At 61.3% G+C, this 55521-nt stretch carries 53 protein-coding genes and 4 tRNA genes (2 of these 57 running past the window's edge); 22 read left to right on the top strand and 35 right to left on the bottom strand.

Going from position 1 to position 55521, the window contains the following annotated elements; translation table 11 throughout:
- Both AArcSt11_RS08000 and AArcSt11_RS08005 read left to right on the top strand, forming a co-directional pair.
- Window positions 1–199: the 3' portion of an aminopeptidase gene (locus AArcSt11_RS08000; protein ID WP_250596124.1), read on the top strand. 881 nt of this gene lie to the left of the window's left edge; 199 of the gene's 1080 nt are visible here — the last part of the coding sequence; the start codon falls outside the window, past its left edge; it ends in the stop codon at window positions 197–199.
- Between the two features lie 253 nt (window positions 200–452).
- Window positions 453–1646: a carboxylate--amine ligase gene (locus tag AArcSt11_RS08005; RefSeq protein ID WP_250596126.1), complete on the top strand. Its 1194-nt coding sequence runs from the start codon at window positions 453–455 to the stop codon at window positions 1644–1646.
- 7 nt (window positions 1647–1653) lie between these two features.
- On the opposite strand, the gene AArcSt11_RS08010 is transcribed toward AArcSt11_RS08005, so the two are convergent.
- The 6 genes from AArcSt11_RS08010 to AArcSt11_RS08035 all read right to left on the bottom strand — a co-directional run bounded on the left by AArcSt11_RS08010 (window position 1654) and on the right by AArcSt11_RS08035 (window position 7859).
- A complete protein-coding gene (locus AArcSt11_RS08010; RefSeq protein ID WP_250596128.1) occupies window positions 1654–2061 on the bottom strand; it encodes a DUF5788 family protein in 408 nt (135 codons plus the stop codon).
- 60 nt (window positions 2062–2121) lie between these two features.
- Window positions 2122–2802, bottom strand: a complete 681-nt coding sequence (locus AArcSt11_RS08015; RefSeq protein WP_250596130.1) for a DUF7504 family protein — start codon at window positions 2800–2802, stop codon at window positions 2122–2124.
- An 86-nt stretch (window positions 2803–2888) separates the two neighbouring features.
- Window positions 2889–3962 (bottom strand): SDR family oxidoreductase, encoded by a 1074-nt coding sequence (locus AArcSt11_RS08020; RefSeq protein WP_353617719.1) that lies wholly within the window; start codon window positions 3960–3962, stop codon window positions 2889–2891.
- Window positions 3950–5536 carry a succinic semialdehyde dehydrogenase gene (locus tag AArcSt11_RS08025; protein ID WP_250596132.1) on the bottom strand — a complete coding sequence of 529 codons (1587 nt, stop codon included), beginning with the start codon at window positions 5534–5536 and terminating at the stop codon, window positions 3950–3952. The genes AArcSt11_RS08020 and AArcSt11_RS08025 overlap by 13 nt, the downstream gene beginning before the upstream one ends.
- Window positions 5537–5636: 100 nt before the next feature.
- Window positions 5637–7379, bottom strand: a complete 1743-nt coding sequence (locus AArcSt11_RS08030) for a nitrite/sulfite reductase (RefSeq protein WP_250596133.1) — start codon at window positions 7377–7379, stop codon at window positions 5637–5639.
- A 126-nt stretch (window positions 7380–7505) separates the two neighbouring features.
- Window positions 7506–7859, bottom strand: a complete 354-nt coding sequence (locus tag AArcSt11_RS08035; protein WP_250596134.1) for a DUF8134 family protein — start codon at window positions 7857–7859, stop codon at window positions 7506–7508.
- 318 nt (window positions 7860–8177) lie between these two features.
- Here AArcSt11_RS08035 and AArcSt11_RS16955 point away from each other — a divergent pair, with 318 nt between their 5' ends.
- The 3 genes from AArcSt11_RS16955 (at window position 8178) to AArcSt11_RS08045 (ending at window position 9214) form a co-directional block, all read left to right on the top strand.
- A complete protein-coding gene (locus AArcSt11_RS16955; RefSeq protein WP_259371246.1) occupies window positions 8178–8306 on the top strand; it encodes a DUF8595 family protein in 129 nt (42 codons plus the stop codon).
- A 69-nt stretch (window positions 8307–8375) separates the two neighbouring features.
- The gene (locus AArcSt11_RS08040; protein ID WP_250596135.1) at window positions 8376–9089 is read left to right on the top strand and encodes a DUF7119 family protein; all 714 of its coding nucleotides are present in this window, start codon (window positions 8376–8378) and stop codon (window positions 9087–9089) included.
- A 51-nt stretch (window positions 9090–9140) separates the two neighbouring features.
- Window positions 9141–9214 (top strand) — tRNA-Lys (locus AArcSt11_RS08045).
- 312 nt (window positions 9215–9526) lie between these two features.
- Here the strand turns inward: AArcSt11_RS08045 and AArcSt11_RS08050 are convergent.
- Window positions 9527–10324, bottom strand: a complete 798-nt coding sequence (locus AArcSt11_RS08050) for a DUF8231 family protein (protein WP_250596136.1) — start codon at window positions 10322–10324, stop codon at window positions 9527–9529.
- Window positions 10325–11002: 678 nt separating this feature from the next.
- On the opposite strand from AArcSt11_RS08050, the gene AArcSt11_RS08055 reads away from it, so the two are divergent.
- The gene (locus tag AArcSt11_RS08055) at window positions 11003–11608 is read left to right on the top strand and encodes a hypothetical protein (RefSeq protein WP_250596138.1); all 606 of its coding nucleotides are present in this window, start codon (window positions 11003–11005) and stop codon (window positions 11606–11608) included.
- 76 nt (window positions 11609–11684) lie between these two features.
- Here the strand turns inward: AArcSt11_RS08055 and AArcSt11_RS08060 are convergent, their stop codons facing one another.
- The 3 genes from AArcSt11_RS08060 to AArcSt11_RS08070 all read right to left on the bottom strand — a co-directional run bounded on the left by AArcSt11_RS08060 (window position 11685) and on the right by AArcSt11_RS08070 (window position 12353).
- Window positions 11685–11936 (bottom strand): DUF7563 family protein, encoded by a 252-nt coding sequence (locus tag AArcSt11_RS08060; RefSeq protein ID WP_353617720.1) that lies wholly within the window; start codon window positions 11934–11936, stop codon window positions 11685–11687.
- 169 nt (window positions 11937–12105) lie between these two features.
- Window positions 12106–12180, bottom strand: a tRNA-Ile gene (locus AArcSt11_RS08065).
- A gap of 100 nt (window positions 12181–12280) precedes the next feature.
- Window positions 12281–12353 (bottom strand) — tRNA-Asn (locus AArcSt11_RS08070).
- Window positions 12354–12455: 102 nt separating this feature from the next.
- On the opposite strand from AArcSt11_RS08070, the gene cca reads away from it, so the two are divergent.
- Entirely contained in the window at window positions 12456–13814 is a 1359-nt protein-coding gene (cca, locus tag AArcSt11_RS08075; RefSeq protein ID WP_250596142.1) for a CCA tRNA nucleotidyltransferase, read from the top strand.
- On the opposite strand, the gene AArcSt11_RS08080 is transcribed toward cca, so the two are convergent.
- The 3 genes from AArcSt11_RS08080 to AArcSt11_RS08095 all read right to left on the bottom strand — a co-directional run bounded on the left by AArcSt11_RS08080 (window position 13811) and on the right by AArcSt11_RS08095 (window position 16774).
- Window positions 13811–14830 carry a histone deacetylase family protein gene (locus AArcSt11_RS08080; RefSeq protein WP_250596144.1) on the bottom strand — a complete coding sequence of 340 codons (1020 nt, stop codon included), beginning with the start codon at window positions 14828–14830 and terminating at the stop codon, window positions 13811–13813. The two genes, cca and AArcSt11_RS08080, sit on opposite strands and share 4 nt — an antisense overlap.
- 1 nt (window position 14831) lies before the next feature.
- Window positions 14832–15263 (bottom strand): histone family protein, encoded by a 432-nt coding sequence (locus AArcSt11_RS17010; RefSeq protein ID WP_289622699.1) that lies wholly within the window; start codon window positions 15261–15263, stop codon window positions 14832–14834.
- 62 nt (window positions 15264–15325) lie between these two features.
- The gene (locus tag AArcSt11_RS08095; RefSeq protein ID WP_250596145.1) at window positions 15326–16774 is read right to left on the bottom strand and encodes a single-stranded DNA binding protein; all 1449 of its coding nucleotides are present in this window, start codon (window positions 16772–16774) and stop codon (window positions 15326–15328) included.
- A 251-nt stretch (window positions 16775–17025) separates the two neighbouring features.
- On the opposite strand from AArcSt11_RS08095, the gene AArcSt11_RS08100 reads away from it, so the two are divergent.
- Window positions 17026–17098, top strand: a tRNA-Arg gene (locus AArcSt11_RS08100).
- 413 nt (window positions 17099–17511) lie between these two features.
- Here AArcSt11_RS08100 and AArcSt11_RS08105 read toward each other — a convergent pair.
- The 3 genes from AArcSt11_RS08105 to AArcSt11_RS08115 all read right to left on the bottom strand — a co-directional run bounded on the left by AArcSt11_RS08105 (window position 17512) and on the right by AArcSt11_RS08115 (window position 19184).
- Window positions 17512–18117 (bottom strand): DUF4382 domain-containing protein, encoded by a 606-nt coding sequence (locus tag AArcSt11_RS08105; protein WP_250596146.1) that lies wholly within the window; start codon window positions 18115–18117, stop codon window positions 17512–17514.
- Between the two features lie 46 nt (window positions 18118–18163).
- A complete protein-coding gene (locus AArcSt11_RS08110; RefSeq protein ID WP_250596147.1) occupies window positions 18164–18529 on the bottom strand; it encodes a hypothetical protein in 366 nt (121 codons plus the stop codon).
- Window positions 18530–18734: 205 nt separating this feature from the next.
- Window positions 18735–19184, bottom strand: coding sequence for a hypothetical protein (locus tag AArcSt11_RS08115; protein ID WP_250596148.1), 450 nt, complete (start codon window positions 19182–19184; stop codon window positions 18735–18737).
- A 225-nt stretch (window positions 19185–19409) separates the two neighbouring features.
- On the opposite strand from AArcSt11_RS08115, the gene AArcSt11_RS08120 reads away from it, so the two are divergent.
- Window positions 19410–19838 carry a DUF5807 family protein gene (locus AArcSt11_RS08120; protein ID WP_250596150.1) on the top strand — a complete coding sequence of 143 codons (429 nt, stop codon included), beginning with the start codon at window positions 19410–19412 and terminating at the stop codon, window positions 19836–19838.
- Window positions 19835–20521 (top strand): hypothetical protein, encoded by a 687-nt coding sequence (locus tag AArcSt11_RS08125; protein WP_250596152.1) that lies wholly within the window; start codon window positions 19835–19837, stop codon window positions 20519–20521. The genes AArcSt11_RS08120 and AArcSt11_RS08125 overlap by 4 nt, the downstream gene beginning before the upstream one ends.
- 6 nt (window positions 20522–20527) lie before the next feature.
- Here AArcSt11_RS08125 and AArcSt11_RS08130 read toward each other — a convergent pair whose 3' ends face one another.
- Together AArcSt11_RS08130 and AArcSt11_RS08135 are read right to left on the bottom strand one after the other, a co-directional pair.
- Window positions 20528–21619, bottom strand: a complete 1092-nt coding sequence (locus AArcSt11_RS08130) for a DHH family phosphoesterase (protein ID WP_250596154.1) — start codon at window positions 21617–21619, stop codon at window positions 20528–20530.
- 102 nt (window positions 21620–21721) lie between these two features.
- Window positions 21722–22144, bottom strand: a complete 423-nt coding sequence (locus AArcSt11_RS08135) for a universal stress protein (protein WP_250596156.1) — start codon at window positions 22142–22144, stop codon at window positions 21722–21724.
- A 115-nt stretch (window positions 22145–22259) separates the two neighbouring features.
- Between AArcSt11_RS08135 and AArcSt11_RS08140 the strand changes: the two genes are divergently transcribed.
- Window positions 22260–22766, top strand: a complete 507-nt coding sequence (locus AArcSt11_RS08140; RefSeq protein ID WP_250596158.1) for a universal stress protein — start codon at window positions 22260–22262, stop codon at window positions 22764–22766.
- On the opposite strand, the gene AArcSt11_RS08145 is transcribed toward AArcSt11_RS08140, so the two are convergent.
- Both AArcSt11_RS08145 and AArcSt11_RS08150 read right to left on the bottom strand, forming a co-directional pair.
- Window positions 22758–23291, bottom strand: coding sequence for a GNAT family N-acetyltransferase (locus tag AArcSt11_RS08145; RefSeq protein ID WP_250596160.1), 534 nt, complete (start codon window positions 23289–23291; stop codon window positions 22758–22760). The two genes, AArcSt11_RS08140 and AArcSt11_RS08145, sit on opposite strands and share 9 nt — an antisense overlap.
- Window positions 23288–23656 carry a universal stress protein gene (locus AArcSt11_RS08150; RefSeq protein WP_250596162.1) on the bottom strand — a complete coding sequence of 123 codons (369 nt, stop codon included), beginning with the start codon at window positions 23654–23656 and terminating at the stop codon, window positions 23288–23290. The genes AArcSt11_RS08145 and AArcSt11_RS08150 overlap by 4 nt, the downstream gene beginning before the upstream one ends.
- Window positions 23657–23940: 284 nt before the next feature.
- Here AArcSt11_RS08150 and pdhA point away from each other — a divergent pair, with 284 nt between their 5' ends.
- Genes pdhA through AArcSt11_RS08165 form a run of 3 tightly spaced genes read left to right on the top strand, consistent with a single transcriptional unit; the run spans window position 23941 to window position 27618 of the window.
- Window positions 23941–25050: a pyruvate dehydrogenase (acetyl-transferring) E1 component subunit alpha gene (pdhA, locus tag AArcSt11_RS08155; RefSeq protein ID WP_250596163.1), complete on the top strand. Its 1110-nt coding sequence runs from the start codon at window positions 23941–23943 to the stop codon at window positions 25048–25050.
- 2 nt (window positions 25051–25052) lie between these two features.
- Window positions 25053–26078 carry an alpha-ketoacid dehydrogenase subunit beta gene (locus AArcSt11_RS08160; protein WP_259371247.1) on the top strand — a complete coding sequence of 342 codons (1026 nt, stop codon included), beginning with the start codon at window positions 25053–25055 and terminating at the stop codon, window positions 26076–26078.
- Window position 26079: 1 nt separating this feature from the next.
- Window positions 26080–27618 (top strand): dihydrolipoamide acetyltransferase family protein, encoded by a 1539-nt coding sequence (locus AArcSt11_RS08165; RefSeq protein ID WP_250596164.1) that lies wholly within the window; start codon window positions 26080–26082, stop codon window positions 27616–27618.
- Between the two features lie 644 nt (window positions 27619–28262).
- On the opposite strand, the gene AArcSt11_RS08170 is transcribed toward AArcSt11_RS08165, so the two are convergent.
- From AArcSt11_RS08170 to AArcSt11_RS08180, 3 genes are all read right to left on the bottom strand, one after another.
- Entirely contained in the window at window positions 28263–28997 is a 735-nt protein-coding gene (locus AArcSt11_RS08170) for an NAD(P)/FAD-dependent oxidoreductase (protein WP_250596165.1), read from the bottom strand.
- 159 nt (window positions 28998–29156) lie between these two features.
- Window positions 29157–30323 (bottom strand): PQQ-binding-like beta-propeller repeat protein, encoded by a 1167-nt coding sequence (locus AArcSt11_RS08175; protein WP_250596166.1) that lies wholly within the window; start codon window positions 30321–30323, stop codon window positions 29157–29159.
- Window positions 30324–30345: 22 nt separating this feature from the next.
- Window positions 30346–33747 carry a LamG-like jellyroll fold domain-containing protein gene (locus AArcSt11_RS08180; protein WP_250596168.1) on the bottom strand — a complete coding sequence of 1134 codons (3402 nt, stop codon included), beginning with the start codon at window positions 33745–33747 and terminating at the stop codon, window positions 30346–30348.
- A 222-nt stretch (window positions 33748–33969) separates the two neighbouring features.
- On the opposite strand from AArcSt11_RS08180, the gene lpdA reads away from it, so the two are divergent.
- The gene (lpdA, locus tag AArcSt11_RS08185; protein WP_250596170.1) at window positions 33970–35400 is read left to right on the top strand and encodes a dihydrolipoyl dehydrogenase; all 1431 of its coding nucleotides are present in this window, start codon (window positions 33970–33972) and stop codon (window positions 35398–35400) included.
- Between the two features lie 167 nt (window positions 35401–35567).
- Here lpdA and AArcSt11_RS08190 read toward each other — a convergent pair whose 3' ends face one another.
- Window positions 35568–36008 carry a halocyanin domain-containing protein gene (locus tag AArcSt11_RS08190; RefSeq protein WP_250596172.1) on the bottom strand — a complete coding sequence of 147 codons (441 nt, stop codon included), beginning with the start codon at window positions 36006–36008 and terminating at the stop codon, window positions 35568–35570.
- A gap of 184 nt (window positions 36009–36192) precedes the next feature.
- On the opposite strand from AArcSt11_RS08190, the gene pheA reads away from it, so the two are divergent.
- Together pheA and AArcSt11_RS08200 are read left to right on the top strand one after the other, a co-directional pair.
- Complete coding sequence (gene pheA / locus AArcSt11_RS08195) at window positions 36193–36996, top strand: prephenate dehydratase (RefSeq protein ID WP_250596174.1); 804 nt, start codon at window positions 36193–36195, stop codon at window positions 36994–36996.
- 85 nt (window positions 36997–37081) lie between these two features.
- The gene (locus tag AArcSt11_RS08200) at window positions 37082–37495 is read left to right on the top strand and encodes an Hsp20/alpha crystallin family protein (protein ID WP_250596176.1); all 414 of its coding nucleotides are present in this window, start codon (window positions 37082–37084) and stop codon (window positions 37493–37495) included.
- A gap of 71 nt (window positions 37496–37566) precedes the next feature.
- On the opposite strand, the gene AArcSt11_RS08205 is transcribed toward AArcSt11_RS08200, so the two are convergent.
- The 5 genes from AArcSt11_RS08205 to AArcSt11_RS08225 form a co-directional block, all read right to left on the bottom strand.
- A complete protein-coding gene (locus AArcSt11_RS08205) occupies window positions 37567–39021 on the bottom strand; it encodes a hypothetical protein (protein ID WP_250596178.1) in 1455 nt (484 codons plus the stop codon).
- A gap of 417 nt (window positions 39022–39438) precedes the next feature.
- Window positions 39439–39741 (bottom strand): hypothetical protein, encoded by a 303-nt coding sequence (locus AArcSt11_RS08210; RefSeq protein WP_250596180.1) that lies wholly within the window; start codon window positions 39739–39741, stop codon window positions 39439–39441.
- Window positions 39742–39800: 59 nt separating this feature from the next.
- The gene (locus AArcSt11_RS08215; protein ID WP_250596181.1) at window positions 39801–41624 is read right to left on the bottom strand and encodes an ATP-dependent DNA helicase; all 1824 of its coding nucleotides are present in this window, start codon (window positions 41622–41624) and stop codon (window positions 39801–39803) included.
- Between the two features lie 68 nt (window positions 41625–41692).
- Complete coding sequence (locus tag AArcSt11_RS08220; protein ID WP_250596184.1) at window positions 41693–41851, bottom strand: hypothetical protein; 159 nt, start codon at window positions 41849–41851, stop codon at window positions 41693–41695.
- Window positions 41852–41966: 115 nt separating this feature from the next.
- A complete protein-coding gene (locus tag AArcSt11_RS08225) occupies window positions 41967–42182 on the bottom strand; it encodes a DUF7561 family protein (RefSeq protein WP_250596187.1) in 216 nt (71 codons plus the stop codon).
- Between the two features lie 115 nt (window positions 42183–42297).
- On the opposite strand from AArcSt11_RS08225, the gene AArcSt11_RS08230 reads away from it, so the two are divergent.
- From AArcSt11_RS08230 to AArcSt11_RS08240, 3 genes are read left to right on the top strand one after another with little or no spacing between them, the layout of a single operon-like run.
- Window positions 42298–43158 carry a YkgJ family cysteine cluster protein gene (locus tag AArcSt11_RS08230; protein WP_250596189.1) on the top strand — a complete coding sequence of 287 codons (861 nt, stop codon included), beginning with the start codon at window positions 42298–42300 and terminating at the stop codon, window positions 43156–43158.
- 41 nt (window positions 43159–43199) lie between these two features.
- Window positions 43200–44132: an NAD(P)H-binding protein gene (locus AArcSt11_RS08235; RefSeq protein ID WP_250596195.1), complete on the top strand. Its 933-nt coding sequence runs from the start codon at window positions 43200–43202 to the stop codon at window positions 44130–44132.
- Entirely contained in the window at window positions 44129–44815 is a 687-nt protein-coding gene (locus AArcSt11_RS08240) for a DUF7530 family protein (RefSeq protein ID WP_250596199.1), read from the top strand. The genes AArcSt11_RS08235 and AArcSt11_RS08240 overlap by 4 nt, the downstream gene beginning before the upstream one ends.
- 23 nt (window positions 44816–44838) lie before the next feature.
- On the opposite strand, the gene AArcSt11_RS08245 is transcribed toward AArcSt11_RS08240, so the two are convergent.
- A complete protein-coding gene (locus AArcSt11_RS08245; protein WP_238479960.1) occupies window positions 44839–45012 on the bottom strand; it encodes a DUF5786 family protein in 174 nt (57 codons plus the stop codon).
- 109 nt (window positions 45013–45121) lie between these two features.
- Between AArcSt11_RS08245 and AArcSt11_RS08250 the strand changes: the two genes are divergently transcribed.
- Window positions 45122–46153 carry a DUF5784 family protein gene (locus AArcSt11_RS08250; protein WP_250596201.1) on the top strand — a complete coding sequence of 344 codons (1032 nt, stop codon included), beginning with the start codon at window positions 45122–45124 and terminating at the stop codon, window positions 46151–46153.
- Here the strand turns inward: AArcSt11_RS08250 and AArcSt11_RS08255 are convergent.
- From AArcSt11_RS08255 to radA, 4 genes are all read right to left on the bottom strand, one after another.
- On the bottom strand, window positions 46150–46431 hold the full coding sequence (locus AArcSt11_RS08255) for a DUF5789 family protein (protein WP_353617723.1): 282 nt from the start codon (window positions 46429–46431) through the stop codon (window positions 46150–46152). The genes AArcSt11_RS08250 and AArcSt11_RS08255 overlap by 4 nt on opposite strands.
- Before the next feature lie 120 nt (window positions 46432–46551).
- The gene (locus tag AArcSt11_RS08260) at window positions 46552–47418 is read right to left on the bottom strand and encodes a redoxin domain-containing protein (protein WP_250596205.1); all 867 of its coding nucleotides are present in this window, start codon (window positions 47416–47418) and stop codon (window positions 46552–46554) included.
- Between the two features lie 38 nt (window positions 47419–47456).
- On the bottom strand, window positions 47457–50495 hold the full coding sequence (locus tag AArcSt11_RS08265; RefSeq protein ID WP_250596207.1) for an FAD-binding and (Fe-S)-binding domain-containing protein: 3039 nt from the start codon (window positions 50493–50495) through the stop codon (window positions 47457–47459).
- A 155-nt stretch (window positions 50496–50650) separates the two neighbouring features.
- Window positions 50651–51685: a DNA repair and recombination protein RadA gene (radA, locus tag AArcSt11_RS08270; protein WP_250596209.1), complete on the bottom strand. Its 1035-nt coding sequence runs from the start codon at window positions 51683–51685 to the stop codon at window positions 50651–50653.
- 308 nt (window positions 51686–51993) lie between these two features.
- Here radA and AArcSt11_RS08275 point away from each other — a divergent pair, with 308 nt between their 5' ends.
- On the top strand, window positions 51994–54993 hold the full coding sequence (locus AArcSt11_RS08275) for an alpha-amylase family glycosyl hydrolase (RefSeq protein WP_250596211.1): 3000 nt from the start codon (window positions 51994–51996) through the stop codon (window positions 54991–54993).
- On the opposite strand, the gene pspAB is transcribed toward AArcSt11_RS08275, so the two are convergent.
- Window positions 54994–55521, bottom strand: partial view of a PspA-associated protein PspAB gene (gene pspAB / locus AArcSt11_RS08280; RefSeq protein WP_250596212.1) — the 3' portion only. Its footprint extends 84 nt past the window's final position; only the last 528 of its 612 coding nucleotides appear in the window; its start codon lies beyond the right edge, outside the window — the gene reads right to left on this strand; the stop codon is at window positions 54994–54996.

A 55521-nucleotide genomic window follows, 5' to 3' on the forward strand; every position in this document is an offset into this window, starting at 1 on the left:
CATGCTGTTCGACGAGAAGATGGGCGATACCGTCCACATGGCGGTCGGGCGCGCCTACGAGGATACCGTCGGCGAGGACAACGAACAGAACGACAGCGCGGTTCACGTCGATATGATCGTCGATATGAGCGAAGACTCGCGGATCGAGGTTGATGGTGAAGTGGTGCAGGAAGACGGGAGCTTTGTGTTCGAGGAGTAGGACCGCGAGCGGAGCGAGCGGCTTTTTGGCCGAAGGCTCTGTGAGTTGCTCATATCTCTGGTGAACCGCCTCGGGGTCAAGTGGTTCGAGACGCAGAGCGCCTCGTCATCACGGAAGCCGAAGTCTTCCGGACGACCCCGAGGCACTCGGTCTGCTCAACCTGTAGAACTGTACGTAGCTGATAGTCGACTCGCAACTAACTGGTACAAACGAATGACCGTCACGCAACGGATATCGACACAGGGAGACACTGATGCAAGCAGAACGCAAGTTTGGAGAGACGGTCATCGTCCCGGAGGGAGGTCCAAGCTCGGTCGCCTGCCTCCGGGCACTCGGCGAGCACGGGATCCGGACGATCGGCATCTCGGAATCGGAGCAGGCACCTGCACTCGCCTCAAAACACTGTACTGAACGTCGGACCGTCCCGGACCCGAAAAAAGACCGGGAGGGGTTTCGAGACGCACTGCTGGAGCTTGCAGCACGTGCAGACGTCAGAGCGATCGCGCCGATGCGCGAGGTGGACGTGTTCACGCTGGCACGGTATCGCTCCGAGTTTACCGACCATCTGCTGCCGACCTGGCCCGACTTCGAGACGCTCCGGGATGTCCACGACCGGACGCGGCTGGTAGAGATCGCAGCAGACGCTGGCGTGGCGACGCCGAGGACGCGCCTGCTCAGCGAGACCGACGACTGGGACCGAAAACAGGTTGTCAAGCCTCGATTCGCGCTGCTGGCGGAGGAGTACGAGGAGTCGATGCCGCCGGATCGGCTCGGCAGTCCGGGATCGGCCGAACTCCTCCAGCCCGGCGTCGAGCCAAATCGCGAACAACTCCGCGAACAGATGGGTCACGAGCCGATCGTCCAGGAGTACGTTCCGGGCTCGGAGTACGCGCTCTGGGCGCTGTACGATGACGGCGAGGCGGTGGCAACCTGCGGCAAACATCAGTTGCGGGCCTACAAGTACAGCGGCGGGACGAGCATCGCCCGGGAGACGACATCGATCCCCGCACTGGAGCGTGCTGGCCGGGCAGTGCTCGACGCGCTGGAGTACGACGGCCCGGCATCGGTCCAGTTCGTCAGGAACGAGCGGACCGACGAGTTCACGCTACTGGAGGTGAACCCCCGGTTCTGGCTCTCGCTGTCCTGTCCGGTCGTCGCCGGACTCGACTTTCCGCAGCTGTTCTGGCAGCTTGCCGGGGGCGAAACGGTTGACAGCGTGCCCTCGTACGAGGACGGCGTCGCGACGCATCTACTTCGCGGCGAGGCAGTCCACCTCCACAGCGTGCTCCGAGACGAGTTCCCGCTGGTCGATCCCCCGCCGTTCACCGAGGCGCTCCGGGATGTCGCGGTCTCACTCTACGAGGAGCCGAATTTCGATTATCTGAGTCTCGATGACCCCCGTCCGTTCGTGAAGGACGTGCAGAACGTCGTGCCGTTCGGCGAGTAGCGAGGGGTTAGCCGGAGACGGATTCGAGGAAATCCATCCACTGCTTGTAATCGTTGACATTTACCGAGTGTGATCGCTTGCCGTAGCGCTGGCCCCGAAGGCTATCGAGCGCGTTGAGCGCGCGGTCGATCCCGACGATGGTATCGGCAATCTCCTGTCCCTGCTTGTAGCTCATCTCCTCGGTTTCCAGTTGCTCGACCAGTTCCATGCGCTCGGCTTTCAGTGCCCGCTTCGTGTCAAGCACCAGTTCTTTGGCGTCATCGGGAATCCCCTCGACGCGACGCGTTTCGATCAGGAACTCCTGGAGGTCGAGCTCCTCGCCGTTGACGGTGATTGTGTCGGGCGTCTTGGCGCCGATCGTCGAACTCTGTCTGTTGATCCGCTTGAGTAGTCGTTCGCGTTCCGACTCGTCCATATGCGGGCATTGCTACGCGCGAGCAAAAGCGTTCGCCGCGTCCCCAACTGCTGAGAACGCTCAGACGAACCCTCGAATGTCGAACGCGCTATCGTACTCCGCGAGATCGAACCACTCGGCGGGCGTTTCGGGCGAGCCCCGGAGGCGAACCTGCCGTTTGCCCCCTCGCTTTCTGACCTCGATCATCCCTTCGGACAGGTGTTTGAGTTTTGTGACGTCGCTCGTGGCGGTGACGTTCGTAAACACCGGGAAGAGCTGCAACCCGGTCGTCGAGCCGCCTTCGAGCATCACCTGGTGTGCAAACCGCATGAGTGTTGACGAGTCGGCACTAACCAGCGGCGTGGTTAGCGTATCAAAGAGCAGGTGAACGGTGTCGTACTCGACTGCGAGCGATTCGTAGCCACGCCGTAGCGCAAGCATTGCTCCACTGAAGTCGACCGGCGAACTCGTCTTCCAGACGTTCCGCTCGGGCTCCGCGTGTCGGCGATCCTTCGGCGTCCCGTCGACGACTGCGAGTCCGGATGTCGACGCGAACCGGCGTGATCGGTCGAACCGCTGCTGTACCCTGGCAGCTGTATCCTCGGTCGTAACGACGACCGCCCCCTCGTCGTTGTCGACGGCGCTACAGAGCAGTTTCTGATGGAGCGATCCGATTGTTTCGGCACACGTACCAGTAATAAGTACGCTGGCATCCGCGGGGAATGCAGCTCTGAGTTCGCTGATCTGCTTGGTTCTGGACACGCCGACACCTGTACGCTGAGTAAACGTTCGCAACTCCCTGAAATAAATGTTGTGGGTCGTTCGCACAGTGGCGTCATCGGGGATCTCTAGTGAGCCCCATCAGCCTTCGCAAATTCGACGAAAGAGTCGACGTACGACTCGAACGGTGGTACCTCGATTTCGGTGCCCGAGAGTGCCTGACGCGTGTTCGGGCAGGCGTACCGTGTCGGGTGATCGAGATAGTCAAGCGCGGCTGGCTCGACGTTGATCTCGTAGGTGCCGAGCCACCGGGAGACACGTCGCGCGACTGACTTGGTCGTCGGCAGCCTGACGGTCCGGTGACCCGCCGCGGCTGCCATCGCATCGATGAACGCCGGAACCGAGAGGGGAGCGGGATCGCAGAGCTGGTAGACCTGACCGACCGAGTCGTCCTGTGTTCCGATCGCCGCAATGGCGTCGATGACGAAATCACGCGGCACGACGTTTAGTTCGGCGTTCGCCGATCCTGGTACGGTGAACAACAGCGATCCCCACGTCGGCTGGGCCAGTAGTAACGATAGCAGGTAGTACGGACCGTCGTATTTGTCCGTCTCTCCGGTTTCGCTATCGCCGACGACGATCGCTGGCCGGTAGATCGTTGCCGGGAGCCCCGCGGCCATCCGCTCTTGCACCGCGACTTCGGCACGATACTTCGACTCCTCGTAGTGGTTGTTGAACTTCTGGCCTTCCTGCAAGTGATCCTCGGTGAACACGCCGTCGTAGCGCCCGCTCACGTAGCAGGTGCTGACGTAGTGGAACCGTTCCACGTCGATATCTTCGGCGACGTCGAGAACATTTCGAGTCCCGCGAACGTTCACTCGATCGGCGAGTTCGGCGTCGACGGCGAGATCGTACACTGCAGCGAGGTGGTAGAGCTCCTCGATGCTCGCGAAGATCTCCGTAGAATTCTCGATGTCCAGACCAGTCATCGTGATGTCGCCCTCGTACAGCTGGATCTGCCCATCCGGGCCGACCGCGTCTGTGAGCTCACAGGCGCGCCGTGTTGCCTGATCGTAGTACTTCGGCTCGACGAGACAGGCAACTGGACCGTCGCCCCGCTCCAGCAGGCGTTCGACGAGCCCCGAACCGAGAAACCCGGGGAAGCCGGTGAGCAGTACGCGGGGGTCGGTCACGACAACCACCGACGAACCCGCGTCTGTGCCCGGAGTGCTCCCGACGCAAGCCGGACGAACCACCGCCTGGGAAGGCTCGCTGGCCGTTCCATCGGGCCGAATGCCGAGGTGGCGATCGTGCGCGATTCGACATACCGGAGAAGACCGACCTCTCCGTGGCGACGTCCGAGTCCGGACTCCCCAAACCCGCCCATCGGCGCATCCATCGACGACCAGCCCACGGTGAACGGGTCGTTCACGCAGACGGTCCCGCAGTCGATCCGCCGGGCAACTGCGCGTCCGCGTTCGGTATCGCGTGTGTAGACGCTCGCGTTCAGCCCGTATTCGGAGTCGTTGGCACGGCTGACTGCTTCCTCGACACCCGAGACTGGGTAGACCGAAACGACCGGTCCGAACGTCTCCTCGCAGGCGACCTGTGAGTCTTCCGGGACACCCTCCAGCACTGTTGGCTCGTAACAGAACGGCCCCACGTCCGGGCGATATCGTCCGCCAGTGAGCACCGACGCGCCATCCTCGACTGCGCCGTCGACGTGTGCCCGAACTCGCTCCAGCTGTCGCCCGTCGATCAGCGATCCGACGTCCCCATCGTAGCCGACCCCGACGCCAAGCGAGAGTTTGCGCGTTTCGCCAACGAAGGCATCAAGGAACTCGTCGTAGACGGATTCGTCGACGTAGATCCGTTCGGGCGCGAGACAGAGCTGTCCAGCGTTCGTATACGCTCCTTTCACCGCGCCGCGGGCCGCCACCCCGATGTCGGCATCGCCGAGCACGAGCATTGGGTTTTTGCCGCCCAGCTCGAGCGAGCAATCGATCAGGTTTCGGCCCGCGCGCTCGGCGACGGTTCGTCCGGTCTCGGTGCCCCCCGTGAATGCGATGTAATCGATCCGATCGATCAGTGCAGGCCCCACTACCTCGCCCTTGCCGGTGACGACCGCGAGGACGTCGTCGGGCAGTCCGGCCTCTTCGAGCAGTTCGGCGAGCATGAGCGTCGCAAATGGGGTTCGCTCGTCGGGCTTGCAGACGACGGCGTTGCCCGCGAGCAGGGCGGGGAGCAGATCCGCCATCGAGAGTGTCATCGGGTAGTTCCACGGGCTGATCACGCCGACGACGCCGACCGGCTCGTACGTCTCGACGGCGCTCGTGAGTCCCGGAGCGGGACCGGTCCGATCGCGCTCGTCGAGCAGTCCCGGGCCGTCTTTGCCGTAGTAGCCAGCGGTGTTGACGACATCCAGCACTTCCTCGAATGCGTGTTCGCGCGCTTTCCCCGTCTCGACCTGAATCGCGTCGAGAAGTTCCTCGCGACGATCCAGCACGAGGTCGGCGAACCGATAGAGCACCTGTGCTCGTTCCTCGGGCCGACGCTCCGCCCACGCATCCTGCGCACTTTGCGCACGCTCGACGGCAGCGTCGACGTCCGCAGCCTCGCAGGCAGGCACGGTCCCGACCACTTCGTCGGTCACCGGGGTCCGGACATCGATCGACTCTCGCTCTCCGGCCGTCGATATTCGATCACCAAGCACGTCGAGGTGGGAACTGGAGAGCACTGCCGAGGCGAGGATCGTCGACTGCAATCGAGAGGACATGTCGATACCAAAGAACTACACGGACTACTGTCTACCGCCCGGATCCGAGAGGAAAGACCGTCACGTCGACGGGGTACTAGAGAAGAGCGGGCCGAACGGATCAGTCGTCCGCCGGCGATGGGCTCGCGTCGAGGCTGTCGTCCTCGGCGTAGGGGTACCAGGTCCGTTTGGTGTTGTGCATGTACGGATCCTCGTAGCTCGTCTCCTCGGGATCGATGATGTCGTCGAGCGTCTCGTCGTCGAGTCGAGCGATGTAATCACGGAACGTCTCCTCACCGTTGCGCTCCGATTCGAATTTCGCCAGCAGGTTCTCGATGGCGCCAGGCACCTCGTCGGCCGGGACGCGCTCGGCGACCCACTCGGCGAACTGCGGGTTCTCTCCGAGGCCGCCACCGAGGCCGATGTCGAGCGCTTCGACCGGCTCGCCGTCCTTGCGCGTCTTCATGCCGCGCAGGGAGACGTCGGCGATCTGGGGCTGGGCACACGATGCCGTACAGCCCGAGAGGTGGATGTGGAAGTCCTCGACGCCCCCGGGAAGCTCGACGTTCTCCTTGAGCCAGCGGGCGTAGCGAACCTGCCGGTTCTTCGTCTCGACGATCGAGAGCGAACAGAACTCCGTCCCTGTACAGGCGACCGAGCCGCGCATGAACGGATGCGGATCCGGCGAGTAGTCCTCGAGCAGGTCCTCTTCGAGCAGGGCGTCGAGGTCGTCCTCGGGGACGTCGGTGATGATCACGTTCTGTCGCTGGGAGACCCGGACCTCGCCGGAACCGTACTCCTCGGCGAGGCGGGCGAGTTCGTGGGTATCGTCCGCTCCCATCCGGCCGACCAGAACGTTGAGACCGACGTAGTAGTTGCCGTCGCGCTGTTCGTGGACGCCGACCAGATCGCCGTGTTCGTTGCCGCCGGCGTTGTAGGTGTACTGCTCGCGGAGATCCGTCCCCGCGGTTTCGAGCTCGAAGTTCACGAAGTCGTCCTGAAGGACGCGGCGGAACTTCTCGGGCCCCCATTCGTCCATCAGGAACTTGATGCGGGCGTTGTAGCGGTTCTCGCGGTCGCCGTGCTCGCGGAACAGCGCGGAGATGCCACCGGCGACGTCCGCCGCGTTCTCGGGCCGGGTGAACACGTCGAGTTCGCGGGCCAGTCGCGGCTCGTTCCGCGAGAGGCCGCCGCCCACGCGGACGTTGAACCCGCGGACTTCCTCGCCGTCGATCTCCTTGAACGCCGGTTCGAGCGCGAGGTCGTTGATGTCACCCTGTCCGGAGCCGTCCGCTGCACCAGTGACCGACACCTTCCATTTTCGTGGGAGGTTCGAGTGGTCGTCGTTGCCCTTGAACCGCTCGTTGAGCTCCATGATGACTGGCAGCGCATCGACGAACTCGGGGGCCTTTCCGGCCATCGGGTTGCCGACGATGTTCCGCCAGGAGTCACCACAGGCCTGCTGGGTCGAGAGGCCGACGGATTCGAGCTTCTCGAAGACGTCCGGAATGTCCTCGAGCCGGATCCAGTGGAGCTGGATCGACTGGCGCGTCGTCCAGTCGACGTAGGCGTTTCCGAATTCCGGGTTCGAGGCCGGGCCGGTGGCGTACTCGTTTGCGACTTCGGCGACGACCTCGGTCTGTCCCGGTTCGAGTACGCCGTTTGGCGTCCCGATCCGCATCATGAAGTAGCTCTCCTGGCCTGCGCGCTGGTGGTAGAGACCCCACCATTTGAACCGCTCGAACCACTCGTCGTGTTCCTCCTCCGGGATCGACTCCCAGCCCTCCTCGGCGAACTCCATCAGGTGCTCCCTGATCTCGTTGCCGTAGATCTCGTCTTTCCACTTTTCGACGTCAGTTGGCATATACCCACCATATGCCCTCCTTTCATAAACCACGACCTCTCGCGTCAGTTCTCCCCCCATCTACAGTGTAGCGGAAATCTTTGCCAGACACGAGACCACATGCCACGAACCGGGGATCCGTCGTGATCAGTACCGGCCGGAGAGTCGGTGTTCGCCTGCGATGGGGTCCTCGACGGGTTCGAGCAGTGACTGGACCTGGCCGGAGTCGTACGCATAGAAGTCCCCGTCGATGATCCGACCAACCGGCAGCGTGTCGATCGACCCCTCAGTACCGCAGTCGATACACTGCCCGACGACGCCCGCGACGATCCGGTGTTCGTCAACCCCGACGTCGTAGAACGCCTCCAGCAACAGATGTGCGACTTCGCACTCACAAAAGCCGTGTCGAGCGATGGGCCAGATCTGGCTCACACCGACGGCCCGCGAGTCGTTGACGCTAATCCAGGCACCGTCGTCGAGCGTCCGCACGGAAACTACCATACTGACATACTGACGCTCCGGACCCCTTAGCGACTCGTCGGTAACAATGCTTACCGGAGCTGTGACGGTGAAAACACCGTCAAAACGCGGTATGACGGCCGATTCGATATCATCCAGCCCGTCAGAGATGTCGGAAAGGAACACTGGTAATCTGGAGTTCGGGTAGGGATTGTTGCTGAACGCTCTTTTAAGCGGCTGCCTGTACAACGGTCGCGTGATGACAGACGAGTCGCACGTCGAGCGAGTATCGACCAGCCAACATACGTCAGCGGATGTCGCACCCGAGCTCTACGAGTCGGATGCACTGGAGGTCGGCCGATGACGAACGCAACGATGACAGAGCCAGACGAGGACGATGAACAGCAGGACGACCATCTGTCGGACATCGAAGAAGGAGCAGGCTGCACCGAAATCTGGGAGCACCTCTCCGAACAACGCGAAGAGTGACTCCGCGCACGCTTCTGGCCGACGGGAGAGTGGAAGGTTTTTCTATGCTGCCGCTGCTATGGAAGGATAATGACTGCTGACTGGTCGAAAGACCAGGGTGACGATCCATACCAGCGCACGCGGGGATCGCAGACTCCACCCGCGGACCGCGAGGAACCGGTTGGGGACCCGGTCGTCCGTGGCGACGAGCGCGTCACTGGCGAGCACGCCGACGAGGCTGTCCAGTTCGACCCCGACGACCCCGAGAGTCTCGAACGTGCTGCAGAAACCGTCGCCGCGTTCGCGGAGAACACGGCAGGTGCGCCCGACAACGTGTACATGCTCCGCGGTGCGGCAGCGTGTGCGGCGCTCGTCAGAGGCGAGGGGTCGTACAAGGTTGCCGCCGAACGCGCAGGTGGCGAGGCGACGGTTGCGTTCATCCGCAAGTGGGCTCGCGTCCACGACCTTCCCCAGTCAATCCGCCGTCATGTCGCGATGGGACATATCGCGCCGACCGCCGCGAAACACATCGCTCGGGTCAGCGGGACTGCCCGATTCGACCTTGCATGGGCCGCACTCGACAACGATCTTACCGTCAGGGAGATCCGGACGCTCGCAAGCGAGATCAACGACGGGAACACTGTCGAGGAGGCGCTCGATGCCCACGGAATCCAACTGGGCGAAATACCGCTCCAGCTCCCACCGCACGTCTACCGCGAACTCCGTCGACGCGCCGCAAACGAGGGCGTCTCTCCCGACCAGCTCGTCTACCGCGCACTCGACAGCGAGTTTCGGGACCACTGACCGCCGCGCATCATAAGGGTTTAATTGTCCCTCCCCCAATCGAATGATGTAGGGCCGGTAGCTCAGTTAGGGAGAGCGTCTGGCTTTTAACCAGACGGTCGAGGGTTCAACTCCCTCCCGGCCCGCTTCTGCGAGGAACGAACGTGACGAGCGAAGCGGATACTGAGGGAGTTGAATCCGGGGAGTCGCGCACAGCGAACGAAGTGAGCGAGCACGTCTCCACTCGGTTCAACTCCCTCCCGGCCCGGATCTTCACTGACAGCAACGAATGGATGGAGCAAGCAGGTTGGATGCGGAAACTCGCGCGCAACGAAGTGAGCGGAGCAGGCGTTCATACCCGGTCGTCCGCCAAGCCGACTGGTGGGTTGACGTACTTGAGAGACTCAGGAAGGTGCGACTGTATCCGAAGCTCGAGTCGAAAAGGCCGCAAACGCCGGCTATTCTTTGCGCGGCAGGTACGCCATCCCGACCAGCAGGAACGCGGACAGTCCGGAGAGAATCATCGCAACGGTCAGGCCGTCCGTCCGCTCATCGAAGTACGCGATTTCGTCGGCCTGTTCGTTGTAGGAGTCGTGGTCAGACGTAAACTGTAGTCGGTCTCCGGCGGTAAAGTGTGCGATGTAGATCGGGTCTTCGGATAGCTGTGGGACCTCAAGACCTTCACGGATCGTGAGGTCATCGGTCGCTTCTTCGGTCCACTCGATACGCACCTCGTCTTCCGTCACTTCGGCGACGGTAGCGTCGTGCTCGTTGTACTCGATAGCGTCATCTTCGGCGAACGTCTGTCGGTCGAGCGGCTCGTACTCGTCGATCGGAATGAACTCCTCTTCGCCGTCTTCCTCGACGCGGATCACACGATCGTCACCTTCGCCGACTACTTCGACGTCGTCGCCGGGCTCCTCACGGAGCGTGAACTCGGTGGGGTCGGTCTCGTTCGGGATGAGTACCTCGTAGTTCGACTCCTGATACTCGATTACCTCTCCATGTTCCCAGCTTTCTTCTTCATCAACAGTGATGTTCCACTCCAGTGTTCCAGTCGGGACACCGTCGTCACGCGTCACTTCCGTGAGCGTGTAGGTCACGCCCTCGGCCTCGAACTGGTCACCCTCTTCGACGTCATACTCGGGGTCTTCAAGCGTTATTTCTGGACTTTCGGCTGTTACGACAAGTCCGTAGGCTCCGACCGCGATGACGAGGAAGAGCGCGACGTACCCGGCCGCTGCTCGTCGTTGCATATCTGGGAGGTGGAACGCATACCGTATAACGATTACTTTTCGGCGAACGTCTCTTCCCCTGCACTGGCGTCGGTCCCCAACCAGTGGTTGTTTCAGGATGAGACCCGACGTAGCAAAGGTTCTTTATTCCTCAATGACATACTATACCATGCCAGCGCTCGCTGGGATGCCATATCAATACGTGTATCCTCGCGTTCGGTAACCGTGATGTGGCATCGGGCGTAATACGCGATCCTCGCGGGCGGGCACGTCCCGCCGTCCCGTTTCTGGAACAGTCTATGTCGCCAGCGCGTCGCTACTCGACATCACGTCGACGCGGTCACTTCAGCGCTGGATCCAGACTGCCGCCAGGACGAAACTGAAGAGGTTGGCTGGAACAATCTCGGGGTTCTGATCTCCGGCGCAGCTGGGCCACCTCGCTCCCCAACGCCGATGTCGACGCCCTGATGGTCTGTGGTTGGGCGGTTGGAATAAGCTGGAGACGTTGCTGGAGCACTATCGCGGGACGCACAGTCCAGAGGCTCAGCAGCGGGAGCGGGGGAAGGTCGACTGGCTATATTACGAATGAAACCTCCAGAAATCTGGCCTAGTAGTAATTTTAAGCCTATATTTGGGCATTGATTATGTCGGCTTCCAATTACCAGTAGATTAATATCAAGACAGTCAAGTTTTATGACAGTGAGACGGAGAGAATTCATCACAGGGGCGACCACAGTAGGTGGCACTGTCTTGGCAGGGTGCGCTGGACTAAATGAGCCGGAAATGGAATTTCAGAATTTCGTTGTTCCAGATCCAAACGTGGTCTCAGTAAATGAAGAAGATCGGGAGTATTTTGTCACGATTCAAAACAGTCGCGGGAGCGGTCAAATTAGAGTAGAACTTTGGTACTTCCAAGATTCAAATGTCCCCGACCCATCTGCAGCGTCGATTTATTTGGAGAATTCACGTGAAGGGCGTCAATTCGATTTAGACAGGTCTTTTTATTTCAACTCTGAAGAGAGAAGAGAAGAATCGATAATAGGAAGTGAAAACGCGCCAGAACAGTCAGAATTCCCTGAATACGCCCTGATGGTGTGGCCAGCGTCTCATGGAGCTGTTTTTGAGAATACAGGTGAGTCTGGAGAGGTTGAATTTAGATTTGAGTACCGGGATACAGCAGGATACGATCCAGTAGAACCAGCGGACAAACTGGAAGCAGTGGGTAGTGATTCAACAATTGAAGTAGTATTTGAGACTGTAGTTCCGCCTAGATCTGAATACGAAATTCTGGCCGAGCCAGTCTAGAATAGTATATTATTCTCACTATTGCTGTATTTCGTCACCGTGTGGCTGACCAACGGTCAGACGAGCGTCGCCTGACTCATACCGACCACCCTTCGGCCTGTTCATTACTGCGATGCGCGGCTGATTCTTCGGGATCAGTAACCGCGACCTCGACCCCGGCGGCGCTCCCGCGGCTCAGTCGGCGCGTGGTATCGCACTCGGGACAGCGGTGGGCAACGTGATCCTCGTCGCCGAACACCCTCCTGAAGTCCTCCGATACGTGGGCGCCACAGTTCCGGCAGGTGGGGGACTCGTCGCTCTCGGTGACGAGTTTTAGCACGAGAACCACCCCCGGTTTCGGCTATATGTATCGCACGACGGGATCGGGTACCGCTTCGTGCCGAAGCGAACTTCGCACAGAGGGCGGCAAATCCGAATGTCGTAAACTGCTGATTTCGATTGTTCTGGGTACTGTAGCTCCTAAATCGTGTACAGCTACTGAACGATTCCGAAGGAAGTGGGCCCGCTCGGATTTGAACCAAGGACGAAGCGGTTATGAGCCGCTCTCTCTAACCAGACTGAGATACGGGCCCTCGGTCACCAGTTGATGGACCTGAAACTAAGACCTGTCGCATCCGAACGCGGCCCCTGACCGACAGCAGGTACTCCGATCATCGAGTTCCAGAGAAGATACGCCACCGCCAGGGCTCGAACCTGGGACAACCTGGGTAACAACCAGGTGCTCTACCAACTGAGCTACGGCGGCCCGTGTGCATCTCATCGTAGTCGACGTCTTTTGAAATGGCTTTCGTTTTCCCCCGGCCGTACACCGGTATCCTTTCCCTCACCAAGCGTGAACAGGAGGATGATGAGCGAGGCCGAGACGTTCGAGGATATCGTAGCTGCCGTCAGCGAATCGGTCGATCCGTCGCCCGAAGAGGTAGAGCGCATGGAACGAGTGGCGACCGCGCTGATCGGCCGAGTCGAGGCAGCGATCGAAACGCTGCCGGTCGAGGCGGACGTCGTTCGCGTCGGCTCCACGGCTCGCGAGACGTGGATCAGCGGCGACCGGGATATCGATCTGTTCGTCCGCTTTTCGCCCTCAATCGAACGTGACGCGCTAGAGAAGTACGGTCTCGCCGTTGGACACGAGGTGTTGCCCGACGGAGCCGAGGAGTTCGCCGAACATCCCTACGTCAAAAGTACCGTCGATGGGTTCGATATCGACCTCGTCCCGTGTTACGACGTCGACGACCCCGGAGAGATCAAATCCGCTGTGGATCGAACACCGTTCCACGCGGAGTACGTCCAGTCACGGCTCACGAACGAGCTCGCACGAGACGTCCGCCTCGCAAAGCAGTTTTTCACCGGGATCGGTGTCTACGGTAGCGATCTCAGGACGGAGGGGTTCAGCGGCTACCTGACGGAACTGCTCGTCCTCGAATACGGTGGGTTCCGACCAATGATCGAGGCCGCTGCGGCGTGGCATCCGCCGATCGACCTCGACCCGGAGGATCACGGCCGGGTGACCTTCGACGACCCACTCACTGTGATCGATCCGACTGACCCCGGGCGGAACGTCGCTGCGGTCCTCTCGACCGAGAACGTCGCCCGACTCCAGCATTACGCTCGCGAGTTACTCGAGGACCCACGGGCCGAGTTGTTCACGGCGGTCGAACCAGACCCACTGGACGAGCGCGCACTCCGAGCAGAACTCCAGAACCGGGGGACGACACCAGTAGCGATCAGGTTCGATGCGCCCGATATCGTCGAGGATCAGCTGTACCCACAGCTCAGACGATCCCGGCTGGGCGTCATCGAGGAACTCGACCGACGCGGCTTCGATGTCTGTCGGTCGATGGCGATCGCCGACGAGACGGCCGTCCTGTTCGCCGAGCTCGCCGTCACCGAACGGCCGCGGATCGAGCGTCACGTCGGCCCGCCTGTTCACGTGCGGGACCACGCCGAAGGCTTCTTTCGGAAGTACGAGGGGACTGATGCGTATGGGCCGTTCATCGAGGAGAACAGATACGTCGTCGAGCGTTCCAGAGAGTACACGACTGCCGAGGCGTTCCTGAACAGCGAGGATCTCTTTACTGTCAGGCTAGGGACGCACGTCGAGACGGCACTCGAAACAGGGTACGATGTACTCGTCGGTGAAGAAATCACGGCGCTTATCGACGAGTTCGGCGTCGAACTCGCGGCATACTTCGACCCGACGCCCTAGTTCGGTGGCGTGACGCCGCGGTGACGGGTCTGGATGTCGCCGATCAGCGCTTCGACGTCTTCGTCCACGTCCCCGTCAGGCATCGATGGTTCGAGCCCATCGAACACCTCGTGAACCATCACGATGCCGTCCGCGAGGACATCAAGCCCGTAGCCACCTTCGAGGACGAACGCAAGCGCTGCCCCGGTCCTGTCCGTGAGGTTGCGCATCCGCTGGGTGAGCACACCGTAGCCGTCGGTCGTGAGCCGCATCCGGGAGATGGGGTCGTGCCGGTGGGCGTCGAAGCCAGCGCTGATGAGCAACAGGTCCGGGTCGAACTCCTCGATCGCCGGTTCGAGCAACTGCTGGAACACTGCCAGGTACTCGGTATCGCCGCCGCCTGCTGGAAGCGGAACGTTCAGCGTCGACCACTCGCCTGCCCCCGTCCCCGTCTCACCAGCCCGTCCCGTACCGGGATAGATCCCGTCCTCGTGAACCGAGGCGACGAGGACATCCTCGCGGTCGTAGAAGATCTCCTGAGTACCGTTCCCGTGGTGGACGTCCCAGTCGAGGATTGCAACCGACTCGGCGTCAGTAGTCTCGAGTGCGTGCTGGGCGGCAACCGACACGTTGTTGACGAAACAAAATCCCATCGCGTTGTCGGTGACCGCGTGGTGGCCCGGCGGCCGACCGAGCGAGAACGGTGTGTTGCGACCCGACTCCCCAGAGAGTGCACGCTCTGCGGCCCACGACGCCAGTCCGGCGCTCTGGAGGATCGCATTCCAGGACTCCTCGACCGCGACCGTGTCAGGGTCCCAGTCACCGCCACCGTCGGCACAGAACTGCCGTAGTTCCTCGATATACGCGTCGTCGTGAACGGCGGTGACCGAATCGACCGACGCCGGGGGACTCTCGACGTACTCGACGCCGTGTTTTCGCTTGAGTCCTTCGCGAACTGCCAGTAGCCGGTCGGCTGCCTCCGGGTGGCGTTCGCCAGTATCGTGGTCGAGGCACGTCTCGCTGTAGCCGAAGTTCATCTCATTCGAACAGCTCGAAGTACGTTTGGATGTCCTCAGCCTTTACTGTTCGGCGATCCGCGTGTCTGGCTAGTTTCGCGGCCGCAGTCGCCACGTTGTCCGCGTAGTCTTCGAGAATATCCGCAAGCGCGATTCGTGCGTTCATCGAGACACGATAGGAATCGTCGATATCGAGGCGCGCGATCCGATCGATCGGTGCAATCGGTAGTTCAAGGGCGTCCCTGTCGATCACCTGCTCGACGCCAAAGTCCTCGGCCATCAGCGTCTTCCGGCCGTCCCTGGTCGCCTCGATTGCGGCGTCGGCTGCGAGATCTGCCCCGTGTGTCTGGATCCGGCGCGCGAGTTCCTCTGCGGCCTCGGCGCTCACGCGCAACTGCCCGGCGTTCCGTCGAATAATAGTGTCCACGGGAGCAAACGGTAACTCAACGCTCATACCCAATTTCGGGCAAGTCGGGACCTTAACCTTTTCCGTCGCGGCGTTCCGTGAAATCGAGTCTACACGATGTCGTCCGCGTCGATCGTCCCGTCCTGCAAGCGCCCGCGGGCGGTGACTTCCTGTCCGAGGTGGACGTCAGTGTCGGTCTCAACGCTTACCGTTTCCTCACCGTTATCGAGGACAATCGGATTCCCGGCCTGTACGACTGTTCCGGTGAACTCGGTTCGTTCACCGTCGGCCATCGCCGTCGCAGCGCTCCCCTCGTTCGCGGTGGCCCCGCCTGCATCGCTGGCAGCTGTCGATGTCACCTTGGTGTCGTCCGCTGTCCCGTCGTCTTCACTTCCGTCGAACGAGCCCAGCGTCGCGTCACCGTCCGCTGTCGGCTCGTCGGCCTGTGTGGTCGTATCCCCGAGTACGGTCACCGATGACTGCCAGCCAGCAGAGGCTTCGAGGTCGTCCTGCCAGCCGTCCTGAATCTCGACATCCGCAAGCGCCACCTCGTCGCCCGGCGCGATCTCCTTGTCGGCTTTTTCGCCCCACAGCGCGACCCGGATATCTCCCGTATCGTCCTGCACGCGGATGTTACGGACCTGCCCCTCGCTGCCGTCGTCCCGGTCGAAGGTCCGTTTCGGGTCCGCAGAGCGCACGACACCCGCAATATCGACGGTCTGTCCGATTTCAAGCGTCTCGATCGGCGTTCGCTCGGGGTCGTACTCGATCGCCTCGTCGATCTCCTCGACAGCGCCGCGGTCCCCGACGTGCAGTTCGATGTCGCCGTCGCGCTCGCGAACGTACCCGTCCACAACCTCGACGCTCGTCCCCGACTCGATCTCTGTCGCGCGGTCGGCCTTCTCGTCCCACAGCGTTACCCTGATACGTCCCGTTGGATCCCCGAGCACGAGGTTCGACACTTTCCCCTCGCTTCCGTCGTCGCGGTCGAACGTCCGGACAGGCTCGGTGTCCAGCACGATCCCCGCTAGATCGACGTCCGAGAGGCCCATCGAGAGATCTTCGACCTGATAGGTGTCGGTCGCCGAGACGTCGATCTCGACCTCGGCGTCCGGTTCGGCGTCCTCGACGCTCACTTCGAGGCCGTTGTAGCCGTCCTTCGGTCGACCTTTCACCCGCAGCACATCGCCGACTTCTAGCTCCTCGGTCGCTGCCTCGGCCTGCCCGTCCCAGAAGGCCGCGCGTAGGCTGCCAGTCTCGTCGGCTAACTCGACGTTGACGACCTGTCCTTCGGGCTGTTCTTCGTCGTCGCGGTCGAAGGTCCGTACCTCACCGACCCCCATGACCTTGGCGAGGAATTTCACCTCCTCCATTCCCGGTTCGATATCCGCGATCCCGTTCACCTCGTTGTCCGCAATTTCGTGTGCAACGAGCATCGCGGCGGTCTCCTCGTCCGCTAACCCCCCCATCTGTTCCACCTTGGCCTCGACGGCCTCGCGGAACTTCTCCTGGGGGACGTCCGCCTCCAGATCCTCGTATACGTCCTCGATAGCACCCATTCTAGTACGGTGTGGTAGTTTGGCCCCCGGTTAAGCGTTGTCCTTGCCACAGGCGGCGGCGCTGTCTCGTGGTTTTGTTCGGTGTGCTGGACGCCGTCTGTGGGTCGCGGTGCGGGCACTGCGGGTTTCTCTGGGGCGGCATGGTCCCCGATTGCCTCGTGTTCATGTATAAACCTCCGGCTCCGTGAGGCGTTGACAGAGACGGCTCGGATCGTAACCGCTTTACGTGACTCGGCGATACGTAGAGATGAGTCCGGGTAGGGTAGTGGACTATCCTCTTGGCTTGCGGAGCCAGGGACCGGAGTTCAAATCTCCGTCCGGACGCTCACTGCGTTCGCGACCGGACGTGCCTTACGCTCGCTTTGCTCGCGTAAGACTCCGTCCGGACGCTACATTTTGCGCGAACAACACGGCGAGCGACCTCTGTGTCGCTCGCCTCGTGAGCGCTTATGCGTCTGACACGGAGATTTGATCAGATCAGACGCGCGCAGCAACGCGAGCACGTCTGAGCGAGTTCAAATCTCCGGGCGACCGCAGGTCGCCCGTGCCTCACGCTACGCTCGCGTGAGACGCCATCTGATCGACGATCAGATGTGCCCCGGAGTCGAAGACTCCGGGACTCCGTCCGAACGCTACAGTTTGCGCGAACAACATGGCGAGCGACTGCCGTGTCGCTCGCAAGCTACTGCCTCCTGAAAATCGAGTGAAAAGCCGGCAGCGCCAGCGGGACCGTGTCGTTATTCGTCGTCTTCCTCGTCGTCGTAGTGGACCTGAATCCCTTCCGGAACCGGTCGGAGGATGTACCGGTTCGTCTGTCCCTGTCGGACGGGCGCGAAGTCCGCGGTAAAGGAGGTCCGGACGTCCTCGCGGATCTCGAACGGTTCGTTGAACGTCAGCGGAGCCTCACCGGGCGTGTCCATCTCCGCCGTATCGCCGTCTTCGAGCGTGCCGACGATGTCGCTGACGTCGAGCTGCAGGAACTCGTACTCGGCGGTATCGAGGTCGCGATCGTCGATCAGTTGAGTCTCCTCGCCCTGAAGCTGGACCAGGTCGGCTTCCTGTGGCTCGTCAAACTCGTAGTACTCGCGTCCAGCGGGCTCTCCGTCCTCGTCGTCTCCGGTGTCGCCAGCGTCGGCGTCGTCGGGGCCGAGCCAGATGCCCTCGATCGTGACGATACAGGACTCGAAGTCGCCGATGTCCTCTGGCTGGTCGGTGACACTGGTCGCGAGTGTCCCTGTCGCGTCGCCGAGGCAGCCAGCCAGTCCGGTTGTGGCGATGGCCGCGGCGCCTCCTGTCATCTTGAGATACGAACGTCTGTCAGTCGTGCGGATGTCGTTAGTCATTGCTATTGGATTCTGGTTGGGTAATTGGAAGTGTTTTCTGGCCGTGTTACAGCATCCGATCGACGACGTCTTCGGCCTCATCATCGGCGTCGTCTGCGACGTCGCCGCTACCGATCTCGTCGGCCGCGGAGACGATCCCACTCACCGCGTCACCGAGCCTATCGGTCCCGTCGTCGAGGTGCTCGCCGATCGTGTCGTGAATATCGCTCACGTGATCAGGTACCTGTTCGGGCATGGAGCCGGGCAGTCCGGCGTCGTCACCGACTGCCGGTCCGGGGTCGTCGGCTGCGTGATCGTCTGCGGTTTCGTTTGCGTTCGATGCGTCCGCGGGGGCGGCGGCTCCGACTGCCGCCGCGCCGCCGATCAGGACGACCGCGGCGATCGCGATCGTGAGTAGCGTTCGAGCGTTCATTGCATCCGGATCGGGGAGTGGGAGACAGTTAACCCCCTGAAACACTCAACCCGAATTCGTGGCAATTAACCGGTTGTACCCGACGATTAAGCCGAATTAACTGGGGTTAGTTGGATTCAGGAGTGCGTCCCCAGTCGACCGGAGAAACCGAGCGGTGAGACGGCCGATTCACGGTTCGCGCGCGCTGCTCGACGTCCGCAGTCAATCAGTGGCCGAGTCGACTGCGAAGCCGTGGCGTCAGCTCCTCGTGGACGACGCGGTCAACGACTGGACGTACCAGTACGACGACCGCAAGCGGGATGGCGACGACAGCGACCAGAATATGGCCCATAAAAACGCCGCCGTCGGTCGGGAAGATCAGTGCCGCAAGACTCAGGGCAGTCAACGCGAGCGTCAGTACTGCCAGCGTTGCGGTGAGAATAGAGCCAACACTCAGACCATTCAGTAGCGCGTTCGCGAGTGCGGCGAGCGCGAGCGCGGTGGGCGGGGCGAACATGAGCATTGGCCCCAGTGTCCCTGGAGCCGATACGGTGCCCAGTGTAGTTTCCAGCGTCCTCATACCCGGTATCAGTTCGATCGTCACCGCAATCAACAACAGCAGGCCGACTGCGAGCGCCGCTTCGAGGACGCGCAATCGGGATCTGTCGGAGGGCATACATGAGACGTTTCCGCCGGATGCAAAATAGGTTCGGGTCGGATCGATCGGCTGCTCGTGCCGTGTCGAAACCAGGGTGAATCGGAGAGGACAGCTTACTACAATTTTCGAACCTAATTACTATATTATTCGAAGTGAGTCGCTATAGTTTTCGAAGTATCGTGTCTTTCCACCGGTCTCGCTCGCTGTCGCGGTCCTTTTGAGTGTCGAAGGAGAAAGGAGGGTATGACCGACGCACGTGCGGAGTTTCTGGCGGGCGAACGAACCGAGGACGTCGCCTTCTTTCTCGCCGACGAGGCGGTCGACGACCCTGACAAACTCGACGGGTTCGGCGAGCGCGTCGACGGGGGGCACCTGCTGATCGTCGACGGCGAGGCGGGTCGAGCGGCGTTCCAGTCGGCGACAGGCACTGACGCGATGGGCTTTGCCAAAGAGGCGATGGGCACCGAAGGAGAAATTGATCTGTCGCTCACTGGTGGGGCCTGTCCGGACGCCGAGGACGACGATGTGCGCTTCGTCTTCGCCTTTGCCGAGAAACAGAACGAGGAGGTCGGCGGACTCTACGGCGAGGGTGACGTGATCCACGCCTACGCCCAGTGTACCTGTGGGACCGCCTACTCACACAAATGGGTCGTCGGGGAGCGAGACGAATGAGCGAGCATCCACAGGCAACCGGGCGCGGCTTCCTGCTCAACGGCCGTGAGTGGCGCATCGTCGGGATGGCGACGCTATTGATGACGATCAACGTCGCGCTGATGTACGCGTTCGTTCTGACGCCGCTCGCGGTCGTCAACGACTACCTCTTTGCCGCGCCGATCGTCGGAGTGCTGGTGTACGGTGCCGCACTGATGGTGGGCGAGATTATCGCGGAAAAGGGCGTCAAAAACGGCAGTATGGGCACCGCGATGGCGGGCGTTGCCTTGCTCCAGTTGGCCTTTGGCACGCTCGGCGCTGGCATCCTTTCGTATGCCCCGCGTGACGTGCAGGTCACCGCCCTGGGCATCGCCGGGGTCATCACCGTCCTCATCACCTTCCTGATCGCCACCTACGTCTACGCCCGCTCGAAGAGCTTCGACTCCTGGAGCACCTACGCCAACGGTTCGTTCATCCTGGGCGTCGTCGGCGTCGGCCTCGGAATGGTTGTTCCAGTCATCTCCCTTCTGGGCTTCGTCTTCATCTTCCTCGGCTTCCTCCTCCGGCTTGGCTGGGAGATCTGGCGGATCCGCGAGCGCCGCGGCACGTCGGAGTTTCTCAGCGCGATCGGTGTCTACATCGCCATCGCCGGCGTCTTCGTCCACGTCCTGCAACTCGTCCTGCGAGTGATGGCCCGGGACTGATCCGCCCTACTCGTCGTTCTCGTCGGCGTCGTCCTCCCACTCCAGATTCCGGAAGGCGTCGAGGATAACCTGCTTCGTCGTCGCGCCGCGGCTCGTCCAGTGGTGGGCGTAATCGAGCATGTCGTCGTAGATGTCGGGTTTACAGCCCGCGGCCTTGGGGTGGCCACCACCGTTTACCTGTCCGGCGACCTCGTGACAGCGTTCGAACTCGTCGGTGCCGCGGATCGACGCCGAGCCGGCGGGTTTGACGATCACGGAGGCGTCGGCGTCCTGTTCGCGCATTGCTTCGGCGACCTCGTTCTGTGAGCAGCGACCATAGGTGACGCCGACGGTCCACGGGCCGATCGAGACGAACTCCGCCCGGTTGACGGCGCGCTCGATTAGATCGTTCTTTTCGATCCGCTGTTCTTCGAGAAAGTCCAGTACCGCCGCGGGCAGGTCTGGGCCGTGCTCGGCCACCGTCTCGACGTACTCGTCGGGCTCCGACCAGTAGGAGTAATCCGCCAGATCGTCGCTGCGCTCGTCCTCGCGGATCCAGAGATCGTGATCCCGCGTGACGACGGCAAGTTCGCGCAGGTGTTCGGGGAACTCGTAGTCGAGCGAGCGGACGGCGACGTCGGCGGTACACTCCTCGTCGGAGTCGCCGACGACCAGATCGACGCCCGCCTCGCGGACGGCAGCGGCGACATCCTCGTCCCACTGGTGGTGGTCGAACCAGCGTACCTCACTGGCGGTGTCGAGCAGTGCGTCGAGCTCCTCGTCGACGTACTCGAACTTGTCCGGACAGAGATCACAGACGAAGGCTGTAACTCCCTCTTCGCCGTACTCGGCGACGTACTCCATCCCGTCTTCGAGGTCGTGGGGACCGGCGGGGATCAGTGCGGCCTCGCCGTACACCTCCTGCAAGAGAGCGACACAGGCCAGACCGTCGGCGTCGGGATCCGCCACGACGGCGACTTCGACGCCATCGAGTTCCTCGGCCGCCTCCTGAGCTTCGAGTTCCTCCTCGAACGAGTCCGGAACGAAAAATCCCTCGCCCGGCAGCACGGATCGTCGCGGCGGGGCGAGCTCGCTATCGTCGATAAGTGAATCGTCCATACCCACTCCTGTGGTCCCGGCTCAAAGAACCCGCCGATCCGTGGTTTCTCACTCTCGTCGCGGAACCACTACAGAGCTCACGGCGTCAGCCGTGGGAGGATGTCAAGCCAGCTGGCGAACTGTCAGGACGGGGATCGGACTCGACCGCACGATCCGCTCGGCGACGCTCCCGAGGAGAAAGCGGTGCTCGCCGTGACGTCCGCGGGTGCCTGTCGCGATCACGTCGGCATCGACCGCCTGTGCGTACTCCTGAATCTCCGTCGCGGGTCGCCCTTCACGGACCGCGGTACGCACCTCCCGGTCCGTACACTCCCTGACCCTCTCGAACGCGTCGTCGGCGGTCCGTTCGAGCGCGCCCCGGAGGTCTTCGCGCAGCTCGTCGGGCGATCCCTCGACCTCCGTTTCGTCGATGACGTACAGGGCGTGGACGCTCGCATCGAACCGCTCCGCGAGATCTAGAGCGACGTTGATCGCCCGCTGGACGCTCTCGGAGCCGTCCGTCGCGACGACGACTGTCTCGATCATACCTACCCCTTCCCCCGCCGGTCGCATAAAGCTCCGGTCCGCCGCCCGCTCGGTGTTCCGCCGCGCCGATCCCGTGGCAGGTGGCTTTTTGACCGCGGCCCCCGTTCGTCCCCGTATGTCACCACGCTCGACTCAGCCTCGATCTAGCTTCGAGGAGCCCGCCGTCGATGACCCCGACCGGATCCCAACTGTCGAAACCGTTCTCGTGCCGGTCGACGGCAGCGAGGAGTCGACCCAGGCTGTCGAGTACGCGGTCGCGGTCGCCGACCGCTACGACGCCGACCTGGAGGTGCTATACGTGCTCGGCGAGGAGGTCGTTCGGGCGATCGAACGGGAACGGATCGACGGTGACGCCGTCGCCGCGGACAACCGGGCGTATCTCGAGCGGGTAGAGGAGCTGGCCGCCGACGGTGACGTCCCGGTCAGTACGATGGTTGCCTACGGGTTCTCGGTCGAACGCAAGACACAGCACCCTGGTAGCGTCGTGCTCGACGTCGCCGACGACATCGGTGCGGACTTTCTGGTCATCCCGCGGGAGCCACAGACCGACGAGCCGGATGTCCTCGAAAAGGCCGCCGAGTACACTCTGTTGTACGCCAGCCAGCCAGTCCTCTCAGTCTGAGAGCCGGAGCGCCATCTCGAGCTCGAAGCTCTCCGAGCCGCTCTTCTCGAAGCCGACTTTCTCGTACAGCGAGACTGCTGCCGTGTTCCAGCGCTCGACGGTGAGCCAGACGCACTCGACGCCTTGCTCTCGGCCATGGCCAAGCAGGTGCCGGAGTAACGTCCCGCCGATCCCGGCCCGCTGGTACTCCTGTGTGACGAAGATCGCCAGCTCGTACGCATCACCCTCGGTATCCTGTACGAGCGCCGCGTGTCCGACGATGTCGTCCCCGTGGCTGGCGATGACACTGTAGCCCTCGCCGAGAATGACGTCGAGCCAGTCCCGGACCCGCCGCTCCGAAGACGGGGGGATGCCCTGTGCGCGGTCGGCAGGGTCGAAGCCGACGTACATCTCGACGAGGGCTTCCCTGTCCTCCGCATCATACGATGTCATCCGGATCTCCCGGCCCTCCCGGTCCTCGAACGCCGTCGGTGGGGCCGGGAACGATCCCGCGACCTCGTCGGGATAGAGGCGGTCGTCGCTCATCGTATCAGCTTCACCGTCACCTGTGCGTTTACGAGCACGAACTCGGTGATCGGCCCGAGCTTGATCTTGCCCATCGGACTGGCACGCCCTCCTCCGATCACGATCTGGTCGAAGCCCTCTTCCTCTGCGATACGGAGGAGTTCGCTTTCGGGTGCCTCCTCTATGTGCCGGATCGTCGCGTCGAGGCCTGCCTCGTCGAGTTCGGCTCTCACGTCCCTCTCGATCTCCTCGCGTCCCCCTTCTCGCTCGTCAGTCTCGAATATCGCAATCGTCAATTCGTCGCCTGCTTCCACCGCTCGGTCGACTGTCTCCGCCAGCGCGCGCCGGGACTCGTCGCTACCACCAACCCCGAGCAGGACTTTCATACCATCCAGTTTTATCGGCCCCTTCAAAACTGTTGTGTCGCGGGACTGATCGATCAGACATGCGACTCGCCAACCACGTCGCTCGACCGATCACACCATCCGAACGACCAGGCAGACGTGATATCAGGGGCGTACGATATACCCAAGAGTAGTACTGCAAACGTACAATATTACTCGGGAAGAACGCGTCTCTGTCCGTTACTGTACGGTTTCGGGGTCCGGATTCACGAAAACCATATAACCCGAGCGATTGATGATTATGATATGCAACGGAGGTATCTCCGGTGAGCACGATACAGCGTGATCCCGACGACCGGGTACAGATACTGGACGTGGACGGGCATGTCCGGGAGAACGCCAGCGTCCCGGAGCTATCCGACGACCGGCTCGTGGAGATGTACCGTGATATGCGGCTCGCCCGGCATCTCGACGAGCGTGCCGTGAGCCTGCAGCGACAGGGACGAATGGGGACGTACCCGCCGATGTCGGGACAGGAGGGCGCACAGGTCGGGAGCGCGTACGCGCTGGGCGACGAGGACTGGCTGTTCCCGAGCTACCGCGAGCACGCCGCGGTGACGGTGCACGGAATGCCGCTTTCCCGGACGATGCTGTACTGGATGGGCAGCGAGGCAGGGGGACGGATTCCCGACGATGTCAACGTCTTCACGGTCGCCGTCCCGATCGCAACCCAGATCCCCCATGCGACGGGGATGGCATGGGCATCGAAGCTCAAAGGCGAGAACCGGGCCTTCCTCTGTTACTTCGGTGACGGCGCGACCAGCGAGGGCGACTTCCACGAGGGACTGAACTTTGCGGGCGTCTTCGACACGCCCACCGTCTTCTTCTGTAACAACAATCAGTGGGCGATCTCGGTGCCACGGGAGCGCCAGACCGCCAGCGAGACGCTTGCACAGAAGGCGACTGCCTACGGCTTCGAGGGCGTGCAGGTCGACGGGATGGACCCGCTGGCGGTGTATCAGGTGACGAAAGAGGCCATCGACAAGGCGAAAGATCCGGGGCCTGGTGAACTCCGTCCGACGCTCATCGAGGCGGTGCAGTACCGCTTTGGCGCACACACGACCGCGGACGATCCGTCAGTCTACCGTGACGAGGACGAAGTCGAGCGCTGGAAACAGAAAGATCCCCTGCCACGGATGGAGACGTTCCTTCGATCGACGGGACGGCTCGACGACGAGACGGTCGAGGCGATCGAGGCCGAGATCGAGGACCGCGTGGCCGAGACGATCGAGGAGGTGGAGTCGATGCACCGACCCGAACCCGCCGAGATGTTCGAGTCCGTCTACCGAGACATGCCCGACCGGCTCGACGAACAGCTCCGCTATCTGCAGCGGCTCAGAGAGGATCACGGCGACAACGCGCTACTGGAGGGTTGATTATGGCGAGCAAACAACAACCGGCCACCGCGCCGGATCCGGCCGACGTATCGAGCGAGTCGCTTACCCTCGTTCAGGCGGTACGGGACGGGCTGGCGACCGAGATGGGACTGGACGAAGACGTCCTCGTGATGGGCGAGGACGTCGGGAAAAACGGCGGCGTCTTCCGCGCCACCGAGGGACTCTACGACGAGTTCGGCGAGCACCGTGTGATCGATACGCCCCTGGCGGAGTCGGGGATCGTCGGCACAGCGATCGGCATGGCCGCGCACGGCCTGCGACCGGTCGCCGAGATGCAGTTCATGGGATTCATCTATCCCGCGTTCGATCAGATCGTCTCCCACGCGGCCCGTCTGCGGAACCGATCGCGCGGCCGTTTTACCTGTCCGATGGTGATCCGTGCGCCCTACGGCGGCGGGATTCGCGCACCCGAACACCACTCCGAATCGACGGAGGCCTTCTTCGTCCACCAGCCGGGGCTCAAGGTCGCCGTTCCCTCGACGCCCTACGACGCCAAGGGACTGCTGACGAGCGCGATCCGCGACCCCGACCCCGTGCTCTTTCTCGAACCCAAACTGATCTACCGGGCGTTCCGTGGGGACGTCCCCGACGAATCTTACGAGATCCCACTGGGCGAGGCAGCGGTCCGACGCGAGGGCGAGGACGTCACCGCCTACTGCTGGGGCGCGATGGCCCACCGAACAGTCGAAGCCGCCGAAAACCTCGATGGCGAGATCGACGTCGAGGTCGTCGATCTCCGATCACTCTCGCCGCTCGATCGCGAGACGATCGTCGAGAGCTTCGAGAAGACCGGCCGCGCGGTCGTCGTCCACGAGGCACCCAAAACCGGCGGGCTGGCCGGCGAGATCACCGCCATGCTGCAGGAAGAATCCCTGCTGTATCAGGAGGCCCCGATCGGGCGCGTCACCGGCTTCGACACGCCGTTCCCGCTGTACGCGCTCGAAGACTACTACCTGCCCGAACCCACCCGCATCGAAGAGGGAATCCGGGAGACGGTGGAGTTTTGAGATGACCCGCGAGTACCGACTGCCGGACGTCGGCGAGGGCGTCGCAGAGGGCGAGATCGTCCGCTGGCTCGTCGAACCGGGTGATCCCGTCGAGGAAGACCAGCCGATCGCCGAAGTCGAGACCGACAAGGCGATGGTCGATCTGCCCGCGCCGGTCGACGGGACGATTCGGAAACTCCACGCCGAGGAAGGCGAAATGGTACCCGTCGGCGACGTAGTGGTCACGTTCGACGTCGAGGGCGAGGACGATACCGACGCGACGCGGTCGACGGAGGGCGAACGCGACCAACAGGCCGAACCCGGCGACGGATCCGAGTCGGATACCGGCGATCTCCCCGATGCGGAACCGGAGACGTCGGACGGACGAGTGTTCGCCTCGCCGTCGATCCGCCGGGAGGCCAGACAGGCTGGCGTCGACATCGCGACGATCGAGGGGAGCGGTCCGGGTGGCCGGATCACAGCAGCAGACATCCAGCAGGCGGCAAGCGGTGGGGAACGCGCGTCAGCCTCCGCCCCCGACGAGCCAGCAGTCGAGGAAGGGGCCGAATCGGCGTCCGAGCCAGCCCGGAGTAGCCAAGAGGAGGCCACCGCGAACCAGCAGGAGGTGGGTTCCGGAGCTGAGACCGAGAGCGCCGACCGCGAGCGTACCCTCGCCGCACCAGCCACGCGACGGGCCGCCCGCGAGGAGGGGGTCGATCTGAACGCCGTCCCCGCAGTCGAACAGCGGGACGGCGAGGCGTTCGTCACCGCGGAGGCGGTTCGGGAGTACGCCGAGGCCCAGCAAGCCGCGCAGGACGCCGATGCGGCGGCAGTCGGGACGGCGGACACGGGGGCGGAGGCGTCCGGGGACGTCCGCGAACCGTACCGCGGCGTCCGGCGCGCGATCGGCGAGGCGATGGAGACTGCGAAGTTCACCGCGCCCCACGTCACCCACCACGACACCGTGGACGTGACCGATCTCGTCGCAACCCGCGAGCGCCTCGCTGCCGAGGCCGAGGAACGCGGGATCCGCCTGACCTACACTCCCTTCGTCATGAAAGCCGTCGCGGCGGCGCTCAAAGAGCACCCGATCCTGAACGCACAGCTCGACGAGGAGGAAGAAGAGATCATCAAGCGCGGCGAGTACAACCTCGGCGTCGCGACCGACACCGACGCGGGGCTGATGGTGCCGGTCGTCGACGACGTCGACCGGAAAGGGCTGCTCGAACTCGCATCGGAGACGAACGAGCTGGCACAGAAGGCCCGCGAGCGCTCGATCGACCCCGAAGAACTGCGTGGCGGGACGTTCACGATCACGAACGTCGGCGTCATCGGCGGCGAGTACGCCACGCCGATCATCAACCATCCCGAGGTGGCGATCCTCGCGCTCGGCGCGATCAAGGAACGCCCACGAGTCCACGAAGGCGAGGTCGTTCCGCGTGAGACGCTCCCGCTCTCGCTGTCGATCGACCACCGGGTGGTGGACGGCGCGGACGCGGCGCGTTTTACCAACCGGATTATCGAGCTACTGGAGGAGCCGAGCCTGTTGCTTCTGGAGTGAGAAAACAGAACACCCCATAGGCACCGATTCGATCCGGACATCGGACATCTGGTCGCGTTTTCGTGGATCCGTCCCGGCAGTTCCCATTCTTCGTCGTCGCGGAGTTGCTCGCCGATTGCGATGCGGAACTCGCCCGCTTCATGTTTGTTACTAGAGTGAAGCAGTTATTTGAATTTCGAGTATCACTATCGGTCCTTGAACATCTCCATTACCATTATAATGATTGGAATTGGAGCGTTACAGGTGAAATATTGTACAGGGAGTGTACTGCTCGTTCTCATCTTGGTGATCAGTACCCCATACGTACTGACCACAAACGCCCCAATTGCGGCACTGTGGCTCATACTAGTAGCAGCGGCTCCAGTACTGGTCGCCGAACGGTTCCTCGTTGATAATCGGTCCGTCACTACTCGATACGACACAGTGGTCGTCGCAGGTGCCCTGTTGTCGCTATTCGGATTTCTCGGTTGGGTGGTGGCGTCTGTACCATTATTGATAGTTGGCGGGTTTGCAAGTTTGTTAACAATGCTCACACTTCGAACACAGACATGAGACGTTGTGATTTCAGGTTGTTTTTCGACACGCTTCCGGCCGATATCGTAGGTCGTCGACTCCGGAACCACGGCGTGTGAGCCTGAGACGTCTTACTCCTCGAGACTCGGATGTGTCTCCTGGTCGTCGGGATGGCGCTCGGCGAATCGCTCGCGCATGAGTTCGTTCGCCTCGTCCTCGCACTCGCCCGCCGTCTCGGCGTCGATCTCCTCACAGCCCGGCGGGAGATCACGCCCACGATCGGTGAAGTAGCCCTCAGGGGCGACCCAGTCGTGGTAGAAGGGCCGGTCGTCGTCTTCGAGAAGCGTGACGGCGACTTCCGCGCCGTGGCCGGCACAGACGATCGCCTGGTGGGGTTTTTCGGCGAGTCGACCGGCAGCGTAAAGCCCGTCGACGCCGGTGCGGCCTCGCTCGTCCGTATCGACGAACGTTTTGCCTCGGTCGATGAGCCCGACGCCGTCGATCGATCGGAGATACTCCACCTCGTTTTTCGTCGCAGCGATCACGTACTGGCTGTGGTAGCGGTCCTCCGTATCAGTCTCGACCGCAAAACCGCTCTCGGTGTTCTCGATACTGATGACCGTCGCGTCGAGGAACTCCGCTCCAGCCCCCTCCGCCTGCTCGGTCATCCCGTCGAGCAGTCGGCGGGGGTTCACGCCTGCCGGGAAGCCGGGAAAGTTCTCCAGGTGGGCGTTCCGGCGCAGGAGCGACCCGCCAGCGTCGACAACGAGGGTGTTCAGGCCGTGTCGGGCGGTAAACGTCGCCGCAGTGCGGCCCGCGACGCCCCCACCCACGATTACGACGTCCCGCGAACTGCTCGCCGCCATCTCAGCACGCCTCCGTCATGAACTGTCCCACTCGATCGCACGTCGGTGCAGTCTGCAGGTCGATCCGGTCCATGCCGGATGGCCAACAGGTGCGACCAAAACAGCTTCGGTCGGCACGCCTTCGCGCGGTGAGCCCACAGTTCAGCGTCCATTGCCAGATTAGTCGGAAAACGAGTAGAGACCGCCCTCGACAGCAGCGACGAGTAAGCGATCGCCTACGACAGCCAGATTTGCTGCTGATCCTCCGTCGAAGTTGAGATGCCACTGCAGCGAGGTATCACCCACATCTATCGCGTTGATATCGGAGAGTATCCCTCCCTGACCTGAGGCGATAAATACTGTATTCTCACCACGAACTGGCAGGTGAATCATTTCTCTGCTATCGAGTCCTATTTGTGAGCGTGGTTCGCCCGACGCACGGTCGAACATCCTGAAAGTATCGACACCGGCATAGACGATGTCCCGGCTGAGGCCGATCGAATATGTCGTGAGCGATTCGAGATCCTGTTCCCAAAGCAATTCGTCCCGCTCTATATCCCACGCACGAAGCGTCCGTCCGCTCAAGTATAGTACGCCATCGGCAACGATTACGCCGACTGGACGACTTGCGGAGGGGAGTCGCACTCGTTCCGTTCCGTTGTCTGTATCGAGGACGACGACCGTTCCGAACGTGCTCACAGCGAGGTACGTGCCGTCGGTCGATAAGTGACATATGGTCGGTGAATTTGTAAAGATATCACTCTCGACCGTGGTCTGCCACTGTACGTCACCAGTATTCGTGTCGATCGATCGCACTACTTCGCTACCATCGAGGACGTACATCTCACCGTCCGAAAGGACTGGTGCGAGGAGTTCGCCGTCGGCGTTGACCTTCCACTGCACCCCTCCGTCATCTAGCCTGTAGGCGTTGAGCTGAGTACCGTCCCCACGAACGTAACAGCACTCGGCGTCAAGCGCAACCCCGGCGGGTCCCTCGATATCGGTGCTCCAACGCTGTTCACCGGCGGTAAGATCGAAACATCGGAGTGTGTCATCGCCGCTGACGATCATGATATCATCGTGGATCGCAAACCCCGGTGCTTTGCCATCGCTGGGTTCGATTCCCCATTCGAGTGTGGGCTCACTCTGGGGACCGGTTGCGTTCGGGGAGTGTCCCGTCGTTCCGTGATCGTAGCCGTACATCGGCCAATCGGTCCCCGGCGGTCCAAACGGCGGTGGATCCGGTGGCTCGGGCGACGAAAAGCGTACACAGCCGGCGACACCGCTTGCAAGGCCGATGGCACTGGTTCGGAGCACGTCGCGGCGATGGAAATGAGCTGGGGACATATTTTCTGCCTTTAGTTAGTATCTATTTATGTGGTGGGCCGTTCCCCTGCGTATCCGATCTTCCTTTATTCGAGTGTCCCGGTTCGAACAATTCTATCTTTGTATCGCCCTGGAAGGTGACGCCATCGACAACTCCACTGATGGTCACATTGTGTTTTCCGGGCCCGTAGCCTTCGATAACCTTCTCCCGATCAAATTTGACCTGTACTTTGGTCTCGTCACTCTGACAAATAATTGGATCATTGACAAATCCGTAGCTGTCGTCGTGGATCGCTTGAACCTGCTCCATGGCGACGCTCTGGACAAGCAGTGACTTGCCATCAATTTCCTCTTTAAATCTGATAGTGGCTGTCACAAAATTGCCCTGTGAGGCTGCATTGATTCGCGACGGGGTAACATCCACGTCCACATCGGTGAGAAGCACTTGTTCCGCCTCCTCCCCGGTTTTTGTCTTAACTGATTGTCTCGTCCTGCCGTCTATAATCGGAATTCCGTTCTTTTTTCTGAATGAGAGATCCTTGTCTCGAATAAGCGTTCGTGTGTATGGGATCTCTTCTGGCGGTTCGAATCCTCGTTGTTGTAATTCTTCCTTCAACCGAGACGCACCAATACTAATAGTCACGTCTTTGTTCCCTGGAATGGATATGACTGGGCGTCTTCTGGTCCCAGAAATGCTCGATCCCTCTATCTCTCCGTATCTGTTACCTGTCTCCGGGGCTATTCCTGTCCGCTTGCCATTAGAGGTAACCGCAAGCACACTGATGCCAGGCAACGGATCGTCTGCGTGTGTAATTGCTTCGATATCGTCTGCAAGGTCATCAGCATAGTCGCCCAGTTCTGCAATGACCCTGTTCATATACTGTGCTGTTTCACCGATAAGTGATTCCGGGTTACGCTCAACCGAGACCTTTGGGCTTCCAGATTCGACGGACCGTTCTAGTTCAAATGTCGATACAGTTTCGCCATCTTCGTACTTTTCTCTAGATGTGTTCGCGAGTGATAGAGTCGGTTCCGATTCGTTACCCTGATCAATATAATCAACTGTTACTGTCCCATCTATGTTTATTGGATTCTCGAAATTAAGAACACGCTCAAGATCGGATTCTCTTTTGATACTGAAGCTACTGAATTTGTAAATTGCCACACCATTATTTTCGCTTGGAGATTTCGGAACCATAGTACTATCGCCGTCTTTCCAGGGAATCCACGAGTCACCTCCCTTTCTTGCTTCAAGAATATATGTTGTCAGGTGGAATTTCTCCGGAGAAACGCTGACATCGACATCGATTGGATCTATATCAAAGCGAGCAGAAGCATCAACATCTATCGTAAATTCACCGAATATTGATGTCAAATATTTCGCATCATCCCCAAGGCGTTGTTCTGTTAACGGACTCAGATCAAGTTCACTATCTTCCAAGAGATGGTAATTTCGACTCTGCTCTAACCACCCCTCGCGATTGAAAACATCTCTTTCAATGTAGTTCCCACCAAGTACTTTACAATAGGACATAAATGGGCCGGATCCTTCACCCATTATCCCCCATTCGCCAACGTCGCCGAGATTGGTTCCCTTCATATCATACAGGTCCGGCAACCCTACCTGTTCATCTGGTCCGAGAGTATGTCCTAATTCATGTCTCCATTTGTCCCCGTCTATTTCATCATATGCCGCATCTATGGTACCAGTTGGTGTTTGATACGGAGATATATCCGCATATTGCTCTTCTAGTGTGGCTGCTGAAACACTTACATTGAACCCCCCAAGTGAAAATTCGACGCTCTCTACATCGTCTGATATCAGTCCTCCCCGATAAAACGGTCTACTGAGACGGGCTTCGTTTAGAACGAATGCAGTCGTGTACTCATCGAACTGTACATTCAAGTCTTCAGCAGCCAGGTCAAGTGCATCTTGGACGAATTTAATTGAATTATTTGGCAGATTAGCACTCCCATCGAAATAGACTCCTTCAGGCAAATCAAGTTCCAGCCAACCGTACCCATCATTGACACGTCTCGTAACGAAGTTAAAATCGAAACCGTGAGCACCGTGACTTCCGAGGGAGCTCGCGTAATACTCGCAAACGAACTCGGCTCTCTCTCGTAAGTACTGGTACAGTTCTTCACCAGTTTTGTTCGGGGCGTTCTCGTTTTCACCTGGATGTTTCGGTGGCCTGCTTGAGCCCTCATTATTTCTTTTTGGATGTGCAACGATCGTCGCTACTGTGTCCACTTGCTGGAATACGTAGGTGCTCCAGTTGTCCTGTCTAAAAACCTCGTCCCCGCCGACTTTGATCACTAATCCGGTATCGTATCCGAATCCTTCGAATGGTTCACGAACTCTTACAGATTCGAGTGCGTCACAGTGTAGTTTGACTTCGAATGTGTCTTCTTCGACTCTCGTGATCTCAACGTCCGCAAACAGATTCTCAGTTACACCTCCCTGACGTCGTAGCCAGGGCTTCTGGCCGGGAATATTTGCTTCTATATCATCGACCGTAGCACCGGGAGCGTGTAGCCTTACGCTCGCCTGCACCGGCTGGTCGGGTTCGACACCTGTCGGTGGTCTGGTAATGGTTTCTACTGTTGGCTCCAGGAGTTCGCTATCGTCGCGTTGACCGTTGTAGACCGTGTTTCCTTCGCCATCATCTAGTTCGTACTGTATGAGGCCAGATACAACCTCGCCATCTTCAGGATGAACCGCTTCATCAACGATAACAAAACGGTCGTAATCAACTGTCGTTGAAGAGCCTGAATGACGGCCCATCACTCGGAATCTGTCGCCAGCTGTCCACCCTGTTCCACTGTAATTACTTTCGCCAATCTGCTCGCCGTTTATATATGCAGAGAATGTTCCAGCTTCACTATCGAGTACAAGACGGATATTATACCATTTACCATCCTGAAGGGTGCTACTGTAGACCAAATCGCTCCCGCCAAACACGTTCCTGAAACGTAGCCCACTTCCGGCAATTCCGTTCGTAAACGCACGAAACCCACTTGCTGTGCTGTCGAAATCGTTAAACAAATATGCCAAATATGAGCCGGAATCGAACCGCCAATAACAATCGATCGTCAGATCACCATCTGTTGTGGGGCGGAAATTTGGATCAACACCACCCTTATCAGTGAGCTGAAGTGCATACGTATTGTTCGTTTGTGGTGCCCCATCTTGAATCCAATCGTAAGACTCCGAAATAACGGTTCCGTCCGGAACTTCCGCTGGGATAGTTGTTTCTCCCACTGTTGTACTGACGGTAGTAGATGGACTGTCGGATGATTCGATTGGGTCGCCGCGATCATCGACTTCCGTCGTAGCGGCTCCCGTGGGAATGGCAGTGCTGCCAAGTGTAGCTGCCACTCCGCTACCCGCATACTTCAAAAACGATCGCCGTTTCGACTGCTTATTGTATTTTTCGCTCATAATCCCTATAATCTATACTCTCACATATAATTTTATATTATATAATATTAAATCAATTAATAAAATATGATTTGAATTATGACTAACGAGGACTCAGATTGGCGAAGGCTTGAAATATAAAATATTACTGTAGTACGAGTTAATATGTATCCAATATAGTGCTTTGATGTGGTAGACGTGATACCCCACCATTCTTTCACCCGACACCACTAACACGCTACCATGGTCGTTGGAGACGTTGCAACCGGAACAGACGTACTGGTGATCGGCGCGGGACCGGGCGGCTACGTTGCCGCCATCCGCGCCGGACAGCTCGATCTGGACGTCACGCTGGTCGAAAAAGACGCCTACGGCGGCGTCTGTCTGAACCACGGCTGTATTCCCTCGAAGGCGCTGATCACGGCGACGGGTATTGCCCACGATGCCGGGACCGCCGAGGAGATGGGGATCCACGCCGACCCCGAAATCGATGTCGGGCAGATGCAAGAGTGGAAAGGCGGCGTCGTCGACCAGCTCACCGGCGGCGTCGAGAAGCTCTGCAAGGCGAATCAGGTCAATCTCGTGGAGGGTCGTGCAGAGTTCGTCGACGAGAACGAAGCTCGCGTGGTCCACGGCGGCGAGGGACAGGGCGCGGAGACGATCGAGTTCGAGCACGCCATCGTCGCGACGGGCTCGCAGCCGATCCAGATTCCCGGCTTCTCCTACGGCGACGAGCCGGTACTCGACTCCAGACAGGCACTGGCGATGGACGACGCGCCCGAGTCGCTTGTGATCGTCGGCGCGGGCTACATCGGGATGGAACTTGCGGGCGTCTTCGCCAAACTCGGCACCGACGTGACGGTCGTCGAGATGCTCGACTCGGTCCTGCCGGGCTACGAATCGGATCTCGCACGTCCCGTTAAGAAACACGCCGAATCGCTGGGCGTCGAGTTCCACTTCGGACAGAGCGCGGCTGGCTGGGAGGAGACCGACGACGGGATCGTCGTCCATACCGATGCCGCGGGCGAGGACGACGAGGGCCTCTCGATAGACGCCGAGAACGTGCTCGTCGCGGTCGGCCGCCAGCCGGTGACCGATACCGTCGAGCTGACGGCCGCGGGCGTCGAGACCGACGACCGTGGCTTCATCCCGACCGACGACAAGGCCCGGTCAAACCAGGAGCACATCTTCGCGGTCGGCGACGTCGCTGGCGAACCGATGCTGGCACACAAGGGGAGCAAGGAAGGGCAAGTCGCCGCTGAAGTGATCGCGGGCGAGCCCGCCGCGCTCGATTACCAGGCGATTCCCGCCGCGGTCTTCACCGAGCCCGAAATCGGCACGGTAGGGATGACCGAGGCCGAAGCCGAGGATGCGGGCTTCGAGCCTATGGTTGGCGAGTTCCCGTTCCGCGCGAGCGGGCGGGCGCTCACGACCGGCGAGAGCGATGGGTTCGTCCGGCTCGTCGCGGACGCCGAAGAGGAGTTCGTCCTCGGGGGGCAGGTCGTCGGCCCCGAGGCGTCGGAGCTGATCGCCGAAATCGGCCTGGCCGTCGAGATGGGCGCGACCGTCGAGGACGTCGCGTCGACGATCCATACCCATCCCACCCTCTCGGAGTCGGTGATGGAAGCAGCCGAGAACGCGCTCGGACACGCGATTCACACACTGAACCGGTAACTACAACGAGAACAGCCGTCGCTCGGGAGTGTAAAGCGACGGTGTAGGTCGGGGAGCCGGGACACGCGTGGAAACCACGGGTGCCGAAAGGCGGCCGCCCGACCGTGCCGTCTGTCTGTACTCACTGTTTTCCAGCATAAAACCCCTCCGGTGTGGGGCCCAGCCAGCTATTCGACAACGACGACCGACCCCTTCATTTCCGAGGCCTCGTGTGGTGTGCAAATGTAGTTGTAGGTACCCGGATCCTCGAAGGTATAATCAAAGGTGTGTCCTTCGCGGTTCACCAGATCGCTCTCGAACAGTTCGTCGCTACCGGCGTGAACGACGTTGTGACTGCCGCCGTCCCCGGACCATTCCCAGACGACCGTCGTCCCGGGATCGGCCCGGATCGCCACGGGTGCAAATGCGAGGCCGTTCCCCGCGCCGACGGTAACCGATACCGCTTCCGAACCGGTGTGGTCTTCAATACCATCGAACTCGTCGACGGATGAAAGCCAGACATCGGCATCCTCGTCACCGTCCTCGTACCCGCCGTTACCGATACAGCCCGCGAGTCCGGCAGTTACCAGTCCGACTGCTGCAGTGAGCACCGACCGGCGAGTCGTCATTACGCGCTCACCTCAAGCGAACCGGTACACTCCTCCGCGATGCGGCGACCGTTCTGACTGAGGGGAGACATCATCTTCAAACTCTGTATCGGGGTACCATAAGTACAGTGAGATTCGGCCAGGCACACCCGCCGATCGCGCTTCGCCGACGCTCTTTTAGGCCCGCTCGGAGTACAGGAAGTCGATGAAAGCAGTCACACTGGGTCCCGAAGGGACCTACTCCCATCGTGCCGCCCGGTCGGTCGCGGACGTCGTCGAGTTCCGCGAGTCCGTCACCGCCATCGTCGAGGCGGTCGCCGACGGCCAGTACGACCGCGGCGTCGTTCCGATCGAAAACAGTATCGAGGGTAGTGTCACCGAGAGCCTCGACGTGCTCGCCGACAACGAACTCGCCGTCGTCGAGGAGATCGTCACGCCGATCCGTCACGCCCTGCTCGCCCAGGACGAGACGTTCGAGACGGTTGCCAGCCACTCACAGGCGCTCGCCCAGTGCCGGGAGTATCTGTCCGAACAGTACCCCGATGTCGACCTCGAAGCGGTTGCCAGCACGGCTCGTGGCGTCGAAATCGCCCGCGAGGATCCGACTGTGGCAGGTATCGGCCACCCCGACAATAGTGGAGATGGCCTGCAGGTACTCGCCGAGGACATCCAGGACCGGAACTCCAACGCAACCCGCTTTTTCGTCGTCGCGCCGATCGAGGATCGCTCGCAGGCGGGCGGCAAATCCACGTTCATCGTCTACCCGAACGACGACTACCCGGGACTCCTGCTCGACCTGCTTGAACCCTTCGCCGACCGGGACATCAACCTCACCCGGGTCGAGTCCCGACCCAGCGGCGAACGCCTCGGCGACTACGTCTTCCATATCGATATCGCGGCAGGGCTGTACGAGGACCGAACCGAGCAGGCGCTGGCCGATATCGACGAACTCGCAACGGATGGCTGGATTCGTCGACTCGGATCGTACGACACCTCGCATGTCGTGTGACTCCCTAACTCTGTTCTCGTTGAGGGGACAGAAGTTATAGGTCGGGATGACGTAGGTAGAGGCGGGCAGATCGCCCTGAGTAAGTATGAAAGGCAACCCGTTCGAGGAGTTCGAGTCCCTGCTACAGCGAATGGAACAGGGGTTTGAGGGAGGTATGGATCTCCAGGCACGCACCGGTTCGACGGCAGTCGACGTTGCGAACCGCGACGAGGAGTTCGTCGTCACCGTCGACCTGCCGGGCTACGAGACGGAGGATATCGACCTGACTCTCGCGGAAGACACGCTCCGGCTCGAGGCCGAGCGTGAGGTCGAGTCCGAAGACGAAGCTGACCACTATCTCCGCAGGGAGCGCCGTCGACAGTCCGTCTCCCGGTCGATTCCGTTCCCCGAGTCGGTCGACGCAGAATCGGTGACGGCGTCTCACACCAATGGCGTGTTGACCGTCACAGTGCCAAAGGAGTTCGGCTCGGACGAGGGGCACTCCATCGACATCGAGTAGCTCTTCACCCTCAGTTTCCGCTGCCCGGCAGCGACATACCGCAAAAAAGTCGGCCTGGATACTCTGGAGTTTCAGTATCCGTCCTTGTCGTCGTTATCGTCGTTATCGTCGTGGTTGTCGTTATCGTCGAAGTAGTCCTCGTAGTCGTCCGGGTCGATGTACATGACTACATCTCCGTCGACGAGGATCTCGATCTTCGACGACTTTTCGATGTAACCGACCCAGAAGGTATCTTTGCCGTTGGCCGGAACGCTAATTTTTCCGCCGTAGTTGCTCCCTTTGGCGTTCCACGAGAACTTTAGCTTGTGGTCGAGGTCGTTGTAGATTGCACACTTGATCTTGACCTTGCCGTCTTTGTGCTTGTAATCGAGGACATCCACGTCGACGTACTCTTTGTACTTGTCGTAATCGTCGTGGTCGTCTTTGTCGTCGTGATCGTCTTTCTCGTCCAGTTTCGTGTACGCGACCTTCTCGCCGTCGTGGCGGATGTACACTTTCTCGTACTTCGTCGCGTCGTAGACCCAGAAGCTCGTCTTGCCGTGTTTTGGCACCTCGATCTTCTCGCCGTCGTTGCCGTCCTTGAGGTCCCACGAGAGCTTCAGGTCGTGGTCGCTGTCGTTGTAGACCCGAACCTTGGCTTTGACAGTGCCGTCTTTCTCTTTGTGCTTGACGACCTTGACGTCGACGTGCTCTTTCACGTCCGGCTTGTCCTTCTCGTCTTCTTTGTCGTCTTCGTCCTTCTCGAAGTCAAGCGTCACGCCGACGACCCGGTGGTCGTTTGCCTCAACGACCGCCCGGAACTCGTAGGACTCGCCGGGCTCGACGTCGATTTCGGCGCTGAACGGACCGGTCTCAGTAAGTGTCTGTCGCTCCGTCTGCTGGAAGTCGTCGTCTTCGATATTACGCCACTCGAAGAACGCCTCGACCTCGGTGAAGTCACCGATCTCCGTGAGGAAGCCGTTGAGTGTCGCCGTCGAGCCGTTGATCTCCGTTGCCGGTTTCGTCTCGACTTCGAGGTCTTTCTCGTCGTCCTCACCCTCGCGACACTCCGCCTCGCTGATCGTGAGGACGGGGTTGTTCCCGCCGCCATTGAACTCGACGAACGCGCTCTCGACGGTACCGCCCCCGTCTTTGAACGCCTCGAACTGGACCGCACCTTGTCCCTCACCGGGACGGAAGCCATCGTACGTTTCCGTCGTGTTGTCTTCGTACGTAACAGTGAGCTGCGCCCCCTCCTCGATTGGTGGCTGTCCACCGGGCGTCAGGATCCATTTCCAGAAGCCGACCTCGTCGTCCTCACAGTCGAGGGTGGCGAACTCGTCGCCCTGTCCGCCCCAGTCCAACGTGTTCTCGAAGTTGTTTTCGTTTCCGTTCTCGTTGCTATTTTCGTTGCCGTTTTCATTGCCGTTCTCGTTACCATTCTGACCAGTGTTGTCGTCTCCCTCGCTGTCGAGACAGCCTGCAAGACCTGCTGCGACCAACCCACTCGCTCCTAGTACCGTCCGTCTGGATGGATTGTCATCCATGTTCGGAGCCTCATGGAAGGGTATCATTGTATTTCGGAGATTACCCGGTGGTAGCAGGTTCCGAACGTGTTCCATCCCTGGCCGCCAGAAAGTAGTTATTCTATTCTAACAGGATCACAGCAATAATCAACGTATAGTTGCGTGGTTGTCGATGTCCCTGTGACAGTGCTCGCGTTGCGAGCGGCTGGCATACGGCGTCGATGTCCCTTTCGAATAATGTCTATCTAGGCGTGCTGACCGATGGAGCAACCGGTAGCGACTCGATGCCGCTGGCTCTACCCCGGATACGGCTGCCGTTGAATTAATGATGGTTCGGCGTGTACCCGCTCGTATGGACCGACAAAAGATATTCGCGATATTTCTGACCTTCCTGATGGTCTCGTCGCTCGTGGCGATGACCGCCTCGGTGCTATAAGGTCAGAACCCATCGAAGAGTCGCTCAACGATCCCGCGACGCTTTCGCGCGCCGGCGTTACTCCACCGCTTCTCGCGCACCTGTCCCGGCAGCTTCAGGTACTCCGTCTCATCGATGGCCGCTGACTCGTGGGTGAGCACCAGCGAAACGAGGTTGCCGACCGCCTCGTCCTCGACACGGCCGATCCCAGTACAGCCCGTCTCGGCGTCTTCTGCGACCCACATGTCGCGTTCGATACCGAATACTGGCGGCTCGTACTGCTGGACCGTTGCACGTTCTCTCACTGCTCTTCCCTCCTCTCCCATACTGAATGGTAGTCGCTCACATACTAATCGTTTGGTGTAGTCCTGCTGGGATTCATCTCTTACTCGGTGTCCCAGACGTCCGCAATCGGGCTGTTATTCGAGGACTTTTGCCGCTTTCGTCCCGCCGACCGGCTTCCCGTTTTGGCGCTCGACGTGTTACTCCCCGAGCGCTCCGTACTGCCCGACCCACTTCGGCGCTGCCCGCCCGCTCGCCCCACACTCCTCTCACCGAGCGCTTCGTCGGGGTCAAACGCCGGAAGCTCCGGCTGGCTCATCTGCCTGATCTGCTCGTCGAACCACTCGGGGACGTCGTGGCGCGCGCGCTCGAACAGGTCGAGTAAACTCGAATCAGCCAGATACGTCGCGCCGTAATCCTCAGGCGCGCGAACGACCCGACCACAGGCCTGAATCACCGTCCTGAGTGCGGCGCGATAGTACCAGCCCCACTGGCCGTCCTCCAGCCGGTGAGCGACCCGCGAGTCGCCAGTGTTCGGATAGGGTGCCTTGCAGAGCACCTGCCAGCGCGCGAGGTCGCCCTCCAGATCCAGGGCTTCCTCCATCTTCACCGAGAGGAAGACGCTCGCGTCGTCGCTGGCCTTCCACGCGTCCAGATCGGCGTCCCGGTGCTCCCGGTCGTGGGTTCGGATCCGATCGCCAACACCGAACTCGCGCAACTGCGTCGCCAGCCGATCCTGAATGTCGTAGGAGTGGCAGTGAACGAGCCCCTTCTCGTCGTCGTGTTTTCGCATAATCTGGACCACCGTTCGGGCGACCTTCGGGAGCGTCTCCGAGCGGTGCTCGTAGGTCATCTTCCCCTGCGTGACGTCGTACAGCGGCCGGTGTTCGACCGGAAACGTGTGACCGACATCGACCAGCGCGACGTTCGCCGGGTCGAGCCCGACGCCGCGACAGAAGGCCTCCTTGTTGAGAATCGTGGCGGATAGCAAGGCAAATCTGTTTGCCCGGTCCCAGACGGTGTGGCGAAGATACCGCTCGGGATCCATCGGCTTGATCGTCACGGGTCCTCCCTCCCCGTCGGAGTTCCCATCGTTCTCGTCCTGGTCGACGAGCCAGGTCGTTGCACTCCCCGGATCGCGGTAGTCCTCGACGAACCAGTTTAGCTCGGAGATCAGCTCCTGCAGGCGATCCCGCTCCGCGGCCTCCTCGGCGCTGAGATCGCCTTTTTCGAGCAGGTCGTCCTTGCGACGCGTACACTGGGTGACCAGCGCGTCGGCATACTCGACGGCCTCGTCGAGCCCATCGAGGGCAGGCACGCGCAGCTCCTCCCAGAACGGGACGGTTCGGGGACCGAGATGCGTCGTCGCGTACATCTCCGCCCACTCTGCCAGCCCGTGGGCCTCGTCGATCACACAGACATCGCGCTTGCGGAAGACGTCCGATCCAGCGGTTTGCATGAAATAGGCCAGGGTCATCGCGGCGATCCGGCGGTTCGAGGCGATGGCCCGATCCGAAAAGTACGGACAGCGGTGTTTGACCGAGCAGTCGTAGCCCCGTTCGCGGGCGCAGGGGGCCTGATCGACAGGCGTCTCCGTCTCGTTCGGCAGGATGCAGTCGTAGTTACTCTTTCCGCGGATGATGCTCAGGTCCTCGAGCAGGTCGTCGTCGGCCACGTCGTCCAGTTGCGAGACCTGTGGCGTCGTGTAGTACGCCTTGGTTGCCTGACTCGGCGTTGCGTCCGCACCGCGGCGCGCACAGCCGGCGATCGCACGCGCGAGCAGGGACTTGCCGCTCCCGGTCGGTGCCCTGACGAGCACGACGTCGTTGCCCGCATCGAACGCGGACTGGATGTCGGCCAGCGCAGACTGCTGGTTCCCACGGTAGGAAGGTGCGGGGAACGCATCGAAGATCCTGTCGGGGTCCACTGTGCTGGCTTTCTGCGTCCTCGGTCTTAACCTTGCGGAAGGTCGTTGGTCTCCGGAGGCTGATCGCCCTACAGTGAGAGTTCGCTGATCTCTCCCGAACCGCAGGCGGGACAGGCTCGTTCGGTCGGCGTGACGGTCGTTCCACAGCGCCTGCACTCCCGGTGAACGGCCGCCTCAGTGCCGTACGCATGCTTGAGTCGCTGTTCTAGCTCCTGTAATAACGCCATCTCGGTGCCTCGGTCTGTCCGCCATCCCGGTAAATACTTTCTGTCCGAGCTCCGCAGTACTCTCCGAAAAAAGACAGGTAGCAACGCTAACACCGGCAGACAGCGGATACATCCGCTACTCGACGTCCCGCCGTTCGAGCGCCTCGACGTCCGATGCATCCGGATAGTCGGGTAGCTGGTCGATACACTCATTACAGAGAAAGTGCTCGCTATCGTCCTCGAACTCCAGTGTCATCCCGTCGGTCGCCGTCGGCTTCATCGTCCAGAAGTCGCTGATTCCGCCGCCGATCCGCACCTTCCGGCCACAGCCATCACACGGTTGGCGTCCCATCAGGGCGACGTAGGGGCTCACCCCGTGAAAACCTTCTGACAGGGACCTCCTGCCGTGTAGTTATGCGTGCCCGGCACCCGGAGTTTAGTCGACAGAAGTAGTAGTAGTACCCAACATGCGGGTGGACTGTGCAGGCTGCGCGGGCTGTTGTCTCGACTGGCGACCACTGACCGAGGCGGATCTCGACCACGAGCGCCACGGCCCGTACCAGCCTCTCGACGACACCTACAACCTCACGCCGCTGACTCGCTCGGAGGTCCGGCAGTTCCTCGACGACGGGATGGCTGCCGCGATGACACCCCGGTTCTTTACGGCCGACGATGGAGTCCGGATCGACGGCCACGAACTCGCCGCGATCGATGGCAACCCCGTCTTTTTTATTGGGCTCCGGAAAGTCCCCAAACCCGTCGCGCCGTTCGGCGAGTCCCCACACTGGCTCCGTAGCTGTGTCTTCCTCGACCCGACCACGCTCCAGTGTCGGATCCACGAGACGGATCGCTATCCCGAACAGTGTGCGTCGTATCCGGGCCACAACCTCGCGCTCGATCAGGAGACGATGTGCGAGCGCGTCGAGGACGCCTTCGGTGGCGAGCGACTGCTCGACGACGAGCCGCCCGATGACCTCGATGGACTCCTGCTCGGCCCACAGGCTCTCGGCGAGAAACTGTTCGTCCATCCCGAGCCAGCACGGCTGACTGGCTCGATCGAGCGCTGTGCCGCCGGTGAATCCAGCGCCGCGGATCGCGCGGAGTGTCTTGCGGTCGCTGCGGCGTCCAGTCCCGGCACGACGACTGTCGAAGAGGAACAGTACGAGGAGTTCCGGAAGCAGGCCCTCGACGGAAACTCGTGGGTCGACGACGCTCTCGCCAACTGGACCGATCGGTCTGAACCGCCGGGCCGCTCCGCCCCGGATCCTGCCATCGCGGTCGACGTCGAGGACGAGCGGGGTGCGCCCAGCACGCCAGGCTGGAAGTAATCGGGCGGCGATATTATTAGCCCGGCGTCCTACCGGTTCGTATGAACGTTCTCGTCACCGGCGCGACCGGCTTTGTCGGACGCCGACTCGTCCCGGCACTCCTCGATGCTGGCCACGAGGTGCGCGTGCTCGTCAGGGATCGATCGAGCTACGAGCCCGACGTGGCCGACGATATCGGGGTCTATGAGGGCGATCTACTCGAACAGGGTAGCTTCGAGTCCGCACTGGCAGGGGTCGACGCGGCGTACTATCTCGTTCACTCGATGGGATCCAGCGGGGACTTCGAGGAGCGTGATCGCCAGGCAGCCCGGCATTTCCGTGCAGCCGCAAGCGCAGCAGATGTCGAGCGCGTGATCTACCTCGGCGGGCTCGGCCCCAGCGAGGACGATGAGGGCGTCTCCGCACATCTGCGTTCCCGACAGGAGGTCGGGCGATTGCTGGACGAGGGAACGTACGACCTGACGACGCTCCGTGCGGCGGTCATCGTCGGCGAGGGGAGCGCGAGCTTCGAGCTGATCGATCAGCTCACTGGTCGGCTGCCAGTGATGCTTGCCCCGAAGTGGGTCCGGACCCGCTGTCAGCCGATCGCGATCGACGACGTGATCACTTACCTCGTGGGCGTGCTCGACGCCCCCGAGACTGCGGGCGGGACGTTCGAGATCGGCGGCCCGGAGGTGATGACCTATCAGGAGATGTTACAGCGTACGGCCGAGATCGCTGGACGAACCGTCTACATCGTCCCGGTCCCGGTGCTCACACCGACGCTGTCTTCTCACTGGCTCACCTTCGTCACGGACGTGCCTACCTCAGTTGCCAGGCCCCTGATTGCGGGTCTCAAGACGCCGGTCGTCGTCGAGGACGATCGGATCCAGCAGTTCGTTGACGTCGAGCCGACATCGTTCGAGACGGCGGTCCGGCGGGCGTTCGGCAGTGAATCTCCGCCTCCGTCGCCGCCAGCGGAGGCCACTGGATGAACGTCGAGTACGGTGAAGCGTGGGTCTATGAGAGTATCGTCGGGGCGATCCCCGGCCTCAATCTCTCGGACCGGGCGGCGGTCACGATCCAGCTAATCGGCTTCGAGTTCGCGGTCCTGCTCGGTGCGCTCTACTACGATCTGTGGTATGCGGCCGCGTTCGGGACCGTGGCAGTCGGCGTCGCTGCAGTCGGTAGCGCCGTCATGTTGCGGTTCAGCCAGCGACTCCGTGCACTGGACCCACCGGACGCCTACCGGACCGCACTTTTTGGCTCCAGTTTCGAGGTCGTCCTCGGGCTGGTCGCCTTCCTCGTCCTCGTCACCTACCTGTTCGTGTACGACCCGCGCACCGCGTCGCTATCGCTCGTCGAACGCCTGTTCGGTCCGGAGCCTCCGCTGCTCGTGGTCTTTCTCGCGCTCCTGATCGCCTGGGATGTGGCCTATCGGATCGGGACGAGCTGGTGGGCGAGCGTCGTTGCTGTCTGGCGGTCCTACACCTTCGAGTTCGATGACGGGACAGCCCTCGCATACCGACAGCTGGATCTACTCAACATCGGCTTCGCCGCGATTCAGCTGGCACTGCTCCCCTTCGTGTGGGATCGCCCAGTACTGGCGGCAGCGCTGGTCGGCCACGTGGTCGCAACCGGCGGTGCGGTCGCACTGTCGACAGCACTACTCCGGTAGCACCGGAAGAATAAGATCCTTCGTCAGTTCGATTTGATCTCCTCGAACGTATCCAGAAGGTCTTCGGCCGAGTCGCCGGAATCGTATTCGATGGTGCCACGGTACTCCTCTCTGGCGTCGTCGAAGTCCGCATCGACCGTACTCGTTTTCTGCTCTCGGCGTTCGTGTTCGTCCTCGTCGTAGGCACCAAGTGACATGGTAAGTATACGCATACTTGCGTGTGGTCAGTTATCAATGTAACGGTCGTTCAGATAGGATTCTCGGCCGAGGACAACTGGTATACCACTCCGCTCCCTAGGCAATTTCGTGGCGAGCCCGCTTCGATTCCGCAGATCAGACGAGCGCTGGACGGCAGCCAGAGTCGAACGTGACATCTTCGATCCGCTGGACGCCAACCTCGGCGCACGACGCACGAGCCCCCGATTCGAGCCGACCGGCAGCTGGCAGACCCGTCGATACGATGTCGACAACGGTGATCTTGCGCTGTTCGCGTGGAACGACAACCACGGCTACTGGCTTGGCAACACTGAGACGCCCGAGTCCCTCTGGCGAACCGACAAGTACGGCTGGCGCAGTGTTCCGTATCAGATCGCCCGCTGGGCACAGCGGGAGTTCCTGGCGGAACTGTACGAGGAGGATCCGTGGCTAGAGCAGTACAGCCATCTCTCATGGTACTTTCTCCCTGTTTTCATGTCAAAAGACGGTCGCGAGACGACGCGGGCGTTCTTTAGCGAGCACGCCGGAGGCTTCCCGGACGCGGAGAGCGAGGACGCGCTGGCGTTTTACGACGAGTTCCTCTCGACGGGGCGACTCGACGAGTATCGTGAGACGATGGCGGGGAAACTCGGGACCAGCGAGCTATTCGACAGGGTACGAATGACCGCCGCCATGGGCGAGTTCAATGCCGCAAAGCTACTGATCGATGCGGGCTACGAGATCACTCCCGAGATCGAGGTCGGAACGGGTCATTCACTGGACTTTCGTGCCCGACCAGCAGAAGCTGATGGGGCTGTCGAGGCTGACGGCGGGTCGGGGACGCTGGTCGAAGTGACGCGACCCCAGCCGCCGACGCGACGCAACGCAAGTACGCCGACAGCCGCCGTCCGGGAGACTGCAGGAACGAAAGCGACGGGACAGTTACGACATAACGGGGATGCAGTCCTTCTGGTCGATTGTTCGAGCTTTCGGGAGGACGAGTGGGCGGCGATCAAAGGGGAGCGTCCCGACCTTCCCCACCGCCCGGCAATCGTCTACCGGGTGCGCCCGTCCGGCTCGGTCGACGGATACGCGACGGGACGGCCACCGCTGGACGTCGACGCCGTGCTGGACAGGGGTTAGAAGGAGTACTGATCGGGGCCGTGCGGACTGCCCAGCGGCGTCGGGTCGCGGTCGCTGTATCCCTTGCGGCCGATCGCTCGATCGCTGACTCCGGAGTAGACGGCGAACTCGGCGTCTTCTCTGTTCTCGTACGTCTCCGGGCCGGTCCGTTCGAGGACCTCACGCAGGGTTTCGTTGGAGAGATCGATCTCTTCGTCGCCGTATCGGTCAAGCAGTTCGTCGGACGTGATTGGGAACTCCGCGTCGGTGAACAGTTCGGTTGTGTTGTTCATCGTCATCTGTTCTTGGGTGAAAGATCATTATAAAACTTCGCTATAATGTTTGGGGGGTGATGATGTATCCCCTAGAGACCTAGTATCCCTTCTAGGGAGCGAGGAAAACACGACACACAAAGCGGTTCAAAGGGTATAGAGATCCTGTACCGGCTCCATCTCGCGTGCAGCATCAAGGGCCGCTTCGGCGTCAGCTTCGGTCTCCGTCGCGAGCGGTGTGTCTCCGTTGGTTCGTCGCCGCGCCGCTTTGCCGTACCAGCGAGCACACTGGCGGTACTGGTTCGTCTTGGTTTTTGCGCTCTCAGCGGTCCGAACCACGTTTGTGGACTCGGCGAATCGCCGCGCCGTGTCGAACCCACTCTCTGCCTCCTCGAAGTAGTACTTTGCTTCGGCGAACGCCTCGGCCGCAACGCCCCAGTTCTCCCCCGCATACGCCGCCCGTGCGTTCTCCAGCTCGGACCGACCGTACCGGTAGTGGTCGTGTGCCGAACGGTATCGATCGATCGCCCCTCGGTCGTCCTGTACCGAGTCGACTGCGTCCCTGACCGCATCGATATCCGGCAGTTGAGACGGATCGTCCGTCGACCACGCATATCTGATCTCTTTGCGGTCGTCGACGACGAACACCGCCCGCCTGGCGAGTCGGTTGTGTCCCTCGTACTCGTCATGGAGAACCCCAAAAAGCTCGGCGATCCGGCCATCGTTGTCACTCAGCAGCGGAAACTCCAGGCCGTTCTGGCGGGCGAACTCGAGATGGCTAAAGGCGCTGTCGGTCGAAATCCCGAGGATCGATATCTCGTCCTGTAAGTTGAACAGATCGATATCACGGAGCGAGCAGAGTTCGTCGGTACATGTTGGACTGAAATCGGCCGGATAGAATGCGAGAACGGTGAGTTGATCTGCTGCGTACTCACTGAACGTGAGCTGTTCGATCTCTCCGTTGACCGCCGCAGGCAGGGTGAAATCGGGTGCCCTGGTTCCCTCGGTGAGCATATCTCACCGTGGGAGCGCGCGGTGTTAAGTGGTGGGGCCTAGTTACTCGCCAGCGCGTCTGCGACGCGTTCGATCGGATGCGGTGGTTCGCCGTGCTGGGCCTCGTAGTCAGACAGCTGTGTCCGACAGGACGCCCCCGGCGCGACGACCTGCTCGCCCGGCGAGTCGTCGACCTGCCCGAAGAGCGTGTCGGCGATCGCCTGACTCATCGAGTAGTGTTCGGCCTGATAGCCAAAGGACCCGGCCATCCCACAGCACGAGGAATCCAGTGCGTCGACCTCGTAGCCGGCCCGCCGGAGCACGCCGACTGCGTGGTGGTCCTTGCGTGTTGCCTTCTGCTGGCAGTGGCCGTGGTACGCCAGCGGCTCGGCGCTCGCGTCGAAGCTCATCTCCTGATCGAGCTCGAACCCGTCGATATACTCGCAGACGCCGTAGGTGTTGGCCGCGACGGCGTCGACGTCCTCGCCAGCAAGCAGGGACTGGTAGTCCGACTGGTACATGACGGCGTCGGACGGCTCGACCGTTACGACATCCCAGCCCTCTGCGATGAGCGGTGCAAGCGTGTCGACGTTCTCCCGTGCGGTCGACCGGGCGTGATCGAGCATACTCTTCGAGAACGCCGGGCGACCACTGTCGGTCACGTCGTCGGGGACCCGGACGTGGACGCCTGCGGCCTCCAGCGCCTCGACCGCGGCTTTTCCGACGTGTGGGTGCGTGTAGTCGGTGTAGGGATCGGCGATCAGCAGCGCCTTTCGCTCCGCATCGGCTTCCGCCACCGTGGATCCACCACGCGAGCGCATCCACTTTCGGAACGTCTTGCGGTGGAACGACGGGAGATCACGCTCGCGGGCGATTCCCATCGCCTGCTCGGCCATCCAGTTGGTTCCCGGAAGGCTCGTCGCGATGTTCGAGACTGGTGCAAACGTGCTCCCCAGTTTGAACAGCGTCTCGACGTTGGCGAAGAGCCGATCACGCAGCGGGATCCCCTCACGCTGGTGGTACTCGTGGGTGACTTCGGCTTTGAGCTTCGCCATGTCGACGCCGCTCGGACAGTCGTTCTTGCAGCCCTTGCAGGCGATACAGAGATCGAGCACTTCGTTGACGAACTCGTCGGTGAACAGTTCGTCGGGCAGTTCGCCGTTCATCGCGTTCCGGAGCATGTTCGCCCGCCCACGTGTCGAGGTGATATCCTCGTCGGTCGCCCGGTAGGTCGGGCACATCGTCCCGCCGGTCGTGTCCTGATGGCCCTCACACCCAGCACAGCCGTGACAGAGCTCGGCCATTCCCTGGAAGCCGTTGTCGTTCTCCCAGTTGAGCACCGGATCGAAGTCAGCATCGAAGCTATACTCGGGGTCGAACCGCAGGTTCTCGGTTGGGTCGGGGTCGCCACAGACGTTACCTGGGTTCAACAGCCCCTGTGGATCGAACGTCGATTTCAGGTCACGGAAGACGGTCCACAGCTGGTCGCCGTAGAGTTTCTTGTTCCACTTCGTGCGGGCGCGCCCGTCGCCGTGTTCGCCAGAGACGGAGCCATCGTACTCGACGACGAGGTCGGTCAACGCGTCGGAGATTTCGGCCATCGTGTCCAGCCCGTCCTGTGTCTTGATGTTCAGCAGTGGCCGGATGTGAAGGACGCCAGGTCCGGCGTGGGCGTAGTACGAGGCGAAGGTGTCGTGCTCGTCGAACACGTCCTGGATATCGGCGACGTACTCGGGGAGGTTCTCGGCAGGTACCGCCGTATCCTCGACGAACGGCCAGTGTTTTTCGTCGCCAGTCCGGGAAAGCAGGATCGGCAGGCCGGACTTGCGCATCTTCCAGAACTTCGCCTGCCGGTCGGGATCGTACGCCTCCAGCGCGTCGACGGCGTTGACCGGTGCGTCTGTGCTGGTCGGCTCGTCCGGTTCGACCTCGGCGTCGTGTGTGGGGAGCCGGTCGGCGAGCAGATTTGCCACCTTCTGTTTCCCTTCGGCGACCGAATCCGCGTAAAACTCCACGAGCAACGTCGAGTCAGTCCCCTCGGGGAGTGTCGCAACGAGATCCGCGAACTGACCGGTATCCCGCGCCAGATCGAGCAAGACATCGTCCATCACCTCGACGGCGGCGGGATCGTGTTCGAGAATCGGCGCGACGTCTTCCATCGCCGAGATGATATCGTCGTAGGTCAGGAGAACGACCGAAGTCTCGGCCGGGATCGGTTCGAGGGAGACGTCCGCCGCCGTGACGATCGCAAGCGTCCCCTCGCTGCCTGCCAACAGCCGCCCGACGTTGACCTGTCCTCGCTCGTTGACGTCCTTGACCAGCCGATCGAGATTGTACCCCGAGACGTTGCGCTTGAGATCCGGGAACTTCGCCTCGATCTCGTCGGTGTGTTCCTCGAGGATCGACTGGACCTCGGCGTAGATCCGCGCTTCGAGATCGTCATCCCCGGCGAGCTCGTCGAGGTCTTCCACGTCGACCCAGCCGAACTCCGTCACGGTACCGTCGGCCAGCACCGTTTCGACTGATTCGACGTATCCGTCGGCTTTGTGATACTTCAGGGAGTGTGCGCCAGTCGTATTGTTGCCGATACAGCCACCGAGTACGCTTTTGTCGCCCCACGCTGGATCAGGGGCGTACTTCAGGTCGTGTTCCTCGAGATGATCGTTGAGACGTGCAAGCGTGATTCCAGCTTGCGCTCGCGCGACTTCCTCGTCGGGATCGACAGAAAGAAAGCCGTTCATGTGGCGTTTGAAATCCAGCACGACCGCCTCGTTGACTGCCTGTCCGGCGAGGCTCGTCCCACCGCCTCGTGGGAGGACGGGAATCTCCCTGTCGGCACAGTACTCCATCACCGCGGCGACGTCCTCGGTCGAGCGCGGTGAGACGACGCCGATCGGGAGCTGCTGGTAGGCACTTGCATCGGTGGCGTACAGCTGTCGGCTGTAGGAGTCAAATCGGACGTCCCCGTCGACCAGTGCTCCGAGGTCGTCAACGAGGTCCGGCCGTTCGATCTCGCCACCCTGATAATCGTAATCGGCCCGCGGGTCGTCTGCTACATCGACTCCAGTCGTCGAATCTGATTGATAAGTGTCGCTCATCGTACCCTCTGAATATCACCGATAATGTTCTTCATATACTTAAATGGGTCAAATGATCCCATCCTGTGAGAACCTACAGCCCCCTTGCGATCACGTGCGCAGTCGCTGATCGATCGTCGGAAAAACAGCGTCGATCGCTTCTAGCGCCTGTGGCGCTACTCGGGGACGAGCCCTTCGTCCTCGACGCGCATGATCGCCTCACCGTCAGCCAGGTTCGGGGCATCAACGAGCTTGAAGATCCGCTTCGATCCCTTGGACTTGCGCAGATAGACGCGGAACGTCGAGGTATGCCCAAGGATGTTGCCGCCGATCGGCTGGGTCGGGTCGCCGAAGAAGGAATCGGGATTCGAGGATACCTGATTGGTGACGAGGACGGCCGTATTGTTGAGGTCGCCGACGCGCATCAGGTCGTGGAGGTGCTTGTTGAGTTTCTGCTGGCGCTCGGCGAGCTGGCCCCGACCGACGTACTCCGCACGGAAGTGTGCCGTCAGCGAGTCGACACAGAGGAGGCGAGTCGGGAACTCGTCGTCCTGACTCTCGCTTGCTAGCTCCTTTGCCTTCTCGGCCAGCAGGATCTGGTGGTTGCTGTTGAACGCCTTCGCAACGTGGATGTTGTCGAGGAAGCTTTCCAGAAGCTCTTCCATCGCTTCGTCCTCGCCCGGCTCTCCCTCGATCTCGCGGTCTTCCATCGTCGCAGCGATGATCTCGTCGTCCAGCCCGCGGATCATGTCGTCGATCCGCTCGGGGCGGAACGTGTCCTCGCTATCGATGAAGATGGCGCTACCGTGGAGCCCGCCGTGCTCTTTGGGGAGCTGAACGTTCACCGAAAGCTGGTGTGTGACCTGTGACTTCCCGGATCCGAACTCGCCGTAGACCTCGGTGATCGACTGGGTCTCGACGCCGCCCGACAGCAGGTCGTCGACCTCGTCGATGTTGAAAGAGAGTTTGCCGATCTCCTCGCGGCGTTCGAGTACCTGTGCACCGCTCTCGAAGCCACCGATATCTGCGGCTTTTCGTGCAGCCTGAATAATGTCCGAGGCTGTACTTTCGCCGACGTCGGCGGTGTTGCTCAGTTCGCCCGGACTGGCGACTGCCAGCCCCTGATACGAGTCGAAGCCGTTCTCCTGAAGCTTCTCTGCGGTTGCCGGACCGACGCCAGGGAGTTCCTCTAGATCCTCGTTTGCTGCCATAGCTCTCCGTTGTGCCCGACCCTACATAAACCTCCGTTAACAGCATAGTGAAAGTGATAGCCGCCGCGGGGCGATCTTTGATTCTTGTCATCAGAATCCGAATGAAAGCAATCATCTGAAACAATCCGGCCAGAAAGGCCAATGATATATATGCATAGCATGGCCAGAGTAAGTGTGCACGATTGGCAAACTATCCACACCGGATCGGTTGACTCCCCACCGATCATGGGCTTCGCGCAGCCGTTCACCGAGCGTTCACCCACTGCGTGTGGAGTCGGTATCATTGATCCTGCCACTACTATCGTATCATGAGCAAGAACGAAGACGGAGCCGATCACGACTCTACCCCCCGAACGCATCGCCACCCGCATGACAAGCAAAACAATAGGCCCGATACGAAAGCCGAACAGTCCCACCATTACACCGGAGACGGCGCGGACTCGTATCACCCCGGACAGCCACGGGTCGTCACGGTCGGGACGGAGATCATCAACCCGGCCTTCGTGGGCGCAATCTACGGCAGTGACCACGGCGACTTCCGAAACAGGGACCATCTGAGCCCCCGGCTCCCCGTGCTTCGGCGCGATCCCGAGGAATACGACGCCGACGATTTCGAGTGGTCGATCGCGGAGCGCCCCGACGGCAGCACCGCCGAACTCGAGTTCGCGATGGCGACCAACGAGAACCAGCCTCGCTACGATCACGGTCGGGGCCACGTCACCGAGTTCGCGCCGGACGAACCCGGTCGATACACGCTTCGCCTCGACGCGCCGGATGGTACCCACGAACAGACGCTGTATGCCGTCCCCGAGCCGACCGATCCGGATGCCGGTCAGCCCCGCGTCGAACTCGACGCGAGGGTCGAGGACGACGAGTTCGTCGTCACCGCGACCCCGGCGCTCGCGCCGAGTCGTGATACACCCTCCCTTCTCCTCGACGTGACCTTCCTCGTCGACGATCGCGACCCGCTCGACGAGGACGACCTCGTGATCGACGACACGACGGCCCGCCTGTCCCTCGACGCGATTGAGGGGGAGTCGGCCCGTGTTCACGCAGTTGCGTACGATGGAAACCGCCCCAGCGTCGTTGACACCGTCGAACTCTCGCCCGATGGTGCCGTCTCGCTCCCGAACCGGCCACCCTCCTGGCTCGACGACAGCGTGATCTACGAGATATTCACGAGGTCGTTCCACGGCGAGCGCGGCGAGACCGATTTCGACGTCCTGAGCGAGCGTGTCGAGTATCTCGATGAGTTGGGCGTCGATGTCGTCTGGCTGACGCCGGTCGTCCCATCGGTCAGCGGCGGCGAAGATATCTCGAACGGCGGTCCCCACGGCTACGACACGCTCGATTACTTCGACGTGGCTCCCGACCTCACACCGTCGGGAACGACACCGATCGAGGCCTACGAGCAGTTCATCGATGCCTGTCACGACCGGGACATCAAGGTGCTGTTCGATCTCGTCGCGAACCACTGCGGGCGTGATCACGCGTTCTTCCAGGCGTCGATCGACAGCACTGCGGACCGATCGGGCCAGTGGCCCCACGTCGAATCGTGGGACGAGGACTCGAAGTACTACGACTGGTTCCACCGGGTCCACCAGTCACGGTACGACCGATCCGGTGATCGGGTCGAACCCGAGCCGCGGGTGACCGGCTTCTACGACCACCTCCACATGCCCAACTGGAACTACGACAATCTCGCGGTCCGTGAACATATGCTTGCGGTCGCTGACTTCTGGTCGGGCGAGGTCGGCGTCGACGGCTTTCGCTGTGATATCGCGTGGGGTGTTCCCCACGACTTCTGGAAGGACGTTCGCGAGGTCGTTCGCAAGAACGACAGCGAGTTCCTCATGCTCGACGAGACGATCCCCCACGATCCCTCGTTCGCCGAAAACGAGTTCGACGCCCACTTCGACACCGACGACTACACCGAGACGGCCCACGCCATCGCCCGCGGCGAGGTCGAAGCCTTCGAGCTTCTCGAAGCGGTCAAAGCCCGCGCTGACAAAGGCTTTCCCGACTACACCCGGCTGCTCAACGCCACCGAGAACCACGACGAGAAACGGCTGCTGAACGAAGCGCTCCACACCGGCGCGTACGACGACCCCGAGGGCATCCAGCGTGCCTGCTGGGCTGCAGGTGTCGCCCTGCCGGGCGTCCCCTTCGTCTACTACGGCCAGGAGCGGGCGATCAGCCGCCACGGTGAGAACCGCCACCTCGGCCCGGGAGACCCCCGTGAAAACGACGTACGTGCCGACGGAATGCAGCGCGCGTTCATGAACTGGGACGAGTACGACGAGGAACACCTCCAGTTCTACAAGCAACTCATCGATCGGTACCACGACCTCGACGCGCTCAAACCCGCGGCCGGGCTAGAAGAGGTCTGGCATCGATCCGAAGACAACGTTCTCGCGTTCGGACGGGACGCCGCTGCGCTCGATGAGGTCTCGGGTCCCGAGCGTGTCGTCGCAGTCGTCAACTTCGAGGATGGCGAACCCGGCCGAGTCGAACTTCCCGCAGCGGTCGGGACGACTGATATCATCACCGGCGAGGACGTTGCGGTCGAACGGACCGACACGACGACGACGATCGAGGTCGAGACCATCGCCGTTCTCGAAACGCGGACGTTCGACCCCATCGGCGAGCCAATCGTCGAGTGGCGCAACGACAGCAAGTACCGGCGGCGAGACGCTTACGACATGCCGACTCACGAGACGTTCGACCAGGCGTGTTTCGACCTGCAGCGCTTCGAGGTCCGCGAGTTCGCCGACAGCTACCAGTTCGTCTTCGAGTTCGATTCGATAGAGAACGTCTGGAACCGCGAGCGTGGCTTTTCAGTCCAGTTCCCGCAAATATACGTTCGCGACCCCGAGGCAGGCTACGGGGGACTCGATGCAGCGCCGGGGATCGACGCCAGATTCAAATCGGTGTATCAACACCGGATCCTCGCCCGGCCCGAAGGACTGGTCAGTGTCGAGACGAGTCACGGCTCGCTGGTCGGGACCGGCGGCGCGGAAGCGCTCACCGACCGCGACGCCGTCCTCGTCTGGGTCGAAAAGGACGACCTGCCGGACCTTCGAGAAGCCGAACTCGTCCCGCTGGTTGCCGGATACGATGCGGAACACAAGTACGACGTGCGACAGACGACCGAACAGGCAACCGACTGGACCTTCGGTACCGGTCCGATCAGGGGGACGGCCCCGAACGTCGTCGATCTGATCACGCCCGCGGGCGTCGACCGCGACGACGCACTCGCTCCCTTCGTCGACGGGCTCGCGCGGATGCCCTTCCGGTCGGTCGACTGATCACTCCCAGGGGTGTCGCCCCTCGCTCGGCCACAGCGGATACCAGTACTCCTTGTCCGGTTCGATCTCTAGCTCGCCGTCGAGGACGCTCTGTAGCTTGAGTTCGACCTGATTGTCCCGCTCGTGGCTCGCACCCGGCGTCGGCGCGAACGGGTAGAACGTCCCCCGGCGAAACGAGTAGATCCAGTCGCCGGGCTGGCCCTCGCGCTCGAAGGCAAAGACCGCCGCAAGCAGGCGCGAACCGTACCCCTCCTCGATGAACGTATCCGCCGCGAAGTAGACGTTGGTCACCAGATCCTCGAAATCCTCGTCGTCCTCGAAGACGACCCAGCGGTAGCCGTGATCGTCGTCGACAAAGCGGGAGACGGTCCCGGTCTCGGCCTCGCCTTCCGCGAGGATCGACCGGACGTCGCTGACGGTCCCCGCGAACTCGTGGCTGTTGACGTCACCGAAACACAGCGCAGCGTAGCCCGTCGGCTCGAAGCCGAGGTTCGCCTCCATCGTCAGGTAGGCCGTGCTCATCCCGAA

This window comes from Natranaeroarchaeum aerophilus (assembly GCF_023638055.1).
Taxonomy (GTDB): domain Archaea; phylum Halobacteriota; class Halobacteria; order Halobacteriales; family Natronoarchaeaceae; genus Natranaeroarchaeum; species Natranaeroarchaeum aerophilum.

Excerpts from the sequence above, each read along its gene's own strand:
- AArcSt11_RS08040 (WP_250596135.1), top strand. The coding sequence starts at position 8,376 with ATGACTGCTGACTGGTCGAAAGACCAGGGTGACGATCCATACCAGCGC.
- lpdA (WP_250596170.1), top strand. The coding sequence starts at position 33,970 with ATGGTCGTTGGAGACGTTGCAACCGGAACAGACGTACTGGTGATCGGC.
- AArcSt11_RS08180 (WP_250596168.1), bottom strand. The coding sequence starts at position 33,747 with ATGAGCGAAAAATACAATAAGCAGTCGAAACGGCGATCGTTTTTGAAG.
- AArcSt11_RS08175 (WP_250596166.1), bottom strand. The coding sequence starts at position 30,323 with ATGTCCCCAGCTCATTTCCATCGCCGCGACGTGCTCCGAACCAGTGCC.
- AArcSt11_RS08105 (WP_250596146.1), bottom strand. The coding sequence starts at position 18,117 with ATGACTAACGACATCCGCACGACTGACAGACGTTCGTATCTCAAGATG.
- AArcSt11_RS08160 (WP_259371247.1), top strand. The coding sequence starts at position 25,053 with ATGGCGAGCAAACAACAACCGGCCACCGCGCCGGATCCGGCCGACGTA.
- AArcSt11_RS08260 (WP_250596205.1), bottom strand. The coding sequence starts at position 47,418 with ATGCTCACCGAGGGAACCAGGGCACCCGATTTCACCCTGCCTGCGGCG.
- AArcSt11_RS17010 (WP_289622699.1), bottom strand. The coding sequence starts at position 15,263 with ATGAGCGTTGAGTTACCGTTTGCTCCCGTGGACACTATTATTCGACGG.
- radA (WP_250596209.1), bottom strand. The coding sequence starts at position 51,685 with ATGGCAGCAAACGAGGATCTAGAGGAACTCCCTGGCGTCGGTCCGGCA.
- AArcSt11_RS08200 (WP_250596176.1), top strand. The coding sequence starts at position 37,082 with ATGAAAGGCAACCCGTTCGAGGAGTTCGAGTCCCTGCTACAGCGAATG.
- AArcSt11_RS08220 (WP_250596184.1), bottom strand. The coding sequence starts at position 41,851 with ATGGCGTTATTACAGGAGCTAGAACAGCGACTCAAGCATGCGTACGGC.
- pheA (WP_250596174.1), top strand. The coding sequence starts at position 36,193 with ATGAAAGCAGTCACACTGGGTCCCGAAGGGACCTACTCCCATCGTGCC.
- AArcSt11_RS08035 (WP_250596134.1), bottom strand. The coding sequence starts at position 7,859 with ATGGTAGTTTCCGTGCGGACGCTCGACGACGGTGCCTGGATTAGCGTC.
- AArcSt11_RS08205 (WP_250596178.1), bottom strand. The coding sequence starts at position 39,021 with ATGGATGACAATCCATCCAGACGGACGGTACTAGGAGCGAGTGGGTTG.
- AArcSt11_RS08255 (WP_353617723.1), bottom strand. The coding sequence starts at position 46,431 with ATGACGATGAACAACACAACCGAACTGTTCACCGACGCGGAGTTCCCA.
- AArcSt11_RS08095 (WP_250596145.1), bottom strand. The coding sequence starts at position 16,774 with ATGGGTGCTATCGAGGACGTATACGAGGATCTGGAGGCGGACGTCCCC.
- AArcSt11_RS08170 (WP_250596165.1), bottom strand. The coding sequence starts at position 28,997 with ATGGCGGCGAGCAGTTCGCGGGACGTCGTAATCGTGGGTGGGGGCGTC.
- AArcSt11_RS08135 (WP_250596156.1), bottom strand. The coding sequence starts at position 22,144 with ATGATCGAGACAGTCGTCGTCGCGACGGACGGCTCCGAGAGCGTCCAG.
- AArcSt11_RS08150 (WP_250596162.1), bottom strand. The coding sequence starts at position 23,656 with ATGAAAGTCCTGCTCGGGGTTGGTGGTAGCGACGAGTCCCGGCGCGCG.
- AArcSt11_RS08125 (WP_250596152.1), top strand. The coding sequence starts at position 19,835 with ATGAGCGAGCATCCACAGGCAACCGGGCGCGGCTTCCTGCTCAACGGC.
- AArcSt11_RS08030 (WP_250596133.1), bottom strand. The coding sequence starts at position 7,379 with ATGCCAACTGACGTCGAAAAGTGGAAAGACGAGATCTACGGCAACGAG.
- AArcSt11_RS08115 (WP_250596148.1), bottom strand. The coding sequence starts at position 19,184 with ATGCCCTCCGACAGATCCCGATTGCGCGTCCTCGAAGCGGCGCTCGCA.
- AArcSt11_RS08240 (WP_250596199.1), top strand. The coding sequence starts at position 44,129 with ATGAACGTCGAGTACGGTGAAGCGTGGGTCTATGAGAGTATCGTCGGG.
- AArcSt11_RS08080 (WP_250596144.1), bottom strand. The coding sequence starts at position 14,830 with ATGAACTTCGGCTACAGCGAGACGTGCCTCGACCACGATACTGGCGAA.
- AArcSt11_RS08165 (WP_250596164.1), top strand. The coding sequence starts at position 26,080 with ATGACCCGCGAGTACCGACTGCCGGACGTCGGCGAGGGCGTCGCAGAG.
- AArcSt11_RS08130 (WP_250596154.1), bottom strand. The coding sequence starts at position 21,619 with ATGGACGATTCACTTATCGACGATAGCGAGCTCGCCCCGCCGCGACGA.
- cca (WP_250596142.1), top strand. The coding sequence starts at position 12,456 with ATGAGCGAGGCCGAGACGTTCGAGGATATCGTAGCTGCCGTCAGCGAA.
- AArcSt11_RS08210 (WP_250596180.1), bottom strand. The coding sequence starts at position 39,741 with ATGGGAGAGGAGGGAAGAGCAGTGAGAGAACGTGCAACGGTCCAGCAG.
- AArcSt11_RS08275 (WP_250596211.1), top strand. The coding sequence starts at position 51,994 with ATGAGCAAGAACGAAGACGGAGCCGATCACGACTCTACCCCCCGAACG.
- AArcSt11_RS16955 (WP_259371246.1), top strand. The coding sequence starts at position 8,178 with ATGACGAACGCAACGATGACAGAGCCAGACGAGGACGATGAACAGCAG.
- AArcSt11_RS08245 (WP_238479960.1), bottom strand. The coding sequence starts at position 45,012 with ATGTCACTTGGTGCCTACGACGAGGACGAACACGAACGCCGAGAGCAG.
- AArcSt11_RS08025 (WP_250596132.1), bottom strand. The coding sequence starts at position 5,536 with ATGTCCTCTCGATTGCAGTCGACGATCCTCGCCTCGGCAGTGCTCTCC.
- AArcSt11_RS08190 (WP_250596172.1), bottom strand. The coding sequence starts at position 36,008 with ATGACGACTCGCCGGTCGGTGCTCACTGCAGCAGTCGGACTGGTAACT.
- AArcSt11_RS08225 (WP_250596187.1), bottom strand. The coding sequence starts at position 42,182 with ATGGGACGCCAACCGTGTGATGGCTGTGGCCGGAAGGTGCGGATCGGC.
- AArcSt11_RS08140 (WP_250596158.1), top strand. The coding sequence starts at position 22,260 with ATGTCACCACGCTCGACTCAGCCTCGATCTAGCTTCGAGGAGCCCGCC.
- AArcSt11_RS08050 (WP_250596136.1), bottom strand. The coding sequence starts at position 10,324 with ATGCAACGACGAGCAGCGGCCGGGTACGTCGCGCTCTTCCTCGTCATC.
- AArcSt11_RS08265 (WP_250596207.1), bottom strand. The coding sequence starts at position 50,495 with ATGAGCGACACTTATCAATCAGATTCGACGACTGGAGTCGATGTAGCA.
- AArcSt11_RS08235 (WP_250596195.1), top strand. The coding sequence starts at position 43,200 with ATGAACGTTCTCGTCACCGGCGCGACCGGCTTTGTCGGACGCCGACTC.
- AArcSt11_RS08110 (WP_250596147.1), bottom strand. The coding sequence starts at position 18,529 with ATGAACGCTCGAACGCTACTCACGATCGCGATCGCCGCGGTCGTCCTG.
- AArcSt11_RS08120 (WP_250596150.1), top strand. The coding sequence starts at position 19,410 with ATGACCGACGCACGTGCGGAGTTTCTGGCGGGCGAACGAACCGAGGAC.
- AArcSt11_RS08230 (WP_250596189.1), top strand. The coding sequence starts at position 42,298 with ATGCGGGTGGACTGTGCAGGCTGCGCGGGCTGTTGTCTCGACTGGCGA.
- AArcSt11_RS08145 (WP_250596160.1), bottom strand. The coding sequence starts at position 23,291 with ATGAGCGACGACCGCCTCTATCCCGACGAGGTCGCGGGATCGTTCCCG.
- AArcSt11_RS08010 (WP_250596128.1), bottom strand. The coding sequence starts at position 2,061 with ATGGACGAGTCGGAACGCGAACGACTACTCAAGCGGATCAACAGACAG.
- AArcSt11_RS08005 (WP_250596126.1), top strand. The coding sequence starts at position 453 with ATGCAAGCAGAACGCAAGTTTGGAGAGACGGTCATCGTCCCGGAGGGA.